At 69.9% G+C, this 50,058-nt stretch carries 76 protein-coding genes and 1 pseudogene (1 of these 77 only partly in view); 54 read left to right on the top strand and 23 right to left on the bottom strand.

The genetic code is table 11. The features are described 5' to 3' along the window. Positions 1 to 50 precede the first annotated feature (50 nt). From QMK24_RS11610 to QMK24_RS11620, 3 genes are all read right to left on the bottom strand, one after another. Positions 51 to 320, bottom strand: a complete 270-nt coding sequence (locus QMK24_RS11610; RefSeq protein ID WP_283465455.1) for a type B 50S ribosomal protein L31 — start codon at positions 318 to 320, stop codon at positions 51 to 53. Positions 321 to 391: 71 nt separating this feature from the next. Further along, a complete protein-coding gene (gene rpmG, locus QMK24_RS11615) occupies positions 392 to 556 on the bottom strand; it encodes a 50S ribosomal protein L33 (protein WP_138354532.1) in 165 nt (54 codons plus the stop codon). 524 nt (positions 557 to 1,080) lie between these two features. Continuing rightward, positions 1,081 to 1,554: an RICIN domain-containing protein gene (locus tag QMK24_RS11620; RefSeq protein ID WP_283465460.1), complete on the bottom strand. Its 474-nt coding sequence runs from the start codon at positions 1,552 to 1,554 to the stop codon at positions 1,081 to 1,083. A gap of 199 nt (positions 1,555 to 1,753) precedes the next feature. On the opposite strand from QMK24_RS11620, the gene QMK24_RS11625 reads away from it, so the two are divergent. Continuing rightward, complete coding sequence (locus QMK24_RS11625; RefSeq protein ID WP_283465463.1) at positions 1,754 to 2,809, top strand: LacI family DNA-binding transcriptional regulator; 1,056 nt, start codon at positions 1,754 to 1,756, stop codon at positions 2,807 to 2,809. Positions 2,810 to 2,910: 101 nt separating this feature from the next. Here the strand turns inward: QMK24_RS11625 and QMK24_RS11630 are convergent, their stop codons facing one another. Beyond that, positions 2,911 to 3,645, bottom strand: coding sequence for a Mut7-C RNAse domain-containing protein (locus QMK24_RS11630; protein WP_283465465.1), 735 nt, complete (start codon positions 3,643 to 3,645; stop codon positions 2,911 to 2,913). 159 nt (positions 3,646 to 3,804) lie between these two features. On the opposite strand from QMK24_RS11630, the gene QMK24_RS41465 reads away from it, so the two are divergent. Further along, the gene (locus tag QMK24_RS41465) at positions 3,805 to 5,469 is read left to right on the top strand and encodes a discoidin domain-containing protein (RefSeq protein WP_349307809.1); all 1,665 of its coding nucleotides are present in this window, start codon (positions 3,805 to 3,807) and stop codon (positions 5,467 to 5,469) included. Between the two features lie 112 nt (positions 5,470 to 5,581). On the opposite strand, the gene QMK24_RS11645 is transcribed toward QMK24_RS41465, so the two are convergent. Both QMK24_RS11645 and QMK24_RS11650 read right to left on the bottom strand, forming a co-directional pair. After that, positions 5,582 to 6,424: a class I SAM-dependent methyltransferase gene (locus QMK24_RS11645; RefSeq protein WP_283465467.1), complete on the bottom strand. Its 843-nt coding sequence runs from the start codon at positions 6,422 to 6,424 to the stop codon at positions 5,582 to 5,584. Positions 6,425 to 6,540: 116 nt separating this feature from the next. Further along, on the bottom strand, positions 6,541 to 6,783 hold the full coding sequence (locus QMK24_RS11650) for a hypothetical protein (protein ID WP_283465468.1): 243 nt from the start codon (positions 6,781 to 6,783) through the stop codon (positions 6,541 to 6,543). On the opposite strand from QMK24_RS11650, the gene QMK24_RS11655 reads away from it, so the two are divergent. After that, positions 6,782 to 7,411, top strand: a complete 630-nt coding sequence (locus QMK24_RS11655) for an anthrone oxygenase family protein (RefSeq protein ID WP_283465470.1) — start codon at positions 6,782 to 6,784, stop codon at positions 7,409 to 7,411. The two genes, QMK24_RS11650 and QMK24_RS11655, sit on opposite strands and share 2 nt — an antisense overlap. Positions 7,412 to 7,467: 56 nt before the next feature. Here the strand turns inward: QMK24_RS11655 and QMK24_RS11660 are convergent, their stop codons facing one another. The 3 genes and pseudogenes from QMK24_RS11660 to QMK24_RS11670 all read right to left on the bottom strand — a co-directional run bounded on the left by QMK24_RS11660 (position 7,468) and on the right by QMK24_RS11670 (position 9,204). Then, on the bottom strand, positions 7,468 to 7,794 hold the full coding sequence (locus tag QMK24_RS11660; RefSeq protein WP_138354567.1) for a cupin domain-containing protein: 327 nt from the start codon (positions 7,792 to 7,794) through the stop codon (positions 7,468 to 7,470). A gap of 48 nt (positions 7,795 to 7,842) precedes the next feature. Continuing rightward, positions 7,843 to 8,319: pseudogene (locus QMK24_RS11665) on the bottom strand (YbaK/EbsC family protein); the annotation flags it as partial. Between the two features lie 6 nt (positions 8,320 to 8,325). Continuing rightward, entirely contained in the window at positions 8,326 to 9,204 is an 879-nt protein-coding gene (locus QMK24_RS11670) for a TIGR02452 family protein (protein WP_283465654.1), read from the bottom strand. A gap of 190 nt (positions 9,205 to 9,394) precedes the next feature. Between QMK24_RS11670 and QMK24_RS11675 the strand changes: the two genes are divergently transcribed. After that, positions 9,395 to 10,006 (top strand): DUF1707 domain-containing protein, encoded by a 612-nt coding sequence (locus tag QMK24_RS11675; RefSeq protein WP_283465473.1) that lies wholly within the window; start codon positions 9,395 to 9,397, stop codon positions 10,004 to 10,006. Between the two features lie 25 nt (positions 10,007 to 10,031). On the opposite strand, the gene QMK24_RS11680 is transcribed toward QMK24_RS11675, so the two are convergent. The 8 genes from QMK24_RS11680 to QMK24_RS11715 all read right to left on the bottom strand — a co-directional run bounded on the left by QMK24_RS11680 (position 10,032) and on the right by QMK24_RS11715 (position 17,568). Further along, positions 10,032 to 11,078, bottom strand: coding sequence for an NAD-dependent epimerase/dehydratase family protein (locus QMK24_RS11680; protein WP_283465474.1), 1,047 nt, complete (start codon positions 11,076 to 11,078; stop codon positions 10,032 to 10,034). Between the two features lie 81 nt (positions 11,079 to 11,159). Then, positions 11,160 to 11,870 carry a lysophospholipid acyltransferase family protein gene (locus QMK24_RS11685; RefSeq protein ID WP_283465476.1) on the bottom strand — a complete coding sequence of 237 codons (711 nt, stop codon included), beginning with the start codon at positions 11,868 to 11,870 and terminating at the stop codon, positions 11,160 to 11,162. A 155-nt stretch (positions 11,871 to 12,025) separates the two neighbouring features. Continuing rightward, on the bottom strand, positions 12,026 to 12,187 hold the full coding sequence (locus QMK24_RS11690) for a hypothetical protein (protein WP_283465477.1): 162 nt from the start codon (positions 12,185 to 12,187) through the stop codon (positions 12,026 to 12,028). Positions 12,188 to 12,271: 84 nt separating this feature from the next. After that, a complete protein-coding gene (locus QMK24_RS11695) occupies positions 12,272 to 13,291 on the bottom strand; it encodes a hypothetical protein (RefSeq protein ID WP_283465478.1) in 1,020 nt (339 codons plus the stop codon). A 26-nt stretch (positions 13,292 to 13,317) separates the two neighbouring features. Continuing rightward, positions 13,318 to 14,277, bottom strand: a complete 960-nt coding sequence (locus QMK24_RS11700; RefSeq protein ID WP_283465482.1) for a cytochrome c oxidase assembly protein — start codon at positions 14,275 to 14,277, stop codon at positions 13,318 to 13,320. A gap of 150 nt (positions 14,278 to 14,427) precedes the next feature. Further along, positions 14,428 to 15,453 (bottom strand): 6-phosphofructokinase, encoded by a 1,026-nt coding sequence (locus tag QMK24_RS11705; protein WP_283465483.1) that lies wholly within the window; start codon positions 15,451 to 15,453, stop codon positions 14,428 to 14,430. Positions 15,454 to 15,579: 126 nt separating this feature from the next. Then, positions 15,580 to 16,308 carry a type 1 glutamine amidotransferase gene (locus tag QMK24_RS11710; protein WP_283465484.1) on the bottom strand — a complete coding sequence of 243 codons (729 nt, stop codon included), beginning with the start codon at positions 16,306 to 16,308 and terminating at the stop codon, positions 15,580 to 15,582. 21 nt (positions 16,309 to 16,329) lie between these two features. Beyond that, positions 16,330 to 17,568, bottom strand: a complete 1,239-nt coding sequence (locus tag QMK24_RS11715; protein ID WP_283465485.1) for a MurT ligase domain-containing protein — start codon at positions 17,566 to 17,568, stop codon at positions 16,330 to 16,332. Between the two features lie 182 nt (positions 17,569 to 17,750). Between QMK24_RS11715 and def the strand changes: the two genes are divergently transcribed. Continuing rightward, positions 17,751 to 18,293: a peptide deformylase gene (gene def / locus QMK24_RS11720; protein WP_283465486.1), complete on the top strand. Its 543-nt coding sequence runs from the start codon at positions 17,751 to 17,753 to the stop codon at positions 18,291 to 18,293. Between the two features lie 8 nt (positions 18,294 to 18,301). On the opposite strand, the gene QMK24_RS11725 is transcribed toward def, so the two are convergent. Continuing rightward, positions 18,302 to 18,946 (bottom strand): TetR/AcrR family transcriptional regulator, encoded by a 645-nt coding sequence (locus tag QMK24_RS11725; protein WP_283465489.1) that lies wholly within the window; start codon positions 18,944 to 18,946, stop codon positions 18,302 to 18,304. 147 nt (positions 18,947 to 19,093) lie between these two features. Between QMK24_RS11725 and QMK24_RS11730 the strand changes: the two genes are divergently transcribed. Continuing rightward, entirely contained in the window at positions 19,094 to 20,320 is a 1,227-nt protein-coding gene (locus QMK24_RS11730) for an acyl-CoA dehydrogenase family protein (RefSeq protein ID WP_283465491.1), read from the top strand. Positions 20,321 to 20,413: 93 nt separating this feature from the next. Here QMK24_RS11730 and QMK24_RS11735 read toward each other — a convergent pair whose 3' ends face one another. The 3 genes from QMK24_RS11735 to QMK24_RS11745 form a co-directional block, all read right to left on the bottom strand. Continuing rightward, on the bottom strand, positions 20,414 to 21,703 hold the full coding sequence (locus QMK24_RS11735; protein WP_283465493.1) for a tyrosine-type recombinase/integrase: 1,290 nt from the start codon (positions 21,701 to 21,703) through the stop codon (positions 20,414 to 20,416). 81 nt (positions 21,704 to 21,784) lie between these two features. Continuing rightward, entirely contained in the window at positions 21,785 to 22,003 is a 219-nt protein-coding gene (locus QMK24_RS11740; RefSeq protein ID WP_283465494.1) for a hypothetical protein, read from the bottom strand. A gap of 109 nt (positions 22,004 to 22,112) precedes the next feature. Continuing rightward, positions 22,113 to 22,628: a helix-turn-helix domain-containing protein gene (locus tag QMK24_RS11745; protein WP_283465495.1), complete on the bottom strand. Its 516-nt coding sequence runs from the start codon at positions 22,626 to 22,628 to the stop codon at positions 22,113 to 22,115. 244 nt (positions 22,629 to 22,872) lie between these two features. On the opposite strand from QMK24_RS11745, the gene QMK24_RS41795 reads away from it, so the two are divergent. The 33 genes from QMK24_RS41795 to QMK24_RS11905 all read left to right on the top strand — a co-directional run bounded on the left by QMK24_RS41795 (position 22,873) and on the right by QMK24_RS11905 (position 39,757). Beyond that, positions 22,873 to 23,085 carry a helix-turn-helix domain-containing protein gene (locus tag QMK24_RS41795; protein WP_502962445.1) on the top strand — a complete coding sequence of 71 codons (213 nt, stop codon included), beginning with the start codon at positions 22,873 to 22,875 and terminating at the stop codon, positions 23,083 to 23,085. Next, complete coding sequence (locus QMK24_RS11750) at positions 23,075 to 23,407, top strand: helix-turn-helix domain-containing protein (protein ID WP_283465496.1); 333 nt, start codon at positions 23,075 to 23,077, stop codon at positions 23,405 to 23,407. Before QMK24_RS41795 ends, QMK24_RS11750 begins: the two co-directional genes overlap by 11 nt. An 88-nt stretch (positions 23,408 to 23,495) precedes the next feature. Further along, positions 23,496 to 24,251 carry a hypothetical protein gene (locus QMK24_RS11755; RefSeq protein WP_283465497.1) on the top strand — a complete coding sequence of 252 codons (756 nt, stop codon included), beginning with the start codon at positions 23,496 to 23,498 and terminating at the stop codon, positions 24,249 to 24,251. Beyond that, the gene (locus QMK24_RS11760; RefSeq protein ID WP_283465498.1) at positions 24,248 to 24,658 is read left to right on the top strand and encodes a hypothetical protein; all 411 of its coding nucleotides are present in this window, start codon (positions 24,248 to 24,250) and stop codon (positions 24,656 to 24,658) included. Before QMK24_RS11755 ends, QMK24_RS11760 begins: the two co-directional genes overlap by 4 nt. Beyond that, positions 24,655 to 24,954 carry a hypothetical protein gene (locus QMK24_RS11765; protein WP_283465499.1) on the top strand — a complete coding sequence of 100 codons (300 nt, stop codon included), beginning with the start codon at positions 24,655 to 24,657 and terminating at the stop codon, positions 24,952 to 24,954. Before QMK24_RS11760 ends, QMK24_RS11765 begins: the two co-directional genes overlap by 4 nt. Continuing rightward, entirely contained in the window at positions 24,951 to 25,376 is a 426-nt protein-coding gene (locus QMK24_RS11770; RefSeq protein WP_283465500.1) for a DUF6197 family protein, read from the top strand. The genes QMK24_RS11765 and QMK24_RS11770 overlap by 4 nt, the downstream gene beginning before the upstream one ends. After that, positions 25,373 to 25,564, top strand: coding sequence for a hypothetical protein (locus QMK24_RS11775; protein ID WP_283465501.1), 192 nt, complete (start codon positions 25,373 to 25,375; stop codon positions 25,562 to 25,564). Before QMK24_RS11770 ends, QMK24_RS11775 begins: the two co-directional genes overlap by 4 nt. After that, entirely contained in the window at positions 25,561 to 25,809 is a 249-nt protein-coding gene (locus tag QMK24_RS11780; protein WP_283465503.1) for a hypothetical protein, read from the top strand. Before QMK24_RS11775 ends, QMK24_RS11780 begins: the two co-directional genes overlap by 4 nt. Then, positions 25,806 to 26,177 carry a hypothetical protein gene (locus QMK24_RS11785; RefSeq protein WP_283465504.1) on the top strand — a complete coding sequence of 124 codons (372 nt, stop codon included), beginning with the start codon at positions 25,806 to 25,808 and terminating at the stop codon, positions 26,175 to 26,177. The genes QMK24_RS11780 and QMK24_RS11785 overlap by 4 nt, the downstream gene beginning before the upstream one ends. Next, on the top strand, positions 26,170 to 26,565 hold the full coding sequence (locus QMK24_RS11790; RefSeq protein ID WP_283465505.1) for a hypothetical protein: 396 nt from the start codon (positions 26,170 to 26,172) through the stop codon (positions 26,563 to 26,565). The genes QMK24_RS11785 and QMK24_RS11790 overlap by 8 nt, the downstream gene beginning before the upstream one ends. After that, positions 26,558 to 27,187, top strand: a complete 630-nt coding sequence (locus QMK24_RS11795) for a hypothetical protein (protein ID WP_283465506.1) — start codon at positions 26,558 to 26,560, stop codon at positions 27,185 to 27,187. The genes QMK24_RS11790 and QMK24_RS11795 overlap by 8 nt, the downstream gene beginning before the upstream one ends. Next, the gene (locus QMK24_RS11800) at positions 27,180 to 27,515 is read left to right on the top strand and encodes a hypothetical protein (RefSeq protein WP_283465507.1); all 336 of its coding nucleotides are present in this window, start codon (positions 27,180 to 27,182) and stop codon (positions 27,513 to 27,515) included. Before QMK24_RS11795 ends, QMK24_RS11800 begins: the two co-directional genes overlap by 8 nt. Further along, on the top strand, positions 27,512 to 27,778 hold the full coding sequence (locus QMK24_RS11805) for a hypothetical protein (RefSeq protein WP_283465508.1): 267 nt from the start codon (positions 27,512 to 27,514) through the stop codon (positions 27,776 to 27,778). Before QMK24_RS11800 ends, QMK24_RS11805 begins: the two co-directional genes overlap by 4 nt. Continuing rightward, the gene (locus tag QMK24_RS11810; protein ID WP_283465510.1) at positions 27,775 to 28,014 is read left to right on the top strand and encodes a hypothetical protein; all 240 of its coding nucleotides are present in this window, start codon (positions 27,775 to 27,777) and stop codon (positions 28,012 to 28,014) included. The genes QMK24_RS11805 and QMK24_RS11810 overlap by 4 nt, the downstream gene beginning before the upstream one ends. Continuing rightward, a complete protein-coding gene (locus QMK24_RS11815) occupies positions 28,014 to 28,451 on the top strand; it encodes a hypothetical protein (protein WP_283465512.1) in 438 nt (145 codons plus the stop codon). Before QMK24_RS11810 ends, QMK24_RS11815 begins: the two co-directional genes overlap by 1 nt. Further along, positions 28,448 to 28,660 (top strand): hypothetical protein, encoded by a 213-nt coding sequence (locus QMK24_RS11820; protein ID WP_283465514.1) that lies wholly within the window; start codon positions 28,448 to 28,450, stop codon positions 28,658 to 28,660. The genes QMK24_RS11815 and QMK24_RS11820 overlap by 4 nt, the downstream gene beginning before the upstream one ends. Then, positions 28,657 to 29,622 carry a DNA-methyltransferase gene (locus tag QMK24_RS11825; RefSeq protein ID WP_283465515.1) on the top strand — a complete coding sequence of 322 codons (966 nt, stop codon included), beginning with the start codon at positions 28,657 to 28,659 and terminating at the stop codon, positions 29,620 to 29,622. The genes QMK24_RS11820 and QMK24_RS11825 overlap by 4 nt, the downstream gene beginning before the upstream one ends. Positions 29,623 to 29,765: 143 nt before the next feature. Next, complete coding sequence (locus tag QMK24_RS11830) at positions 29,766 to 30,212, top strand: hypothetical protein (RefSeq protein ID WP_283465516.1); 447 nt, start codon at positions 29,766 to 29,768, stop codon at positions 30,210 to 30,212. A gap of 2 nt (positions 30,213 to 30,214) precedes the next feature. Further along, positions 30,215 to 30,793: a hypothetical protein gene (locus QMK24_RS11835; RefSeq protein ID WP_283465517.1), complete on the top strand. Its 579-nt coding sequence runs from the start codon at positions 30,215 to 30,217 to the stop codon at positions 30,791 to 30,793. 161 nt (positions 30,794 to 30,954) lie between these two features. Continuing rightward, on the top strand, positions 30,955 to 31,614 hold the full coding sequence (locus QMK24_RS11840; RefSeq protein ID WP_283465518.1) for a 3'-5' exonuclease: 660 nt from the start codon (positions 30,955 to 30,957) through the stop codon (positions 31,612 to 31,614). Continuing rightward, complete coding sequence (locus QMK24_RS11845; protein WP_283465520.1) at positions 31,611 to 32,078, top strand: hypothetical protein; 468 nt, start codon at positions 31,611 to 31,613, stop codon at positions 32,076 to 32,078. Before QMK24_RS11840 ends, QMK24_RS11845 begins: the two co-directional genes overlap by 4 nt. Continuing rightward, positions 32,075 to 32,977, top strand: a complete 903-nt coding sequence (locus QMK24_RS11850; RefSeq protein WP_283465523.1) for a PD-(D/E)XK nuclease-like domain-containing protein — start codon at positions 32,075 to 32,077, stop codon at positions 32,975 to 32,977. The genes QMK24_RS11845 and QMK24_RS11850 overlap by 4 nt, the downstream gene beginning before the upstream one ends. Next, positions 32,974 to 34,032 (top strand): hypothetical protein, encoded by a 1,059-nt coding sequence (locus QMK24_RS11855; RefSeq protein ID WP_283465525.1) that lies wholly within the window; start codon positions 32,974 to 32,976, stop codon positions 34,030 to 34,032. Before QMK24_RS11850 ends, QMK24_RS11855 begins: the two co-directional genes overlap by 4 nt. A 71-nt stretch (positions 34,033 to 34,103) precedes the next feature. Beyond that, positions 34,104 to 34,376: a hypothetical protein gene (locus tag QMK24_RS11860; RefSeq protein ID WP_283465526.1), complete on the top strand. Its 273-nt coding sequence runs from the start codon at positions 34,104 to 34,106 to the stop codon at positions 34,374 to 34,376. Then, complete coding sequence (locus tag QMK24_RS11865) at positions 34,373 to 34,759, top strand: ASCH domain-containing protein (protein ID WP_283465527.1); 387 nt, start codon at positions 34,373 to 34,375, stop codon at positions 34,757 to 34,759. Before QMK24_RS11860 ends, QMK24_RS11865 begins: the two co-directional genes overlap by 4 nt. Then, positions 34,756 to 35,103 carry a hypothetical protein gene (locus QMK24_RS11870; RefSeq protein ID WP_283465528.1) on the top strand — a complete coding sequence of 116 codons (348 nt, stop codon included), beginning with the start codon at positions 34,756 to 34,758 and terminating at the stop codon, positions 35,101 to 35,103. The genes QMK24_RS11865 and QMK24_RS11870 overlap by 4 nt, the downstream gene beginning before the upstream one ends. Beyond that, entirely contained in the window at positions 35,100 to 35,543 is a 444-nt protein-coding gene (locus tag QMK24_RS11875) for a hypothetical protein (protein ID WP_283465529.1), read from the top strand. The genes QMK24_RS11870 and QMK24_RS11875 overlap by 4 nt, the downstream gene beginning before the upstream one ends. Beyond that, entirely contained in the window at positions 35,540 to 35,662 is a 123-nt protein-coding gene (locus QMK24_RS11880; protein ID WP_283465531.1) for a hypothetical protein, read from the top strand. The genes QMK24_RS11875 and QMK24_RS11880 overlap by 4 nt, the downstream gene beginning before the upstream one ends. After that, the gene (locus QMK24_RS11885; RefSeq protein ID WP_283465532.1) at positions 35,659 to 35,937 is read left to right on the top strand and encodes a hypothetical protein; all 279 of its coding nucleotides are present in this window, start codon (positions 35,659 to 35,661) and stop codon (positions 35,935 to 35,937) included. The genes QMK24_RS11880 and QMK24_RS11885 overlap by 4 nt, the downstream gene beginning before the upstream one ends. Further along, on the top strand, positions 35,934 to 36,818 hold the full coding sequence (locus tag QMK24_RS11890; protein ID WP_283465533.1) for a hypothetical protein: 885 nt from the start codon (positions 35,934 to 35,936) through the stop codon (positions 36,816 to 36,818). Before QMK24_RS11885 ends, QMK24_RS11890 begins: the two co-directional genes overlap by 4 nt. Further along, positions 36,815 to 37,009 carry a hypothetical protein gene (locus QMK24_RS11895; protein ID WP_283465534.1) on the top strand — a complete coding sequence of 65 codons (195 nt, stop codon included), beginning with the start codon at positions 36,815 to 36,817 and terminating at the stop codon, positions 37,007 to 37,009. Before QMK24_RS11890 ends, QMK24_RS11895 begins: the two co-directional genes overlap by 4 nt. A 42-nt stretch (positions 37,010 to 37,051) precedes the next feature. Continuing rightward, positions 37,052 to 38,038 carry a hypothetical protein gene (locus QMK24_RS11900; protein ID WP_283465535.1) on the top strand — a complete coding sequence of 329 codons (987 nt, stop codon included), beginning with the start codon at positions 37,052 to 37,054 and terminating at the stop codon, positions 38,036 to 38,038. 261 nt (positions 38,039 to 38,299) lie between these two features. Next, entirely contained in the window at positions 38,300 to 39,757 is a 1,458-nt protein-coding gene (locus QMK24_RS11905; protein ID WP_283465536.1) for a DUF5131 family protein, read from the top strand. A gap of 123 nt (positions 39,758 to 39,880) precedes the next feature. Here the strand turns inward: QMK24_RS11905 and QMK24_RS11910 are convergent, their stop codons facing one another. Then, a complete protein-coding gene (locus tag QMK24_RS11910) occupies positions 39,881 to 40,081 on the bottom strand; it encodes a hypothetical protein (protein ID WP_283465538.1) in 201 nt (66 codons plus the stop codon). Positions 40,082 to 40,282: 201 nt separating this feature from the next. Here QMK24_RS11910 and QMK24_RS11915 point away from each other — a divergent pair, with 201 nt between their 5' ends. The 14 genes from QMK24_RS11915 to QMK24_RS11980 all read left to right on the top strand — a co-directional run bounded on the left by QMK24_RS11915 (position 40,283) and on the right by QMK24_RS11980 (position 49,178). Continuing rightward, entirely contained in the window at positions 40,283 to 41,224 is a 942-nt protein-coding gene (locus QMK24_RS11915) for an LvrA C-terminal domain-related protein (protein WP_283465539.1), read from the top strand. Beyond that, the gene (locus QMK24_RS11920) at positions 41,208 to 41,819 is read left to right on the top strand and encodes a DnaA ATPase domain-containing protein (protein WP_283465541.1); all 612 of its coding nucleotides are present in this window, start codon (positions 41,208 to 41,210) and stop codon (positions 41,817 to 41,819) included. The genes QMK24_RS11915 and QMK24_RS11920 overlap by 17 nt, the downstream gene beginning before the upstream one ends. Next, positions 41,816 to 43,276, top strand: coding sequence for a DnaB-like helicase C-terminal domain-containing protein (locus QMK24_RS11925; protein WP_283465543.1), 1,461 nt, complete (start codon positions 41,816 to 41,818; stop codon positions 43,274 to 43,276). The genes QMK24_RS11920 and QMK24_RS11925 overlap by 4 nt, the downstream gene beginning before the upstream one ends. Next, the gene (locus QMK24_RS11930) at positions 43,273 to 43,941 is read left to right on the top strand and encodes a PDDEXK family nuclease (protein ID WP_283465545.1); all 669 of its coding nucleotides are present in this window, start codon (positions 43,273 to 43,275) and stop codon (positions 43,939 to 43,941) included. The genes QMK24_RS11925 and QMK24_RS11930 overlap by 4 nt, the downstream gene beginning before the upstream one ends. Before the next feature lie 112 nt (positions 43,942 to 44,053). Continuing rightward, positions 44,054 to 44,812 carry a DNA-methyltransferase gene (locus tag QMK24_RS11935; protein ID WP_349307810.1) on the top strand — a complete coding sequence of 253 codons (759 nt, stop codon included), beginning with the start codon at positions 44,054 to 44,056 and terminating at the stop codon, positions 44,810 to 44,812. After that, complete coding sequence (locus QMK24_RS11940; protein WP_283465547.1) at positions 44,809 to 45,024, top strand: hypothetical protein; 216 nt, start codon at positions 44,809 to 44,811, stop codon at positions 45,022 to 45,024. The genes QMK24_RS11935 and QMK24_RS11940 overlap by 4 nt, the downstream gene beginning before the upstream one ends. Then, positions 45,021 to 45,449 (top strand): helix-turn-helix domain-containing protein, encoded by a 429-nt coding sequence (locus QMK24_RS11945; protein ID WP_283465549.1) that lies wholly within the window; start codon positions 45,021 to 45,023, stop codon positions 45,447 to 45,449. The genes QMK24_RS11940 and QMK24_RS11945 overlap by 4 nt, the downstream gene beginning before the upstream one ends. A 148-nt stretch (positions 45,450 to 45,597) precedes the next feature. Beyond that, positions 45,598 to 46,143 carry an NUDIX hydrolase gene (locus QMK24_RS11950; protein ID WP_283465551.1) on the top strand — a complete coding sequence of 182 codons (546 nt, stop codon included), beginning with the start codon at positions 45,598 to 45,600 and terminating at the stop codon, positions 46,141 to 46,143. Then, complete coding sequence (locus QMK24_RS11955) at positions 46,143 to 46,550, top strand: hypothetical protein (RefSeq protein WP_283465553.1); 408 nt, start codon at positions 46,143 to 46,145, stop codon at positions 46,548 to 46,550. Before QMK24_RS11950 ends, QMK24_RS11955 begins: the two co-directional genes overlap by 1 nt. Further along, the gene (locus tag QMK24_RS11960) at positions 46,547 to 46,987 is read left to right on the top strand and encodes a hypothetical protein (RefSeq protein ID WP_283465555.1); all 441 of its coding nucleotides are present in this window, start codon (positions 46,547 to 46,549) and stop codon (positions 46,985 to 46,987) included. The genes QMK24_RS11955 and QMK24_RS11960 overlap by 4 nt, the downstream gene beginning before the upstream one ends. 512 nt (positions 46,988 to 47,499) lie before the next feature. Beyond that, the gene (locus tag QMK24_RS11965) at positions 47,500 to 47,730 is read left to right on the top strand and encodes a hypothetical protein (protein WP_283465558.1); all 231 of its coding nucleotides are present in this window, start codon (positions 47,500 to 47,502) and stop codon (positions 47,728 to 47,730) included. A gap of 56 nt (positions 47,731 to 47,786) precedes the next feature. Next, positions 47,787 to 48,023, top strand: coding sequence for a hypothetical protein (locus tag QMK24_RS11970; protein ID WP_283465559.1), 237 nt, complete (start codon positions 47,787 to 47,789; stop codon positions 48,021 to 48,023). Positions 48,024 to 48,159: 136 nt separating this feature from the next. After that, complete coding sequence (locus QMK24_RS11975) at positions 48,160 to 48,399, top strand: hypothetical protein (RefSeq protein WP_283465560.1); 240 nt, start codon at positions 48,160 to 48,162, stop codon at positions 48,397 to 48,399. Then, on the top strand, positions 48,396 to 49,178 hold the full coding sequence (locus tag QMK24_RS11980) for a hypothetical protein (RefSeq protein ID WP_283465562.1): 783 nt from the start codon (positions 48,396 to 48,398) through the stop codon (positions 49,176 to 49,178). The genes QMK24_RS11975 and QMK24_RS11980 overlap by 4 nt, the downstream gene beginning before the upstream one ends. A 391-nt stretch (positions 49,179 to 49,569) precedes the next feature. Here the strand turns inward: QMK24_RS11980 and QMK24_RS11985 are convergent, their stop codons facing one another. Continuing rightward, positions 49,570 to 49,809 carry a hypothetical protein gene (locus QMK24_RS11985; RefSeq protein WP_283465565.1) on the bottom strand — a complete coding sequence of 80 codons (240 nt, stop codon included), beginning with the start codon at positions 49,807 to 49,809 and terminating at the stop codon, positions 49,570 to 49,572. Positions 49,810 to 49,956: 147 nt separating this feature from the next. On the opposite strand from QMK24_RS11985, the gene QMK24_RS11990 reads away from it, so the two are divergent. Then, on the top strand, positions 49,957 to 50,058 hold the 5' portion of the coding sequence (locus QMK24_RS11990) for a hypothetical protein (protein ID WP_283465567.1). Its footprint extends 534 nt past the window's final position; 102 of the gene's 636 nt are visible here — the first part of the coding sequence; the start codon lies at positions 49,957 to 49,959; the stop codon falls past the right edge of the window.

The following is a 50,058-nucleotide window of genomic DNA, read 5'->3' on the forward strand; positions in this document are numbered from 1 at the left end:
CCGGGGCCCCCCAACCCTCCTCGGCGTTCATGTGTCCTGGTTCCCGGTGCTCAGCTGACGGGACCGGCTCCGGGCGCGGTCGAACCGTACCGGCGCTCGAAGCGCTCGACGCGGCCCGCCGTGTCCAGTACCCGGGATGTGCCCGTGTAGAACGGGTGGCTCTCCGAAGAGGTCTCCACATCGACGACGGGGTAGACGTTGCCGTCCTCCCACCGCACGGTCTTGTCGCTGTCCGCGGTCGACCGCGTGAGGAAGGTGGAGTCCGCTGAACGGTCGCGGAAGACGACCGGACGGGAGACGGGGTGGATGCCGAACTTCATGGGATATTTCCTTCCGTTGTTCACGTCGGGTGGGCGACGGTTCCTCGCTCCCGTCCGCGCGACCGGAGCGGTCAGCGCTCCTCGCGGAAGAGGACGTGCTGGCCGGCGGCCGGGTCGTACTTGCGCAGGACGAGACGGTCGGGGTTGTTGCGGCGGTTCTTGCGGGTGACGTAGCTCTGGCCGGTGCCGGCCGTGGAGCGCAGCGTGATGACCGGTCGGGCGTCGTTGCGTGCCATCGGAAATCCCTCCAGGTGCGGTGGTCTCCAGCACACTGAACATAATGATTGTCATTATCGTCGAGTGTCTGCCCGTCTCAACGCGGGCCACCACCCCGGCATTCCCGTCCGCGAGAAGAGCTCTCGGCTACAGTATGATTACTCTGTGTAGTCGGAGCGTGTCGTGCGGGAGCGGGAGCGGGAGGAAGGTCCCGGAACGGCCCGCGTTGTGTCAGGGACCGGAAACAGGGCGGCGCCCGGCGGGTGTCCGCGGCGAGGCTGAACGAAGGTTCGACGCCACCCCGGCTTACACCCTGCGTTGGGACGGGCGCGCGTGGAACGCCGTTCCCGCCGCCACCGAACCCGCGGGCGCGGGCGCCTCACTGTTCGGCGTCGCTGTGGTGCCCCACCCGAAGCCCGGTGGCCCCACCGCCTGGACAGTGGGCTCCACGCTCCCGCAGTTCCAGCCGACCTGGTACCCCGTCATCGAGGGCTACGGTCCTCCGCCTGCCGCGCACTGACCTCCGGGAGGATTCCGGCGGCGGCTACTGCGGTTCCAGCGTCCACCACTGGGAGGGGAGGTCCTTGTCCTCCCACTGCTGGACGTTGGCGCCGGTCTCCGTGCTGCCGTCGGCGACCTCCAGCACCTTGCCGCTGATGCCGCTCACCAGGGTGACCGTGCCGGGCGCGTCCACGTGCTGCTCGATCACCCATTCCTGGGCGCCGAAGTTGTTGGCCCGCCACTGCTGAACGTTCACCCCGTTCTCGGTGGCGGCGCCGGCGACGTCGAGCCGTTTGCCGCTCCCGGCGTTCTCGAGGTGATACAGACCGCCGCCGCTGTGGACCGGGGCCACCCGCCACACCTGCGCGAGGCTCGCGTCGTCCGCGCCCTGCCGGACGTTGGCGCCACTGTGCTTGCGGCCGTCGGCGACTTCCAGCAACAGGCCGCTGCCCACGTTCCGCACGCGGTACAGACCCTCTTCGACCGCCGCCGGCCATTGCGTCCCGCTACCGCTCACCGTTCATCCCCCGGTCCGTGGTTGATCCGCTGCCGACCCTGCCACCCGAGGAGCGGCGGTGCAAGATCGGCCCGAAACGGGGAGATGGGGGGTCCAGTTGCGCCGCGGACGGGGCGGTGGGCCGCGGTGTTCGATGCGCTGTCGGGCCCGGGAGGAGATGCATGGAGAGCGCTCTCCTCTCCATGCTATAAAGACCGACATGAGCGAAGCCCTCCGACCAGCACCTTCGGGACCTCCCACGCTGGAGGATGTGGCACGCGTGGCGGGCGTCTCCCGCGCGACGGTCTCCCGGGTGATCAACGGGACGCGCAACGTCGACCCGTTGATCCAGCAGACGGTAAGGGAAGCCATCGCCGCGACCGGCTACGTTCCCAACACCGCGGCCCGTTCGCTGGTGACCCGGCGTACCGGGGCGATCGCCCTGGTGGTCTCCGGAGCGGGCAGTCCGGGCCCGGACGGCGGAGTCCGCAGCGAGGTCTTCGTCGATCCGTTCTTCGGCCGCGTGGTGAGCGGTGTGGTCGGCTTCCTCCGCCCGCTGGGCATGCACCCGGTGCTGATGCTCGCCGAGACCGCCGAGGCGCGCGACCAGGTGGTCGCGTATCTGCGGCAGGGCAATGCCGACGGGGCGATGCTGGTCTCCACCCACGCGGGCGATCCGCTCCCCGGGCAGCTCACGGAGGCGGGCGTGCCCGCCGTGCTGTTCGCCCGGCCCGACCGGCCGATCCCGATCAGCTACGTCGATGTCGCGCACCAGGACGGGGCGAAGCTGGCCGCCGACCGGCTGGTCGAGCGCGGCTGCCGGGATGTCGCGACGATCTCCGGACCCCTCGACGTCCCGGCCAGCCAGGACCGGCTGTCCGGCTTCCGCGAGGCGATGGCCCGGCATGGCTTCCCGTATGTGCCGTGCGTGGAGGGCGACTTCACCCAGGGCAGCGGCGAGGCGGCCATGGAACGGCTGCTGGCCGAGCAGCCGCGGATCGATGGCGTCTTCGTGGCCAACGACCTGATGGCGCAGGGCGCCCTGCTGGTCCTGCGGGATCACGGCCGCCGGGTCCCGGAGGACGTGGCGGTGATCGGCTTCGACGACAGCAGCGCCGCGACCGCGTGCCGGCCGGCGCTGACGACGATCCGTCAGCCCGTGGAGGACATGGCGGCTGAGATGGCGCGCATGCTGCTTGACCGCATCCAGACGCCGCAGCAGCGGGTGACCTCGGTCATCTTCGAGCCCAGCCTGGTGGTACGGCAGTCCGCCTGATGCCCTGACGTGTGCTCATCGACAAGGTCATCGCGATCAAGAACCTGGCCCACTGAGGCGTCCGTAAGGGCCGCTCCGTCGGGCAGGGCGGGCGAGAGCGGTCAGGCGGCCGCGCCGCCGAACTCGCGCAGGGCTTCTTCGACGATCGCCTCCAGTCGCGCGTGGTGCGCGCCGCGCCAGTACACCCGATCGCAGGCCACGCACTGGGCGAACACGTCGTAGGAGCGCCGCGTGCCCTGCCGCAGGTGGTCCTGGACCGATTCCTTGTCGGCGTCGGCGAGGGGGCCGTTGCAGGCGACGCACCGCGACCACGGGGTGAGCGCGGGGGCGAAGCGCTCGAGTACGTCGCGGAGTTGGTCCTCGGTGCGGTCGCTGTAGATGTACGCCCCGGCCCAGATCTCCCGGCGCCGGAGCAGTCCGCGGTCGCGGGAGAGCATGACCCGCCGCTCCTTCGCGGAGAGCGCGGCCAGCGCGGGGTCGCCGATGTCCTCGTTCTCGTAGCCCGCGTCGATGCCGAGGAGACGCAACCGCCGCGCCAGGGTGCCGAGGTGGACGTCGAGCAGGAACCGCAGCGGAGCGCCCGGCACGTGCTGGGGCCGCTCGACGGCCTGGACCTGAACGGACTCGCCCGCGCGCGGGATGTGCGAGACGGGCACGGCGCGGCCGTCCACGATCAGCCGGCCCGCCTCGGTGAGGGGGACGCCCAGCGACTCGATGACATGGCCGAGGGTCGAGGAGCCGTCGGTGACGACCGTGGCCGGGCCCTGACGGCGCTGCGCCGAGACGAAGAGGTGCAGCTCGGGGGCGAAAGTGAGATCGATCTCCGGTCCGTTCACGCGGCCAGGATGTCATCGGGAGGCAGGGACGGGCCAGTTGATTCCAGCGCGAGTTCCGACATCTGTTAGAAAACTTTCCTAACAAACTATTGACTTGCGTGGACGTTCGGATCGACTCTGCGGTGGACCCTGCTGGATCCCTCGGGTAACGGAGGCACCATGAGTCGGCGCGCGCTCGTCGCAACCATCGCGACCGCCTGTCTCGTCCTGATATCGGCGTTCGCCGGCCTGATGAACGTGGCGTCGGCCTCCGCGGCCCCCGCCGCCCCCGCGGCGACGACGCAACAGACGTTCCTGACGTTCTACGGCTGGTACGACAACACGCCGCCCGGCGGCGACATCTCCTACCCGCAGATCCACAACACGGCGGGCGGCACGGGCACCTTTACGGACCCGATCACCTTCGCGACCTCCACGTCGGAGCTCCCGGCCGGCACGAAGGTGTGGGTCGAGCGCGTCAAGAAGTACTTCATCATGGAGGACAGCTGTCAGGAGTGCGGTGCGGACTGGAGCGGCCATGGTCCCAACGGCGGGCCGGGGCTGCGCCACATCGACCTGTGGCTGGGCGGCAAGGGCGGCAGCGCGATGAACGCGATCGACTGCGAGGACGCGTTGACCCACTACAACGCCGACAACACACCGACGCTGGAACCGGTCGTCGTCAACCCCGCGTCGAACGAGCCCTACGACTCCACGCCGATCTTCAACACCAGCACCGGGAAGTGCTACGGCGGCGCCCAGCCCAACACCACGGTCGGCCAGTACAAGAACGGCTCGACGGCGCAGTGCATGGATGATCCCGGCAGCAGTTCCAGCACCGGCACCGCGCTCAAGACCGCGGCCTGCAACGGCACAGCCGGCCAGCGGTTCACCTTCCACGGCGCGTTCATGGTGATCAACAACCTCTGCGCGGCCATGTCCGGAAGCAACATCGTCCTCAACACCTGCACAGGCGGTCCCACCCAGCAGTGGTCGATCAACCCGAACGGCACCATCTCCGATATCCAGACCGGGCAGAAGTGCTTCCGGGCCTCGAGCGGCAAGGTGGTCGCCGGGAGCTGTTCCGGAAGCGCGAGCCAGTGGGCGTTCACGCCCGCCTCGGCCGTCAACGACTTCTCGCTGTCGCCGAACCCGGCGGCCGGTTCGGTGAACGCGGGTGCGTCGACGACCTCCACGGTGTCCGTCCCGCTGGTCTCCGGCACCGCCGAGCCGGTGACGCTGTCCGCCACCGGTGCGCCGGCCGGCGTCAGCGTGATCTTCGCCCCCGCGTCGGTGACAGCCGGCGGCAGCTCGGTGATGACGGTGTCGGCCACGGCCGCGGCGACGGCCGGCTCCGCCGCCCTCACGGTGACCGGAACCTCGGCGTCCGCCAGCCATTCGGCCGGCTACGCGCTGACCGTCACGGCGCCCGGCGGCGGCCCGGCGCTGCTGTCGCAGGGCCGGACGGCAACGGCCTCCTCGGTCGAATCGTCCGCCTATCCGGCGGCCGCCGCTTTCGACGGCGACCTCACCACCACCCGGTGGGCCAGCAAGGAGGGCGTCGACCCGCAGTGGCTGCGCGTCGACCTGGGCGCCACGGCGACCGTCAGCCGCGTCAAGCTCGTCTGGGAGGCCGCCTACGGCAAGGCGTACACGATCCAGACCTCCCCGGACGGCACGGCCTGGACCACGGTCTACTCGACCACCACCGGCAACGGCGCTACGGACGACCTGACCGGACTCACCGGCACCGGCCGCTACGTCCGGGTGAACGGCACCGCCCGGGGCACCGCCTACGGCTACTCGCTCTACGAGTTGCAGGTCTACGGCACGACCGGTCCGTAGCGGAGCAGCGGTCCGTAGCGCAGCACCGGATCGCGGCGGATCACCGGTTCGCAACAGAGCACCGACTCGCGATGGATCACCGGCCGAGCGGCAGCCCGCGGCTGGCCGGTGATCAGAGCGCGGGGGCGGTTCCGGCGGTGAGCAGGTGACCGCTGACGCCGAGCAGCGAGGGGACCGACTCCGTCAACCGCATGGCGGACAGCAGGAGTTCCCTACGGCCGGGGTCCAACAGCCACGCCTCCGTATCGTTCATCAGCCAGGCCGCGCCCTCCAGCCCGTACTGGCCGGCGGGCGTCAGGCCGGCGTCGGCGAACTCGGCGGGCACCTCGTCGGGGTCGTGGAAATAGGCCGTGGTGAAGAGCGCTTCTGAACCGGTGGGGCGGTGGTGGCCGTCACGGGTGACGGAGTCGGTGACGGCGCGCCTGCCGGGCTCGAAGTAGCGGCCCTGGTTGAGGGTGTCGTGCAGCCCGGCGAAGCGGTTGATCGTGGCGGCGATGACCAGCCCGCCGGGCCGGACCGCCCGCCGGGCCTCGGCCAGCGCCCGTACCCGGTCCCGCCGTTCGCCGAGGTGGTAGAGAGGGCCGAGCACCAGAGCGACATCGGCCGAGGCGTCCGGGACGGGAAGCGCCCGGGCGTCTCCCCGGCGGGCGGTCACCCCGGGCAGCGCCGACGCCTGCTCCACATGCAGCGGGACCGGGTCGACCAGCTCGACCTCGTGGCCGTCCCGCACGAGCCAGGCGGCGTGCACGCCGCTGCCGCCGCCGATGTCGAGGATCCGGGAGGGGTTGTTCGGCAGCAGCCGCCGGAGCACGTCCTGGGTGCGCCAGTACTCCAACAGCCCGCTGCCGGACCGGAGTCGGCCGTCCTCCCGGCCCTCGGCGTAGTAGGCGAGGATCTCGTCCGGTACGGCGGGGGAGTGGCCGGCCGTGCGCAGTGCGGGGCTGGTGTCGGTCATGGCCCGATCCTCGCCACCGTTTCCCCGGACCCGCAAATGGATTTCACGGATCACCGGGAGCGGCGGGGGAGGGCGGCGCGGACGAGCGACGGCGGAGCCGGGTCAGCCGTGGGACCTCAGCGGGACCTCAGTGTGCGGAAGAAGCCACGCAGCTCGTCGGCGACGAGTTCCAGTTCCTCGTGGGCCATGAAGTGGCCGCCGTGCGGCGGGGTGTTCCAGTGCCGGAGATCGGCGAAGGCCCGTTCCGCGTGCTGGGAGTTCTGGGAGTTCTGGGAGACGGCGTGCTGTGGACGGGCGCTTATGGGGGTGAGCTTCTGAGCGATGGCCCGGCTCCGCGGTGGGCACTTGACTGGTCCCATGACACAGCACGCGCAGCAGATGCAGGCTCATCCCGCCCGCGACATCGACGGAGTCCACACCACCATGACGCCATCCGTGCCCTTCCACCCCCTTCCCACCCCGGCCCGCGCGGGCAAGCGGTGGGCAGGACCCGTCCTCGGGGCCGCCACCGTCGGCACGGCGCTCATGGCGGGCCTCTTCTTCGCCTTCGACGTCGCGGTGATGCCGGGCCTGGGCCGCGGTGACGACCGTACGTTCGTCACCGCGATGCAGAACATCAACGTGGCCATCGAGAACCCGGTGTTCTTCCTCGCCTTCTTCGGCGCCCTGGTGCTGTCGGGCATCGCCGCCTTCCAGCAGCGGCGGCTGGGGCGGCGCGCCGTCTTCGGCTGGGTGCTGGGGGCGGTGGCGCTGTATGCCGTGGCCCTGCTCGTCACCATGGGAACGAACATTCCGCTCAACAACGAGCTGGCTAAGGCCGGCGACCCCGGCCGTGTCCGCGATCTCGCCGCCGTCCGCGACAAGTTCGAGGGCACCTGGGTCGCGCTGAACATGGTGCGCACAGCCGCCTGCGTGCTGGCCGTCGGGTGCCTGAGCCGCGCACTGTTCCTGCACGGCCGGGGCGAGGCGGGGGCGGCGGGCCGGTGATGTTCCGAGGCCGGCCGGGCCGTCCGTGCGGGGACGGCCGGGCCGCGCACGTGTGGTCAGGGCAGGACGACGCCGGTTGTTCCCTCGTTGCCGTCGCCGGTGTTGACGGTGCCCCGCGGTTCGAACATGAGGATGCGGGTCCCGGGCTCGGCCACCGGCTTGTGCAGGGTGCCGCGCGGCACGGTGAACACCTCGTGCGGCCCCAGCTCCACGGTCCCGTCCGGCAGTTCCAGGCGCAGCCGGCCGGCGAGGACGAGGAAGAACTCGTCGGTGTCCGCGTGGCGGTGCTCGGAGAACTCTCCCTCGACGTTGGCGACCTTGACGTCGTAGTCGTTGACCTGGGCCAGGACGTGCGGCAGCCACTTCTCGGGGACGGCGTCCATGACCGTGTCGATATTGCGCTTCCCGCCCGGGGCGGCGGGCACCTCCGTGATCGGCTCGACGCGCGGGCCGGCGATCTCCGCGTAGTCCTTGGCCGACAGCGCCAGGGAACGATCCAGCCGGGCCGCGTTGAAGAAGATCTCGTCATGTTCCAGCAGCGCGGGATCCACGATGAGTTCCAGCTGCTCGTCGAAGGAGAACGGGAGCACCGTGCCGCTGACACTGCCCGCCAGCCGCTCGGCGGTCTCCTGCGACGCGAACGAGATGTACGTCCCGCCGAGCAGCGCCTTCACCGCGCCCAGGTCCAGCCGCCGGTCGCCGGGCACGACGGCGAGGACGTACTTGGTGGTCTTCTTGCCGAGCTTGACCATGACGATGATGCACTTGGCCGCCTGCGCGAGTGCGTTGCCGCGCAACTCGCTGACCAGCTCGGTGGCGCCCTGCGGCGCGTGGTCGATGGTCCGGTAGACCGCGCCGTGCTTGTCGAGCAGCGCGATCAGTTCGGTGTATGTCCCGTGCTCGCTCATGTCTGCCTAATCCTCGTCCTGGAACCTGCGGTTGACCTCGATGATGTGGTCCTCGTCGCGCCCGTTGAACACCGCGGCGAACGCGGCCCGGGTGGGGGAGTCCGCCCGCCGGTCGAGTACCGGGAAGACGACCTCGTCGAATGAGCCGGCGAAGCGCCCGGCGCCCGCCAGATGGGTGTGGAAGGCGTGGGCCACCTGTGCCGGGTCGCACTGGAAGACCCCGCAGCCCCAGGCTCCCAGTACCAGCCGCCGATAGCCCTGGGCGGCGGCCACCTCCAGCACGCGCTCGGCGCGCGACGCCAGCGCCCGGGGGATCCGGTCCGTCTGGTCGGGGAGGGTGCGGGTGATCACCCCGGCGTTCGGCGCGGGGGAGGTCAGGAAGCCCACCCCGTACGGCTCCTCCAGCAGCGCGCCGCGGTCGTCGCGGAAGACCGGTACGGCGGGGGAGTGGATGACCCGGTCGGTGTAGAAGGGGTCACGGACGGCGCGGTGGACGGCGTAGAAGTCCGGCGTGCTCACCACGCACGCGTACAGCGCAGAGCCGCGGCACAGCGATTCCTCCTGCGCCTGGGCGCCGTTGAGGTAGCCGCCGCCCGGATTGCGGGCCGAGGAGAAGTTGAGGACGGCGACGGGCTCGTCCGAGGAGCCCTTCAGCCGGCGGGCGGCCTGGAGGCTGCTCTCGCCGGTGACGCCGAAGGCGGTGGCCGCCGGGCGGCCGGTCGGCGGTGGCACGTCCACAGGTCCCGGCCCGAACAACCGGGTCCCGGTGACCGCACGGGCGACGCTGTCGCCGATCACGACCTCCCGCCCGCTGGGCGTCAGATACCGGCCCGCCGCGACGATCTCCTGAGTGTGCCGGGCGATGCCGCGCAGCCGGGCGCTCATGACCCGCCCCATGATCTGTTCCTGTTCACGGCTCCCGACCTTACGGGCGTCACCGGTGGCGGAGCCAGGGGTTTCCTTCCCGGCGGTCCGCCCGGTGGTCCGCGTCCGGCCCTTCGGGGCAGGCATCTTGCGATCGCGACAGTCGCGATATATCGTAAGTGCGGTCCGTATCCGATCAGGAGGTCACCCGGTGTCCGACACCCCCGCGGAGTCCCGTACCACCGACGTCGACCTGCGCGCGTCGGACCAGGAGCGCGACCAGACCGCCGCCGTCCTCGCCGACGCGCTCGCCACCGGCCGGCTCACCACCGACGAGCACTCCGAGCGGCTCGAGGCCACCTACGCCGCCCGCACCCGCGGTGAACTCACCCCGATCACCGGCGACCTGCCGGAACCGGCCGCGGGCACGGCGCTGGTCCCACCCGCCGGCACGGAGCCGGTCGACGCCCTCTTCAGCAAGATCCGCCGCGGCGGACAGTGGCCGGTCCCGCCGCACACCGTCGCGCACGCGCGCTTCGGCGCCGTCGTGCTCGACCTCAGGGAGGCGGTGTTCACCCGGCGCGAGGTCGTCATCGAGGCCGGCTCCTTCTGCGGCAAGGTCGAGATCGTGGTCCCCGACAACGCCCGCGTCTACGACACCGGGACCGCCCTGTTCGGCAAGCGCTCCCAGCTCGGCGGAGACGAGAAGAGCAAGGACGACTGGGACGAGGACGGTACTGTGGTGCACATCACCGGCCGCTCCGTCTTCGGCCATGTGCGGGTCAGGCGGAGCTACGAGCACCCCTGGCGCGACGGACGCTAGGACGATGGGACGGCGGCGGGACCGGTCAGCCGCTGCGCCCGGCGAGCCAGCGGTCCTCCGCCGCGTAGTCGAACATGTCGCCGTGCGACCCGTAGGTGCGGTACATCTCGGGGAACGCCTCGGTCCAGTCCCGGTCGCCGAGCCGGTCCACCGTCCAGGCCACCGTCTCGGCCAGCGAGTCCTGGTAGCTGGTCACCGCGCGGTAGCCCAGCTCCCGCTCCGCGGCCGTCATGTCGTACACCACCGGGTGCGCGATACCCCAGGGCGAGTCGCCGACGTTCTCGGCCGGCGCGGGGCCCTCCACCAGCACCGTCTCGCAGCTGTGGCCCAGCACCGCGTCGATGGCCGTCCCGATCTCGGCGACCGTGGGAGCCTGCGGATCCCCGGCGTTGAGCACCCGGGATCCCGGGGTGCGGGCCGCGAGCCGGATCAGCTCGGCGAGGTTCGCGGTGTGCACCGGGTGGAAGCGGCTCTCGCCGTTGTGGGCCAGGACCCGCACCGGGCGTTTGTCCACGGCGCGCTTGATGAAGAACAGCTCGCGCGGTCGCAGGTTGTACGTGCCGTGGATCGCCCCGGCCCGCACCAGCGTCGTCGGCAGCGACTCGCCCGCGGCGAGCAGCCCCTGCTCCAGAGCGACCTTGCGGGTGCCGTAGGTGGCCTCGCCCGCGGTGACGGTGCGGTACGACTCCGGGATCGGCAGCGGGTAGTGCGGGAAGCCGTCAGGACCGGACTGGGTGTCGAAACTGCGCCCCTGGTCGTCCTCGTAGACCGCCCCGCTGGAGATCACCACCGCCGAGCCGATCCGCCCGGCCAGCGATGTCAGCTGCCGTGCGTGCTCCGCGTGGTAGGCGACCATGTCCACCAGCACATCGCAGCCGTCGCCGAGCGCCGTCTCCAGCGCGGCGATGTCCTCCCGGTCCAGCACGACAGTGCGTACGCCGTCCGGCCAGTTCGCGTCGGACTCCCCGCGCCGCGACGCGGCCCGTACGTCCCAGCCGTCCTCGGCGAGCGCGCGTACCGCCGCCCGGCCGACCTGTCCTGTTGCCCCGATGACAAACGCTGTTCGTGTCATGCCGGGGACGCTACGGGCCGTCGTGCCGGCCGGGCAGGGGCGTTCGCCGTGCGCTGATCCGCCGTCAGCGCAATTGCGCCGTCATGACGGCCGCCGCAGCCGGGCCGCGACGCCGCGCGCCTGCTCCGCCTTGACCTCGTTCGCGTAGCGGTCGACATACTCCTGCCCGGACATCGACAGGATCGCGTACATGATCTCGTCGGTCGCCGAGCGCACCACGTACCGCTGTTCCTCCATGCCGGCGAACCGGCTGAACTCCAGCGGGGCGCCGAAACGGATCGTGACCCGGCCCAGTCGCGGGATCTTCCGGCCGGGCGGCTGCAGTTCGAAGGTGCCCACCATCGCGCACGGGATGACCGGAACCTGCGCCGTGATCGCCATCGCCGCCACTCCGGTGCGCCCCTTGTACAGCCGGCCGTCGTGCGACCGGGTGCCCTCCGGATAGATGCCCAGCAGATGGCCCTTGTGCAGGGCCGCCAGACCCGACTTCAGCGCCGCCTGTGAGGCGTTGCCGCCGGCGCGGTCCACCGGGATCTGTCCGGCGCCGCGGAAGAACGCGGCGGTGAGCCGGCCCTTGAGACCCGGTCCTGTGAAGTACTCGGCCTTGGCCAGGAACGTGATCCGCCGTGGCAGGATCGCCGGCATCAGGAAATGGTCGGAGAACGACAGATGGTTGCCCGCGACGATCGCCGCGCCATCGTCCGGGATGTGCTGCAGTCCCTCGATCCGCGGCCGGAACAGCAGCCGCAGCAAGGGACCCAGGATCACGTATTTGAGTACCTGGTAGAACACGCCCGCGGTCTCCCCCCCTGCGCGCCGGGAAGCGCCCGCGCCCCGGTGATCCGGCACAGTAGTGCCGATACGGGCGGGGCGCGAGGGTGCCTGCGGCGCCAGGGGGCTGGGCCGCGCCGCGGACGGGTGACGCCGCCGCGCCGCCGCGGCCGCCGTCAGCGGGGCACCCGGATGGCCAGCACCCCGGCGGTGCACAGCCCGAGCACCACCCAGGCGAACCACAGCCAGCCGTTCGCACCCAGTGCCACCGTGTAGGCGGACACCGCCACCAGACTCGCCACGGTGCACACCGCCATCGCCTTCGCGGGTGTCGGCATCGACGTCCTCCTCCCAGCGGGGCCGCAAGACGTCACGCCCGGCGGGGGCCCGGTCTCCATCGTGACCGGCCGCCGCCTTCCGCGCTACCAGTCGCCGTCGGTCACCTGGCCGTCGTCCTTCACCTTCTTCACCTGGCCGGGCTGGGTCGGGGTCCACGGCTGCTGGTCGTCGCCCAGCCAGTCGCCCACCGGTTTCACGTCCGCCAGCGGGGCCGCAGCGGCCAGATCGGCGGCGTCCGCGTCGTAATAGTCGAACCACGGCAGGCCCGCCGCGTTGTAGGCCGCCCGGTCCACCGGAGACGGCGGCGGCGCCTCGCCGGTGATCTGCCGCCACTGCGGCGCGGTCGCCAGATGGACGAAGACCCGGCCCGACGGCTCCAGCCGCCAGTCGCCGGGACCCCGCTCGTCGCGGTAGACCTCCTGGCGCATCCGGCCGCCCGCGCCCAGGCCCATCGACGGGGCGGCCGCGGCGGCGGCCATCCGTGGCATCGCCCCGTAGCCCGGCATCGGCGGCAGGCTCTCCTCCGCCGCGACGCCCCATGGCCCGCGCGTGGCGACCGCGCGCCGCTGCTGCTCCGCCCGCCAGACGGCGAGCGGTTCGTCCCGCAGCTCGAAGACCTCCAGCTGCACCCCGCCCCAGACCTCCGCACCGGAGACCTGGCCCTCCACGGTCGCCCCCAGACCCAGTGGCACCGCGACGAACTGCCGGATCGTGCCGGAGCCGGAGTTGATGCCGTCCAGCCACGGCTGCCGGGGCAGCACCACATAGTTCTGCGGATCCTGCGACAGCCGGTCGCTCCACGGCCGCCCCGACACCGCGCACACCTTGCCCACGCCCACCTGGAGCGCCGCGGGCACCGGCGAGGAGAAGCTCAGCCACATCGCCTCGCGCTGGTAGACCGGCAGCACCACCCCGCCGCGGGTGAGCCATTCGGCGGGCGCCCGGTCCGGGTAGTCCGCCACCCGGCGCAGCGGGAACGTGCCCAGCCCCGGCGGCAGCGGGTGCGTCCCCGTCTCCGGCAGGCGCAGCGTGCGCATGAACCGCACGGTCACTCCACCCGGCAGCTCCAGCGCCCCGTCCGATATTCGCACCTGGTCACTCATCGCGCGCCTCCCCTTGGTCAGCTGTGTCAGCCGCGACCGCGAGCCTCCAAGGATGCCAAATAGGCGTTGTACGCCACCAGTTCCGCGTCCCCGTCACGATCAGCCGCGCGATCCGAGCGTCGCGCCTGCCGCTGATCGGAGGTGTACCACTGGAACAGCAGTGCCACCAGCACGAGGACTGAGGGGATCTCGCTGAACGCCCAGGCGATTCCGCCCGCCGCGCTCTGGTCCTGCAACGGATCTACCCCCAGCGAGGCGGGGGGATGCAGAAACGTGGTGACCATCGGCTCGGTGCCCATCATCAGCGCGATGCCGAAGAACGCGTGGAAGGGCATTCCCGCGAACAGCTCCAGCATCCGCATGATGTGGCTGGGGCGGTGCGGCCCCGGGTCCACGCCCATGATCGGCCAGAAGAAGACCAGGCCCACCGCGAGGAAATGGGTCATCATCCCGATGTGCCCCAGCCTGCTGCCCATCAGGAAGTCGAACAGCGGGGAGAAGTACACCGCGTACAGGCTCGCGATGAACAGCGGGATGGTGAACGCGGGATGCGTGACGAGCCGCATGTAGCGGCTGTGCAGCAGCGCCACCAGCAGCTCCCGCGGCCCCTTGCGCCCGCGCCCGCGCACGGAGGCGGGCAGCGCCCGCAGTGTCAGCGTGACCGGTGCGCCCAACAGCAGCAGAATGGGGGAGAGCATGCTGATGACCATGTGCTGCACCATGTGCACGCTGAACATGACCATGCCGTAGTCGTTCATCGCGGTGCACATCACCAGTGCCACGGTCATCACACCCAGGACGAAGGCGACGATCCGGGCGGCCGGCCAGCGGTCACCACGCCGCCACAGCCGCACCACGCCCCAGCCGTACAGCCCGAGCGCCAGCAGGCAGCCGGTCAGGAACACCGGGTCGCCGCTGAATTCCAGCCCCCGCCCAAGGGTGAACGGCGGCAAGTCCATGGGCATGCCGTGTCCGCCGTGGTCCATGGGTCACTCTCTCCTGTCGCGCCGACTGCCCCGCCCGCACCGTCCGGCATTGTGCCGATTCGACCCGTGCGCAGTCACCAGACTAAAGCCGCCCCCGGCCGCGGTTGCGGCCGGGGGCGGCCCCGTACGTCGGAGGCGGGTGTCAGCCCGTCACAGCACGCACTCGGCCTCGATGTAGCGCTCGGCCGGCACGGTCTTGAGGTGCTCGACGGCCTCGGCCAGCGGCACCAGCTTGATGTCGGTGCCGCGCAGCGCGGTCATCATGCCGAAGTCGCCGTTGTGGACCGCCTCCACCGCGTGCCAGCCGAAGCGGGTGGCGAGGACCCGGTCGTAGGCGGTGGGGGTGCCGCCGCGCTGCACATGGCCGAGGATCACCGGCCGCGCCTCCTTGCCCAGGCGCTGCTCCAGCTCGATCGACAGCTGGGTGGCCACTCCGGTGAACCGCTCATGGCCGTAGATGTCCTTGGCGCCGGACGCGAACTCCATCGAGCCCTCGCGCGGCTTGGCGCCCTCGGAAACGACGACGATCGCGAACTTCTTGCCCGCCGCGAAGCGCTTGCCGACCAGGTCGGCCAGCTCGCCGATGTCGAAGGGCCGCTCCGGCACCACGATGGCGTGCGCGCCGGCCGCCATGCCCGAGTGCAGGGCGATCCAGCCGGTGTGCCGGCCCATGACCTCCACGATCAGCACCCGCTGGTGCGATTCGGCGGTGGTCTTGAGGCGGTCGAGGGCCTCGGTGGCGACCATGACCGCGGTGTCGAAGCCGAAGGTGACATCCGTCGAGGAGATGTCGTTGTCGATCGTCTTGGGCACGCCCACGATCGGCAGGCCCGCGTCCGACAGCAGCCGGGCCGCCTTCAAGGTGCCCTCGCCGCCGATCGGGATGATCGCGTCGAGCCCCAGGTCACGCACATGGCCCTTGGCCTGCTCCACACCACCGCGCAGATGCGCGGGCTGTACCCGGGACGAACCCAGGATCGTGCCGCCACGGGCCAGGATGCCGCTGACGGCGTCCAGGTCCAGCTTGCGGTAGTCGCACTCCAGCAGGCCCTTCCAGCCGTCGTGGAAGCCGATGACATCATCGCCGTGATCGACGACGGCGCGGTGCACCACCGACCTGATGACGGCATTGAGTCCGGGGCAGTCTCCGCCGCTCGTCAGCACACCAATACGCATTGCTCTCGCCACTCCCGCGATTCAAACGGACGGCCGGACCCCGTCGTCCGGATGGATCCCCGCTACCTTAGCCAGCCGCGCGCCGACGGCGCACAGCCGCCCGCACTGCGGACACCGCATCCCGCGTCAGGCCGGCTGGCCCGCGGCCGCGATCCGCTCCGTGCGCAGCGCCTCGTACCACTGGTCGTCGACCGGCGGCAGGGCGTTGACGTCAAGCGCCAGCTTCAGCAGCAGGTCGGCGATCTGCGGGTTGCGGGCCATCACCGGGCCGTGCATGTACGTCCCGAAGACCGTGTCGTTGTAGGCGCCCTCGGTCCCGTCGCCGGTCCCGTTGCCCTTGCCGGTCCGGAGCGTCGCGAGCGGACGCGCGTTCGGGCCGACGTGGGTGATGCCCTGGTGGTTCTCGAATCCCGTCAGCGGCGGCAGGCCGAGCCGGGGGTCGATGTCGGCCAGGACGTCCCCGACGCACCGCTCGCCGTCGCCGCGCACGCTGACGACGTCGAGCAGGCCCAGGCCCTGCTCGGGGCGGCCCAGGTCGTTGACGAACTCATGGCCGAGGATCTGGTAGCCGGCGCACACCGAGAACACGATCGCGCCGTTGGCGACCGCCCGGTTCAGGCCGCCGTCCCGGCGCAGCCGCTCCGCGGCCAGCCGCTGCGGACGGTCCTCACCGCCGCCGATGAGGTAGATGTCGCCAGAGGTGGGGATCGGCTGGTCGGAGCGGACGTCGACCCGGCTGACATTGAGGCGGCGCTGGCGCGCGCGCCGCTCCACCACCAGGGCATTGCCCTGGTCTCCGTAGGTGCTCAGCAGGTCGGGGTAGACCCACACCAGGCGAAGGCTGGAATCGCTCATGCTTGCTTCTCCTTGTCCGGGTCAGTTGCCGACGCGGCGGCGCAGGTCCTGGAAGGCGGTGTAGTTGGCGATGGTCTCGATCCGGCCGGGCGGCGCCGAGCGCACCGCCTCGTCGAGGTCCGCGCAGACCCGGAAGTTCAGGCCCGCGACTTCCAGGCGGACCGCGAGGTCCAGCTTGCGGTCGCCGATGACGTAGATCGGGTGCCCGGCGAGCCGGGTGTAGTCCACGTCCCACAGCCAGGAGGTGTCGGTGCCGTCGGCGCCGCGGGCGTTGACGGAAAGGATCACCGGGGCGGGCGGGCCGTCGATGAGGGAGAACGTCTCCAGCCAGCCGGCCGGGTTCTTCGCCAGCAGCAGCCGCAGCTCGCGTTCGAGGTACGTGACGACGTCGTAGCGCCCGGCCACTGCCTGCACCGCGTACATCCGCTCCAGCGCGACCTTCGGGTCCACCCCGAAGGCGGCCGCCGCGGCGGCGGAGACGGCCGCGTTCGACTTGTTCGCCCGCCCCGGCAGCTGCAGCCGGATGGGCCAGGCAGCGCCGTACGGGTCGATGACATGGTCGCCGGAGAGCGCCCAGGTCGGGGTGGGGCGGCGGAAGCCGCAGTCACCGCAGAACCAGTCGTCGGAGGGGCGTTGCAGGACACCGCCGCACGAGGGGCACGACCAGGCGTCGTCCTTCCACTCCTGGCCGGCGGCGACCCACACCACGGTGGGGCAGGAGGATGCGGCCCAGGTGATCAGCGGGTCGTCGGCGTTGGCGATGACGATGGCGTCCGTGCCGGACAGGCCCTCGCGCCAGTGCTCGGCGAGCATGCGGGTCTCGGCCGCGCGGTCGAGCTGGTCGCGGGAGAGGTTGAGCAGGGCGATGGCCTTGGGGGCGACGTCCCGGGCGACACCGGCCAGGTACTTCTCGTCGACCTCGATCACGCCGTAGCGGGCGTCCGCGCCGCCGGCCAGCGCCGAGGTGATACCGGCCGGCATGTTCGCGCCCAGAGCGTTGGAGACGACCGGGCCGTTGGCCCGCAGCGCCTCCGCGAGCAGCCGGGTGGTCGTCGTCTTGCCGTTGGTCGCCGAGACCAGCACCACGTCGAGGTGGCCGGCCAGCCGGGCCAAGAGGTCGGGGTCGACCCTGAGAGCCACCCGTCCGCCGATCACCGATCCGCTGCCACGGCCCGCCGCACGGGACACCGCCGCCGCCGCCTTGCCCGCCGTCACGGCCAGCTTGGCCCGCGGAGTCAGCGGCTCCGAGTTGCCTGCCATCGTCTTACATCCTCCTCGCGTCCGGCCCCCACAGCTGCACCTGCCTCGCGGTGGCCGACTGTCCGCCCCTCCACGCCGATCCAACACCCGGGAGGCCATCGGTCTCGGATCAGCCTATCTACATTCCCGCACCGTCCCCGCACGGCGCCGCCCCTCCGCGGTCAGGCTCTACGCTGTCCGGCATGCGACGAGGCACCATCCCCGGCAGTACCGGCACAATCCGTCCGATGCGCCTGCTCGGCGACCCGGTGCTGCATGCCGCGTGCGCCGAGGTGACCGCTTTCGACGCGGAACTGGCGCTCCTCGTAGAGGACATGTTCGCCACCATGTACTCCGCCGAGGGCGTCGGGCTCGCCGCCAACCAGATCGGTGTGGCCCGGCGGGTGTTCGTCTACGACTGTCCCGACGACGAGGACGTGCGGCACCTGGGGCACCTCGTCAACCCCCGGCTGGTGGAGGCCGACGGCGTCACCGTCACCGGATCCGAGAGCTGCCTGTCGCTGCCGGGCATCAACGCCGGCACCGCCCGCTACGACCACACGGTGGTGGAGGGCTTCGACGTCCTCGGCGAGCCGGTGCGGATCGTCGGCACCGGCTTCTTCGCCCGCTGTCTGCAGCACGAATGCGACCACCTCGACGGCGGCCTGTTCACCGACCGCCTCGGCGGGCTGCGCCGCCGCCTGGCCCTGCGGGCCGCGCGGCGCGCGCCGTGGGCGACACCGTAAGCCGGTGGCTACAGGCCCGGGCTGCCCGCCCGGTCGCCGGCCGCGGCCAGCCGCCCCCACAGCAGATCGGCGAGATGGCTGACCAACTGGTCGCGCGAGCAAGGGCGTTCGCTGAGCCACCAGTCGCCCGCCGCGTGCATCATGCCGACGATGCCATGGCCCCACACCCGCGCCAGATCCTGGCTCTGCGGCCCCAGATCGACCCGCTCGGCGATGACTTCGGCCAGATCCTCGCCCATCCGCCGCAGCAGCGAGGAGGAGTGGCGGCCGATGTCGAAGCCCTTGTCCGCGTCGCCCGTCGCCTCGGCCGGGTGCATCAGAAAGCGGTAGACCTGGGGGCGCGCCTCGATCGCGGCGAGGTAGGCGTGCAGGGTGGCCTCCACCCGGTCCCGGCGGTCGTTGGGGGAGTCGAGGGCGGCGCGCAGCGCCCCGAGCAGCGCGTCGGTGTGCCGCTGGGCCAGCGCCCGGTACAGGCCGCTCTTGTCGCCGAAGTGACGATAGAGAATCGGCTTGGTGATTCCGGCCTCGGCCGCGATGGCGTTCATGGAAGCCTCGGGACCATCCCGCAGTACGACGCGGTCGGCGGCCTCGAGCAGCTCTTTGCGCCGTCGCTCGGTCGCCGTCCGCTGGTCCTGCCGCTGGCCGGTGTCCACCCGGTACTCCCTGTCTGTTCGATTTCGTGCACTCTGCGCAACGTAACACCCCGGTCGGTGCGGCCGGGTTCACGGTGGGGAGTTGACATCCCCTACTCGCGAGTAACACACTGATGTTACCGCAAGTAACAACCAGGTGGAGGGGTTATGGGCGACTTCACGCTCGAGCTCAACGACGACCAGAAGTCCGTGCGCGACTGGATCCACGGCTTCGCCGCCGATGTCATGCGCCCGGCCGCCGCTGAGTGGGACGAACGCGAAGAGACGCCCTGGCCCGTCATTCAGGAAGCCGCGAAGATCGGCCTCTATTCCCTCGACTTCTACGCTCAGCAGTTCTTCGACCCCACCGGCCTCGGCATCCCCATGGCCATGGAGGAGCTGTTCTGGGGCGACGCCGGCATCGGCCTGTCCATCGTCGGCACCGGTCTGGCCGCCGTCGGCGTCCTCGCCAACGGCACCGAGGAGCAGATCGGCACCTGGGTCCCGCAGATGTACGGCGACGCCAACGACGTCAAGGTCGCCGCCTTCTGTTCGTCGGAGCCGGACGCGGGTTCCGATGTGTCCGCGATGCGCACCCGCGCGGTCTACGACGAAGCCAAGGACGAATGGGTGCTCAACGGCACCAAGACCTGGGCGACCAACGGCGGCATCGCGGCCGTCCATGTCGTGGTCGCCGTCGTCGACCCCGAACTGGGCTCCAAGGGCCACGCCTCGTTCATCGTTCCGCCGAACACCCCGGGCCTGTCCCAGGGGCAGAAGTTCAAGAAGCACGGCATCCGCGCCTCCCACACCGCCGAGGTCGTCCTCGAGGACTGCCGTATCCCCGGCGAGTGCCTGCTGGGCGGCAAGGAGAAGCTCGACGAGCGCCTCGCCCGCGCGCACGAGCGGGCCAAGACCGGCGGGGAGCGCGTCAAGAACGCCGCGATGGCCACCTTCGAGGCATCCCGCCCCGCCGTGGGCGCCCAGGCCGTCGGCATCGCCCGCGCCGCCTACGAGGTTGCCCTCGACTACGCGAAGACCCGCGTCCAGTTCGGCCGCCCGATCATCGACAACCAGGGCATCGCCTTCCAGCTCGCCGACATGCGCACCCAGATCGACGCCGCCCGGCTCCTGGTCTGGCGCGCCTCCTGGATGGCCGCGGCCGGCCGGCCCTTCACCTCGGCCGAGGGCTCCATGTCCAAGCTCTACGCTGGCGAGACGGCCAAGACCGTCACCGCCCAGGCCATGCAGATCCTCGGCGGCAACGGTTACACCCGCGAGTACCCCGTCGAGCGTATGCACCGCGACGCGGCGATCTACACGATCTTCGAGGGCACCAGCGAGATCCAGCGCCTGGTCATCGCCCGCACCCTGTCGGGCATGCCGATCCGCTGACGAGAGTCAGCAGCAAGACGCGCGTAGACACTCCATCCAAAAGGGCCCCTCTCCGATCATGGAGAGGGGCCCTTTTGACGTGCACATGAACGCTCAGAGATCTTTTGGGCGATTCCTTGGAGATCGTTTCCGGCGGGCGGTCTCCAGAGGGGGGAACGGGCCGTACTCGCGTCGGTCAATCACGACGCGGAGCGAGTCTTCCCACAGCGACTGCAGGTGCTCGGCGATGCGCAGCTCCATCACCAGTGTGACATGAGAGTAGGTTCCCTCGACACCAGGAAGCACGTGCCCCATCCGCGCCTCGACCGCGACCCGCGGCAGATCCCCTTCGTCCAACCAGACCTTCTGAGAGTGGCGCATGCCGTGGGGCACCAAGCCCGCCACGCCGAGAACCGGGGGCACCCCAGTGCGGGCCTTCGCGCCGCGCACGACAGGCCGGGGCGCCCGGCCATTGACCATGTGACGCCACGTCTCGGCGTACCACTCGCCACCCCGGATGAGCCGGCCCCCCTTGGGAGCAGAGAACACCCACTCGGAGTCGGGGCGCGAGTCGACCAACTGCTGCAGGAGCTCAGCAAGGAACCTCGGGATGATCAGTCCACGGCCGGAGTCGTACTTCGCGTCGATCTCAACGAACTCGCCCTCCACGTACTGGCTCTGGTGCGTGACGTGCATGCGGAAGCCCGCGCCTGCATCCGTCAGCTCCAACTGATCCCTGTGCAGGGCAGCCAGTTCGCCGATGCGCTGGCCGGTGTAAGCCGCCGTGAGCACGAGGACGTACTCGTTGAAGCCGCGCATGATGCTGGCGTTGCGGGCAATCAGCAACACCTGGCGAGGCGTTGCGGTCACCTTCACCGCCTTCGTCTTAGGGACGTACTTACCTCGCCGGCCCGACTTGCGTGACGCCACCGGGTTATCCCCGCGGAGCTTGTTCTTGACGGCGTCATCCATCATTGTGCGGAACGTGGAGATCACCCCGTCCGCATAGTTCTTGCTGAGCTGCTTGCGGAGTCCCTTCTCCCATGCGGCCACGGACACCGCCGAAAGATCACGGACCTTGACCGTCCCCCATTCCGGGAGCACATGGTTCTTGGTCCGCAGGCGATACTCCTTTTCGCTCAACGGTCCGACGTCGATGGAGTCAAGCCAGAGCTTCGACCAGGCCGCAACGGTGATGTCGCCGTCACGCCGGTTGATGAAGACCTGCCGGTCCACGTCCGTCTCCTGGGCGTGGCCGTACTTCTCCGCCAGCGCTTCGGTCGTGAACCTGTTGCCGAAGTCGTCGACCGATGCCGACCCCCACTTGCCGTTGGGGAGCTTGAACTTCACGCGCCAGTACCACCGCTTGGCCTTCTTTGACCAGCGCCTTTCTGCGTGCGCCATGTCGATCCTCCGTGAGGGAGTGGCCTACCTGCCGTCCGGTGAGGCTCCCGGGTGCATGCCTCACCGCACTGCAGGTAGAGCTCAGGATGCGAGCATCGTTGCTTCGACCAGTTCGGTCAGCATGGGGCGACCGCCGAGAGCCCAGATCTCGCAGAGGAGAAGGGCTACATCCTCGTCGTTCTGATCATCGCGAACCCATACGACCGTGTCCTCGCCTGGCAGTTCATCGACGGCCAGCTTCCCACCGTGGGGCAAACTCGGTACACGCTCAAAGCGCACCGGCACATCCCGGATCCGCATGTACGTTCCCCTTACCATGCCGAGCGGTGAGCCCCCTCGCAGGTATAAGGAATGCAATCACACCTATGGGTGAAGTGTGAACCAATCGGTCGAGGTTCCCCAAGCCAGCCTAGGTGCTGGTCGGTTCACCGTTAGGGACTTGCGCGACGATGCCCCGAATCTCGCGCTGCACGCGGCTCCACTCGGCGAAGTCCTCGATCAACTCGTCCTCGCCGGCCTGAATGGCGGCGTCGCGAGTGAGCACGACGACCATCTTCATGCCGCCGCGGCGCAGCTCGATGATCTCGGTGTCGACGACCTCGCGGTCAAGTTCGTGTTGCACCCGGAGCGGTAGTTGCGGACGGACGGGGGCTTTGGCGTCATCGGACACGGAGGCACTGTCGTCTGGTTTCGGCGTCGGCTTGCCGCCGGCGAGCACCGCCGCGACTGATCCTGGCGTCCAGAACTCGCGCTCGATCAGTCCGTAGGTCGGAGGCCGTCTGCTCCAGACCCGCTTGGCGTCCTCGATGTTCTGGATCGTCGACTCACTGACGCCCAGAAGCTCCGCTAGCTGCATCTGCGTCAGGCCGCGGTCCTCCCGTGCCTGTTTTACGGCAGCAGCCATCTGCGCCCAGTCGTGGCTCATGGGGTCATCATGCCCCAGCGATAGGCAACGCGCACCTACACCTGCACCCAATTGACCAGTAATAACCGGTGCTCGCGGCGCATAACTGTTGCCTCTACTCGCGCGTAGGGCGCCCGCCGCAACCCCCGTCACGCCCCCATTGGCCTGACGGAGCGTAGCGAACACCCAATGAAGCCGTATCGAGACCTTCCGAATCCCGTTGAACACCTTGCGATCAAGTGTCATTGCGTTTACGTTAGGTGTTGTGAAACCGAACGGAGCCGCAATCAGGACCATCCGTGAGGCCCGTGGATTCAGCCTGAGACGGCTCGCGTACCTCATCGGAAAAGACCCGGGCTACTGGTCCCGGGTCGAAACCGGTCAGCAGGGAGCAAGTGACGAAACCCTCCGCAGCGTCGCCGCCGCACTCAACACCCCCATAGGTGCAATCACAAGGGAGAAGCCCCGTGACAACTGACCTGGCAAGGCCCCCCGAGGCCAGCTCGCAGTGCCTCGACCCCGTCGTCATAGAACGCCTCATGGCCGCCCTGGAAGCAATCGTCCGGGCCCGGCCGCAGATCGACCCCGAGCTCAAGTGCTTCCGCCCCGCCGAGGCCGCCGAGATCCTCGGCGTCACCGAGAACTGGGTGACGGAGCGGATCACCGCCCGAACGATCCCCTTCACGTTCGTCGGTCGCTTCCCGCGCTTCAGGGCACGGCACATTCGCGCCATCGCAGAACAGAACGAGATCGACCCCGCAACGCAGGGCGTCGACACCACCGCATCCGCTGCCGCCTAGGCAGCAAGCGGGCCCGACCGGGCCTACCAGACACCGGCCGAGCCCTTCGATCCACCTACACATCCGCGAAGACAGAGAGGTGGACCTCGTGTCCATTCTGCCCAATGAGGCGGTGCTGATCGAGTCGCGTACCGCGCGACAGCAGTACGGCACCCGCATCGACGTACTGGAGAAGGTGCGGACCATCCCGCTTCTCCCCGACAGCCTGCACGTCACAACCGAAGGCGTCGCCGCCTACTTCGACGTGGCGATCGAGGCCATCAAGTCGCTGGTCAAGGACAACCGCGGCGAGTTGGAGGCCAACGGCTACGACGTGCTCACCGGCCAGGAACTGAGGTCCCTGAAGGCCCTCTGTGGCATCACCTCGCAAGCCCGGTCGCTGGCCTTGTTCGACCGTCGCACGCTGCTGAATGTGGCGATGCTCCTCACGCAGTCGGAAGTCGCCCGCCAGGTGCGGCGCTACCTGCTGGACTCGGAGCAGGCGATCCGCGACCTGGAGACGGAGGCGCTCGCCCGCCGGGCCGCCGGTGGTCCGCTGACGTGGACGTGGTTCGAGGCGTGCGCGGTGATCCGCCAGCGCTACGGCGTCGACTGGGGCGAGAACATGCTGCGGCGCCGGCTGCGTACCGCCGGGGTGCTGCGGCAGTCGTTCGAGCCGAAAGCCGCGCACAAGGGCCTGTTCTGGTTCACCGGAAGCGCCTGGGAGGTCCACGCGCACGCGGTGCCGGAACTCCTGCGGCGCGCGGTGGAAACCGACCGTGACCTGCGTGCGTTCCAGGGCATCCAAATGCGCCTTGAACTCGATGACACCTTCCGCCTCTCGATCGAGGGCGGTGCGGCGTGAACACCATCCGCATCGACGTCTCCGAGTCCAAGGGCGCGTTCGCCGCATCCACGCACGTCTACGAAGACGGGCACACGATCGAGTCGATCGCCTGGGGTACGAAGTGCCCTGGCTGCGACAGGGTCCCGGCTGAGGGCGAGCAGATCACCCGGATCTTCTTCACCTGGTGGCATGCGAAGTGCGGCGCGAAGTACCTGCGGGCCACCGGAGCAGATGAGGCGTGGCTGGCTCTGGCTCAGCAGTTGGAGCGCGCGCCGTCGCGGTTCTCGAACCCGGAAACGAAGGCCATCGTCCGCAACCTGCTGCGTATCGCGGGCCGGTTCGTGGACGTGAAGGACCCCGAGGCCGAGACCGTTCACGGCCCCCGCGCCGGCCTGCGAGTGCTCGACGGAGGCGGTGCCCGATGACCATCGCCGACCACTCGACCGCCGCAGCCCCGGTCATCCCCCCGCCGGTCCTGCCCCGCAAGCCCGAGCCGCCGAAGCCCGGGGTGGTCCTCGTCCGCGCCGCTGAGTCCGTCCCCGCGCACCGCCTGCATCACCTTGAGGTGACGAGGCGCCGCATGCAGCTGACGGACCCGGACCGGCACTTCCTGGACGTTGACGCCGACCGTTCCTACGCCGCGATGGCCGCCGCCCACCCCGAGCTCGTCACCATCGACCCGACGTGGCAGCCGGCCAACGCGAAGCGGGTGACGGCATGAGCACCACCTCCGTGTCCCGCCCGCCGCTGCCGGTGCGGCCACTGCGCCCGATGACCGTCCCCGCCGTGTTCCGTGCCGCCGCCCGGCTCCTCGTGGCGAACGGCCACTACCAGGGCGACTACTGCCCGGACGTGTTCGATCGGGAGATGTGCATCCCGCACTTCCTGCGCCCGCTGTCGATCGTGGCCGCGCTCAAGTGCGTGGTGGTCGGCAACCCGCATACGCCGTCGCCGCTGGCTGACGAGGCGATCGGCCTGCTCGCACTGCGGCTGGAAGTCGGCGGCGAGGTCGGCCCGTACTGGGGCGACATCGTCTCGCTGGAGGAGCACATCGCGGCCTGGGGTGACGTTGAGGGCCGCACGGTCGAGACGGTCGTCGCCGTGCTTGAGGCGGCTGCTGATGCATCGGCGGTGTCGGTATGAGCCCGCAACTGCAAGCCGAGTTCACCGACGCCGAGCAGGACGCGATCGCTGAGGCTGACCGCCGCTTCCACATGGTCCACGGGGATGCGGAGGCTGATTGGTCGCCGCAGGAAGAAGTCTCCTACGTCCGGCTGATCGAGCGAGTGCACGCCGTGTTCCACGCCGACGACATGGCGGTGACGTCATGAGCCGCTGGAAGCAGCGCCCGCGCGCCTCGCACGTTGAGGCTGCTGCCCGGATGAAGGCCGAGCCGGGCGTGTGGATGCCGGTGGGCTCGTACCCGACGTCGTACTCGGCGAAGTCCGTGATGAAGCAGATCGAGGCCGCGTACCGGCTTGAGGCGTACCTGCCGGCCGGGTCGTTCGAGGCCCGCACACAGAGCGCCGGAGACGAGACCGCTGTGCTCGCCCGGTACATCGGGGGTGCGTCATGACGGCCCGCCCGTCTCCCGCCCGTATCGCACAGATCCGCGCAGACCTCCCGCCGCATCCGGCCCCGGGTACGTGGGCGCTGGCTCTGCGGGAACTCCTCGCCGAGATCGATGCGCTGAACGCCGCCGACTGGGCCGGGCCCGCACTGCCGTGGGCGCTGCTCCTGGACGACGACGACCTGGACGGGTTCCTCGACGACCTCGCCGAGGCAGCGGTCGGGTTCGCAGGCACTGACGGCCAGCAGACGTTGACCGAGGTCGAGAAGACCTTCTCCACATGGCGGCTGATCGCCGTCGCCCAGGACGCCCACAACACCGCGCTCGGCCCCGCCGCCACCACCACCGCGCCCCAGGAAGGCCGCCATGTCTGATCAGCACCTGTGGGAAGTCGACCACCCGTACTACTGCACGCAGGGCAACTTCTACGTCGGCGGCCACAGGCGGGCCGACGTCCACGCCGAGTACGAGTCCTGGACGGAGTTCCACGCGGAGTGGGGCGACAACGACCCGGACATGAACCTGGTGTTCCGCTGGGACTGGCAGCGCGACAACGCCGAAGACCTGGAAGAGGGCGACGAGCCCGGTCCCGACAAGCTCCTCGTCTTCTGGGTTCTCCAGCGCAAGGCGATCCTCCGCTCCACCGAGTGCATCGTCACCGAGGCCGACGAACCCGCAGTGCGGGCCTGGCTGGTCGACCGCGCCATCACGATCCGCGCGATCTGGGAACCGCTGAACCTGGGCGGTGGCGACCATGTCTGACCCCATGTCCCCGCACGCCGCCCAGATCCGCCTCGCCCAGTACGGCGAGCGCGCCGAGTTCACCGTCGCCACCTACGGCAACGGCACCGCGCAGGCGCTGCACCAGATCGCGCTGACGCTCAGCGCCGAAGTCGACCGGCTGACCGCCGAGCTGGCCCAGCAAGTCACCTGGTCCGAGAACCGCCGACTCCGCATGGTGGCCGCCGAGACTGACCTGTTGAACATCCGGGGTCACCTGTCCCCGAACGGCTACCCGCGCCGGGTGCCGATGCCGCTGGGCAACGAGATCGCCCCCGTCGTGGAGTGGCTGCTCACGGAGAACGAGCGTCTGACGGCCGAGGTGGCCGACTTCCGCGCCAACGCGACGAAGCTCGTCGATGGGTGGCGGACGGCAAGCGGCGAGCACCTGGAGTTCTCCAAGTCCAAGGTCATGGACGAAACCCCGGGCATGGCCGACAAGCAGCGGGGACGCTCCGACCAGCTCGCGGACTGCGCCAACGAACTCGCGGATGTCCTGAACGGCGACGACCCGGACGGCTGGGAGCACGGCGTCGGTCTCGACGTCACCGACGCAGGCGACCGCGACACCGTGCAGGTCGAGGGCGGTGCCGACCATGCCTGAGCTCCCGGCCGAGAAGTACATCGACACGATCCGTCGGCGCCATGCCGCCTCCGATGGCGGGGGCTGGCACCTCGACCCCGAGCCGCACACGGACCCCGACCTGGTCCGCACCATGATCAGCGGTTGGCGTCGGTACATCGGCGTCCTTCGGTTCGACGGGTGGCACGCCGCGGAGAACCGCGAGTTCGTCCTGTCCGCGCACGGCGACATGGGCGTGCTGCTGGCCGAGGTGGATCGCCTGACGGCCGAGCGGGACAAGGCGGTCGCCGCCCTCGACGACCTGGTAGCCGACCTCTCGAAGCTCGACGGCGAGCCGGTGATCGCATGAGGATCCTCGCCGCCGTCCTTGCCGTCGTGGCCGCGTTCGCGGTCTCCGCCGCCTGCCTCGTCGGCGCCGTCGCCTGGTTCGGCCGGCTGCTGGACCGGGCCGAATCCTCCGCCTCGCACTTCGAGCGCGACCGGCCCTTCACCGAGGTCACGAAGCGGGACTCGTCCTGGCTCGCCGGTGACTACCCCGTCGAGCCCTTCGCCGATCCGACGTCCCCGACGAAGCTCTGCCCCGTACCCGCACCCCGCAAGGAGACGCCGTGACCACCGAGACCGGTCTCAACTTCCGCCGCAGCCGACTCCTCGCGGCGATCCGCTCCGAGGGTGGCCGGTGGACCACCCGCCGCACGATGACCTTCTTCAAGGCGGAAGCGCTGGGAACGTACCGATCAACCGCGCGCGACGACCTCAAGCACCTCGCCGGCCAGGGCTACCTGGACATCCGCGACGTGGAGAACGACCGCTACTTCATCCTCGCTGACACCCGGGTCGGTGCGTGATGCGCCTCTTCTCCGGTCGTGGGACCCGCCGCCGCCTCACCGAGCCCGAGATGCGCGCCGAGATCGTGCGCCTCACCCGGGACAACCAGCAGCTGGTGAAGGTCAATGCGGCCTGGGCGGCACGCGACAAGGTTTCCGCCGCCGCCATCGCCGAGCTGGAGAAGGAGCGGGGCTGGTTCCACGACCGCTGGATCGAGGTCGGCGAGAAGTCGATCGAGGACGGGGAGGTCATCGCCGCCCTGGAGTTGCGGGCCGCCGAACTCAAGATCACCGTTACCAAGCTCGAAGAGATCGCGGGCCCTCTCGTCGACCCCGAGGTCACGGCCGAGACCGCGTCGCCGATCTTCGCCGAGGTCGTCGAGGCCCGCAGCGGCGACGTCACGCAGAACATCCGCGTCACATCCCTCGCCAAGGCGGACCTGGTCGGTGCCCTGTGACCGCCGCACTGTTCGTCGACGACACGGTCCTGACCGTCGACGGCTTCGACCTCTACGCCACCGGCTGGGCTGCGGCCCTGGACTTCACCGCGCTGGACATCCCGCCGAACGGGCCCGTGCCTCTCCATCGCGGGGCGTGCCAGCTCGCCCTGTACGGGTTCGACGCCGAGGTCTGCGGCTGTCAGAAGCGAAAGGGGGGCCTGCGATGACTCTCTACTACGAAGATGACCAGGTGACGCTGCTCCTCGGCGACACCCTGGACGTCCTGCGGACCATGCCCGCCGGCTCCGTCGACTGCATCGTCACCAGCCCGCCGTACTTCGGGCTCCGCAATTACGGCACGCCCGGCCAGTACGGGCTGGAGTCCACGCCCGCCGAGTACGTCGAGACGATGCGCAGCGTGTTCGCCGAGGCCCGCCGGGTCCTGGCTGACGACGGGACGCTGTGGCTCAACCTCGGGGACAGCTACGCCTACCCTCCCGGATCAGCGGGCCGTCAGGACAACGGGCAGCGCGAGGACCGTGCATTCACCGCCGAGGGAATCCGCGGCACGACCGCGCTCCCGCCGAAGAACCTCCTCGGCATGCCGTGGCGTACCGCGTTCGCGCTGCAGGACGACGGGTGGATCCTCCGCAACGAGATCATCTGGTCGAAGCCGAACGCGATGCCGGAGTCCGTCACCGACCGGCTCAGCGGCAGGCACGAGCACCTCTTCCTACTCACCAAGCAGCAGCGGTACTGGTTCGACCTCGACGCCATCCGCGAGCCGCATGCGCCCAGCTCGCTCTACCACCAGGACATCGCCCGAGCCCGGCCGCATGACCTCGGCAAGACCGGCCCGGCGAAGAACACCGGCGGAGTCGGCAGCCACAAGCGGGGCGGCAGGGAACTCAACGCGGCCGGAGCCAACCCCGGCGACGTCTGGTCGATCAGCACCCGCCCGTTCCCCGCCGCGCACTTTGCAACGTTCCCGATCGACCTACCGATCCGCTGCATCAAGGCCGGGTGCAAGCCCGGCGGGACGGTCCTCGACCCGTTCTCCGGGTCCGGCACCACGGGCGCAGCCGCCCGCCAGCTCGACCGCCCCTACATCGGCATCGACCTGAACCCGGCGTACCACGACCTCGCCAAGGACCGGTTCGCACAGGGCGTGCTGAGCCTCGACGCCTGACCCCACCCCCAGCCCGGCCACCGGGACGTGAGCGCACGAGCCGTCCCGGTGGCCGCACCAGCAGAAGGACTACCCCCGAACTCCCGGCCCATCCGAATTGGGCCGGGAGCCCACCACCCGATCATCACCAGGAGACCCATCTCATGTCACGCATCAGCCGACGCGACCTCGGCGACGGAGCCCGGGGCTTCGGCCTCGGCGCGCTCATCCTGATCGCCACCGTCCTCGTCGTAGCCCTCGTCGGCGCCCTCATCTGGGCCATCGGAGTGTTCAGCTCCGACACCGCCGGTACGGGCAACGTCCACAAGGACCAGCAGTCGGCACAGAACCGCGAGCACTGGTCGGCGACCTACAACGGCGACTACGCCCAGGTCAAAGCAGACCAGGACAACCTGACGACCCTCAAATCCGCAGCCGAGGGCCAGGACGCCACCCAGCAGGACCGCACCAACTACCTCGGCGCGCAACTCAACTGCCGCACCGACGTCGCCACCTACAACGCCGACGCCGCCAACGTCCTCGGGCACCAGTGGATCCCCGACGGCCTGCCCTCCACCCTCAACGCCGCCACCTACTGCGGGAGCAACTGACCATGAACCGAACCATCACACGCACCATGGCCGCCATCGCCACCCTTGCTGCACTCGGCACCGGCGCCGCCGCATGCTCCAGCGGCTCCAGCAGCGCCACCCAGGCGCAGGCGTCCAGCAACGACGACGCCGGGATCGAGTACCAGAAGTTCACCGCCGCAGTCCCGTACCCGTACAAGAACGGCGAGCCGTCGGACCCGCTGGAGCGCAAGAACCTCGCCCGCCGCCTGACCCAGTACAACTCCAAGGGCGCCACGAACTACGTGTACGTCTTCGCCGGCTACACCGACAAGGTCGTCGGCTACTACGTCATCACCGGCAAGGTCTCCTCAACCGGCAGCCAGATGACGTCCACGCAGGCCAACACGCACTGCGGCTACGGCGGCGACCACATCGTGTGCACCAACGAGGCGATCGGTGACGACGGCTCGTTCGGCCCGAATGAGGGCGGCCAGAACGGCGTGTTCTTCTTCACCACCACCGGCGCCCTGATCGAGACGAACCAGCCGTGGATCGTCTCCTCCCAGCCGATCAAGGTCTACGCCGACGCCCCGCAGCTCGACGCCAAGGCGAAGCCGTAGCCGCTCGGTCCACCCGACCAGCGGGCCCTCGCGCCGCCCCCCTCGGCGCCGCCCGCAGCCCGGATGCCGGAGCTGGCCCTACGGCACCGGGCACCCCGGCCGCCCGCCCCGCGCACCCCGACCGGGGCGGGCGGCCACCTTCAACCCTTCAGGAGAAACACATGAGCACCAGCAGCCCACCGAAGACACCCTGGCCACTGGCCTCGACGGATATCGAGACCACCGGCCTGGACCCGATCCGGCACTCGCCGTGGGAGATCGCCGTCATCCGCCGTGAGACCGATGGCACCGAGAACCGCCACCTGTGGCAACTCCGCCTCACCGACCATGAACTCCGCATCGCCGAACCGAAGGCGCTGGAGATCAGTCGCTACCACGAGCGGATCGCAGTCCCCGAAGGTGCAGACGCCGCCGACATGACGCCCACCCTCCAGGGCGGTGCGCCCCTCCCGCTCGACTGGGCAGATGCCGCCCAGCAGGTATGGCATGCGCTCGATGGCGCGGTAATGATCGGCTCGAACGCGCACTTCGACGCATCCTTCCTCCACCGCTACCTCAGCATGGGCCGCGACCCCTGGCACTACCGGCCGGTATGCGTCGCGACCATGGCCGCCGGCTACAAGCACGCGATGCGCAACACACTGCGCGCCGCTGGCGGCGAGGTCAGGGAGAGCGACGACCCGGGCATGCCGTTCTCCTCCCGGGACCTGTCCCGCTGGATGGGCGTTGAGCCGCCCGGACCGGACACCGCGCACACCGCGATGGCTGACGCCGAATGGGCCCTCGCCCTGCACGACGCCATCACCGGTGGTGGACGGTGACCGAGTCCACCGCCCGCCGCACGTACCTGCTCGCCATCGTCAGGAACCTTGGAGAGGAAGTCGGCACCAAGCAGGCGTTGCAGATCTACGCCGCGTCGCAATGGGCTGCCACTAGCAGAAACACCGCACGCCGAGACCTCCGGGACCTCGCCCGACGCGCCTATCTGGTGCCCGTCGAACACGGCGGGCGCCGCCTCTACCAGGTCGGCAGCGACCCCAGTCCCATGCACCCGGGGCGCGGAACTCGCAAGTCCCTCCTGGAGAGGATCCAGGCCGAGGGCGGCGAGTGGACCACTGGTCGCATCAAGCGCACGTGGCACCAACTCCTCGGCACGCATGTCCTGCGCATGGCCGCTCGCAACTACCTGGCCGCTCTGCACAGAGATGGCCACCTCGAACGCCACGGCGACGGCACACCGCGCCGCTACTACACGCCCCGCCACGAAGGGAGCGCAGTCACATGACCGCCACGATCGAAGCGCCCGAGGCGGCAACCCACCCTGCGTGGAAGGGCGTCGGCCTGTACTCCGCGGAGGAGTTGTCCCTCGAGGACTACCACCGGGACATCGTCCCCGGCCGCAGCCTCTCGTCCAGCGGCGCCCGCAAGCTCCTCGCCCCCGGATGCCCCGCCCAATTCGACTATGACCGCAAGCACGCCCAGAAGGCCAAGAAGGAATTCGACATCGGCACGGCCGCCCACAAGCTGGTGCTCGGCGAAGGCCCCGACCTCGCCTCGTGCGACGTCAACGACTGGCGCACCAAGGACGCCCAAGCCCAAGCCGCCGCAGCCCGCGCAGTAGGGGCCATCCCGCTCAAGCGGGCTGACTACGACATGGTCCACGGCATGGCCGACGCCCTGCGGCGTCACCCCGTGGCCAGCACCATCTTCGACCCGGCCGGCGGCAAGCCCGAGCAGTCCATGTACTGGGCCGACCCGATCACCGGGGTCACCTGCCGGGCCCGGCCGGACTGGATGCCGAACCCCGGCGGAGCAGGCCGGGTGATCATCCCCGACTACAAGACGGCCGCCGCCGTCAACATCAAGGCCATCCAGAACGCCATCCGCGACCGCAGCTACCACTCGCAGGCCGCCTGGTGCATCGAAGGCGCCCAAGCCCTCGGCCTCGCCGGGCCGGACGCCGTGTTCCTCCTGGTCTTTCAGTCGAAGACCGCTCCGTACATCGTCACCGTCGTCCAGGTCGACGCCCTCGACCTGCGGATCGGCCACGCCAAGAACCAGGTTGCCCGCGACATCTACCGCGAGTGCACCGAGACCGGCGAATGGCCGGCGTACAGCGACGGCGTCGAGATCATCGCCCAGCCCGAATGGGACCAGAAGCGCGAATCCATGGAGTACCTGTGAGCTACCCCGTCCAGCAGCAAAACCCGGCCCCGGCGCCCAGCCGTCTCGGCCAGGGCACCGCGGTCGAACAGTCCCGCGCTGTCGCCGAAGTCCAGGCCGCGATCTACGTGGCCCGCCAGTTCCCCCGCAGCATCTCCACCGCCCGCGGATCCATGCAGTCCGCGTGCCAGTCCATGGCCCTCGCCGGCAAGGCGTTCTACCGCTTCCCGCGGGCCGGCGGTGCCGTCAACGGATCGTCTATTCACCTGGCGAAGGCGCTCGCCCAATCGTGGGGCAACTTCCAGTCCGGAGTCTCCGAGCTGCGGCGTGACGACGAGTACAAGCAGTCCGAGATGCAGGCATGGGCTTGGGACATCGAGGCGAACAGCCGCCACGTCCTGACGTTCATCGTCCCTCACGCCCGCTTCGCGAAGGGCAAGGTCGAAGCCCTCGTCGACCTGCGCGACATCTATGAGAACAACGCGAACAACGGTGCCCGCCGCCTGCGCGAGGCGATCTTCGCGACGCTCCCGGACTGGTACATCGAAGAGGCCGAAGACCTGTGCCGGGAAACCCTGAACAAGGGCGACGGCAAGCCGCTCGCCGACCGGATCTCCGGCGCCATCAAGGTCTTCGACTCCCTCGGCGTGACTGCCGAGCGGCTGGAGTTGAAGCTCGGCCGACCGCGTGACGCGTGGACCGGCCCGGACATCGCCCAGCTCCTCATCACGCACAAGTCGATCCAGCGCCGCGAGATTGCCATCGACGACGAGTTCCCGCAGCCGCGCGTGACCGCAGCCGAACTGAGGCGCCCCGCCCCGGCGGCCAAGGCCAGCGCTCCCGGCCAGCAGGCGCCCGCTCCCGCAAGGGTCGCGGACGACCTCCTGCCGCACGAGTGGGACATCTACAAGCTCGCGGATGCCCTCGGCATGAACAAGGCCGCCCTTGAGGAGCGCTGCCAGGGCGTGACGGGCGGCTCGATCGCGGAGGCGACGGAAGCGCAGACCAGTGCGCTCTTCCAGGAGCTGGCCAACGAGATGGTCGCGCAGGACAACCGCGCCCGCAGCACGCAGTAGCCCACCCGCACTACGGCCGCGTCCTGCCCGCCGATAACAGGCAGGGCGCGGCCCTCCTAGGAGAACACGAAATGACCGACCAGCCGTTCGAGCTCCGCGCCACTTCCGTCGAAGAGTGGGCCAACGCCCTCGAGACCAGCAGGCTCCAGCCCGGCCCGACGTTCGGCTACCAGATGGTCGACGGCGCCTGGACTTGCGCCCTGCACCTCGCCGTCAGCAGCGACCTGACCAGCGACGCCCAGCGCCTCCTCGCCGCCGAACTCCAGCAGGCCATCAGCAACACCGTTAACCGCGTCCTCTACCTGACCCCCGTCAGCGTCCGCAGCCGGGAGGCCACCCGATGAAGGCCCTGACCATTCGCCAGCCCTGGGCGGACGCCATCGCCCACCAAACGAAGCGCCTCGAGAACCGCACCTGGAAGACCAACTACCGGGGCCTCGTTCTCATCCACGCAGCAGCCGCACCCGACCGGACGGCCATCGTCTACGGTCCCCGCCCCGACACGCGCAGTGCCGTCATCGCCACCGCACGCATCAGCGACTGCCACTACTCGGACGACGGCCGGTGCTGCGGACCCTGGGGCGACGAAAACGTCTACCACTGGACGCTCACCGACGTCAGCACCCTGCCCGAGCCCGTCCCCTGCAAGGGCCGCCTCGGCCTGTGGACTCCGGCCGCCGACATCGTGACCGCAGTCCTTGAGCAGGAGCGGGAGGCAGTCCGATGACCGCCCCCGTGCAGCCGCGCCTGGACGGTGTGGTTGACGCCCCGAAGGTCCCCGCCGCCCGGCGCCGGGTCGAGGACTACGAGACGTGGCTCGACGAAGTGTGGCCGAAGTTCGTGGCCGCCGCTGAGTCCGGGCGCGTCTTCACCTGCTTCGAGATCGCCGACGCCCACAAACTCCCCGAACCCCCCGACCCCGCCCACCACTGGGGCCGCCTGATGACGCTCCTCAAGGACGAGGGCTACATCAAGACCGCCGGATGGGCCTGCTCCGACCGGCCCACCTCCCATCACTCCGGCGTCCGCACCTGGCGCGGCACCCGGGCAGCAAGCCGGAGGGTCGCATGAACGGCTACCTCGCCCCGGTTCTGGGCCTCGGCTCCCGCGCCTGGACGGACACGACCACCATCCACGACGCCCTACTCGAGACCTGGCACGACGCCCGACAGGACGGCTACGCAGGCATCGACATCATCGAAGGCACCGCACCCGGAGCAGACACCATCATCGGCGACTGGGCCAAAGCCCACCTGGAAGAGGGCATCGGCCACGACCCCGTCCCCGCCGAATGGGATCTCTGCGGACCAGACTGCCGACCCGGCCACCGGCGTACCCGGCGGGACAACTCGGAGTTCTGCCCGACCGCCGGCCACCGCCGCAACCAGGTCATGGTCGACCGGGCCCCGCTCGTCGCCCTCGTGTTCCAGGTCGGAGAGTCCACCGGGACCGCCGACTGCCTGCGCCGCATCGAAGCCGCCGGTATCCCGTACCGACGGTGGTCCGTATGAACGGCCTCGAACTCGGCGGCCTCCTCGCCGCGGCCATCCTGGTCGTCCTGATCGCCGCGACGCTCACCGACGTGTGGGAACGCCGCATCAAGCCGTGGCGGAAGCGGGGGCGGCGATGAACCTGCACGCGCTGCTCGCGGCCGTCATCACCAGCCTCGTCGTCGTCACCATCTGCCTCGCCATCTACGGCGCCTACGAGCTGTGCCACCGTGCCTGCGGCCACCTGCAGGACGTCGCAGACCAGCGGGACTTCCGGCGCTCCGCCGCGGGCGCCAAAGCCCAGCCGATGCCCGAGCACGCGTTCCTCGTCGGCGACGAACCGCTCGAGGACGTCGAGCCCGGGTCCGAGGAGTGGCTGCGCGACCTCTTCCGCCGATCGGGAGGTCAGCCGTGACCACCGCCACCCGGCCGCCCGTCACCAAGGTCGCCCACGACTGCTCCAACACCCAACGCCGCGGCTGCCACTGCGAGAAGTGCCTTGCAGCCCGACGCCTGTACGACACCACCCGCACCCGCCTCGTCGCCTACGGACGCTGGCAGCCCTACGTCAACCCCGAGCCCGCCCGCTCCCACGCCCTGTTCCTCATCTCCCGCGGCTTCGAAACACCGCACATCGCCCAGGCCGCCAACTTGCGGCACGGCACCATCACCAACCTCGTCTCCGGCAACACCAGCCGCGGCCGGGGCCCCTCCAAAGGCATCCGCGCCACCACCGAGCAAGCCATCCTCGCCATCCCCGCCAACCTCGACATCATCACCGGCGCAGTCGAAATCGACGGCACCGGAACTCGGCGGCGGCTCCAAGCCCTCGTCGCCTGCGGCTGGCCCCAAGCGCGCCTTGCCGCAGCCGTCGGCAAGGACAAGCGGAACTTCTTCCGCACCATCCGCAGCGATCGCGTCTACGCCGACACCGCCCGTGCCGTCCGCCGCCTCTACGACCAGCTGTGGAACGTCGACCCCGCCAGCCGCGGCGTCCACCCCCGCTACATCAACCAGGCCCTGGCCATTGCCAAGGCCAACAAGTGGGCTCGCCCCGCCGCGTGGGACGACGACAGCATCGACGACCCCACGGCCACCCCCGACTACGGCAGGAAGACCCCGCGCACCACCGCGCTGGCCGAAGACGGCCTCGAGATCGAAGCCCAAGGCCACAGCCGGCAAGAAGCCGCCGAACGCCTGCACGTCACCAAGGACTGCCTCAGCCAGGCCATCAAGCGGTACCGGGAAGCGCTCGACGCCGAAGCTGGCGCCGATGACGAGGAGGCAGCGGCATGAACAAGGACATCCAGCAGCTGCTGGCCCGGCTCCGAAAACAGGGCTTCACGATACGGCTCGCCCGCTCCGGCCACTACCGGTGCACCTCGCCCGGCGGTCAGACCGTCACCGTGCCGGCCACACCCCGCGGCGGCCGACGCACCCAGCAGAACGCCCGCGCCGGACTCCGCCGCATCGGCGCAGACCTGTAACGCACACGACAACGCCCCACCCAACCAAAAGAAGGGCCCCTCGTGGCCAAGCACATGAACGTCGGACGCAGCTGGCGCACACCCGCGAAGCATGACCTCCTCGGCAGCATGCTCGGGCAGGAGGTCGGGGCTGCCGCCAAGATCGCAGACGCCAGGGCGCTTTCCTGGATCGACCTCACCGCAGGCGATGCAGCCCGCATCGATGGCCTCGACTGGGCGTCCGCATGCTCGCCGGGCATCCTCGCCCGGCACGCGACCAAGTCGACGAAGCCGGTAGAGATCGACCTGTACGAGATCCAGGCAGCCACCTACGACCGACTGCTTACCAACCTTGCCGTTCACCTCCCCGAGCTGGGCTACAGCCAGGTGGCCGAGACCCGCTGGGAGATCGGAACCCGCGTCGCGCTCCGCACCCACAACAGCAGTGGACGCACCGCATCGATCGACCACATCACACGCAACCATGCGGTGTTCGTCGTCAACGACCCGAACGCCATCACCGAATGGGCTATGCGCCCGACGTTCGCGGCCGAGATTGCACAGACCACGTGGCTGTTCCGGACATTCTCGACGATGGGCTGCAATGTGGCGGGGATCAAGCGGCTGCCGATAGGCGAGCGCATCGACTGGTTCGACACCGTGGAATCCCAGCAAGCGGCGCTGCCGGCGCACCGCGACCTACTGTTGGCATCGATTTCCCGGGACGAGGCGCAGTGGGCGTACCTGATCGGTACGGCCCGGAAGTGGCGCACGACCACCGAGAAGGTTGCAGAGACGGCCTTCCGGAAGATCGGCAAGGGCACCGCACTTAGTTGGTTCCTCGACGATGCAGATGCGTTCCAGGAAGAAAAGCTGAGGCTGTTCCTGCAGAAGCCGGAGCGTCAGAAGCTGGTCGGCCGCGAGGCGGAGTGGATTGCAGCGGGACGCGCCGAGCGGCTCGCGATGCTGCCGCCGCCGGAACAGGCCCCGGACGGACCAGACGACGATCCGGATGACTGGGGACTGTTCGGCATTGAGGATGCCGCCTGATGGGTCGCCACTATCAGGCGCCCTCTCCCGGAGAAGCCCCATACCGAACGTACCGCGAGTACCTGCGCCATCCGCGATTTCTCGCGGTGCGTGCCGCAGCGTTCGAGCGGGCGGGCGGCAAGTGCGAGCACTGCGGGGTGCGCCCGCCGACTGAGCCGCATCACTGGCGATATCCGCCATGGGGTGCGTTCGACATCCCAGAGAACCTCTCAGCGGTTTGTCACCGCTGCCACTGCGAGATACACGGCAAGGAGAACTGACATGGCGAAGCTTGGCCCATACGAGGTGCACGCATTCGCTGAGGCTTTCCCGCTGATCGACGGCGACGAATTCACCGAACTGGTCCGCGACATCAAGCGCAACGGGCTGCGTGAGCCCATCATTTTGAACCACAACCGCACCGTCCTCATCGACGGTCGCAACCGGTGGCGGGCCTGTGAGGAAGCCGGGTCGGACCCCGTCTTCGAGACGCTCTCCGAGCGCTACACCGAGACGATGCTCCTCGACCTGATCGTGTCGAAGAACCTGGCCAGGCGGCAGATGAACCCCGGCCAGAAGGCGCTCATGGCGTTGGAATACGAGCGCTTCTACAGCGAAGCCACAAAGGTCGGCCGACCCATCGGTAACGCATCGCGTCCACAGGTGACGGTGAGTGAAACAATTCCGGCAGATCTGCCGGAATTCGGGAAGGGGTCGGAGACGGTCCGCCCGGATAGCTACATGCGGGAATCCAGGGAACGGGCCGCGCGCGTCGTTGGCGCGTCGGGTCGAGCAGTCCAGCAGGCCAAGGCCGTACAACGCGACACCCCAGACCTCGCTGCGAAGGTCCGTGCTGGCTCCCTCGCCCTCGACGCTGCGGACAAGCAGCGTCGCCAGCGGGTTGCCGCGATGCCGAAGCCCGAGCCGGCGCCGAAGCCGACCGCCGTCATGCTGACGCTACGCACCAACGACGGCACCGAAGTCCAGTACCCGCAGCCGCAGTCGAAGGCCACGTTCAACGAGACCAAAGGCGCAGGCATCTCCTGGGCGTCGTGGTCCTGGAACCCCGTCACCGGATGCCTCCACGGCTGCACCTACTGCTACGCCCGCGAGATCGCCACGAGCGAGCGATACAGCAGCGCCTACCCCGTCGGCTTCACGCCGCTGTTCCACGAAGAGCGACTCGACGCGCCAGCGAACACCACCATCCCCGCCGCACACCTCGACGACCCCGCGTACCGCCGCGTGTTCGTCTGCTCCATGGCCGACCTCTACGGCCGCTGGGTGCCGGACGAATGGATCAACCGGGTCCATGCGTCGATGCTCGCCACGCCCGAGTGGGACTACATCACGCTCACGAAGTTCCCCGCCCGGTACGTGGGCCTGGACATGCCGAAGGGCGCCTGGGTCGGCACGTCCGTAGATGAGCAGAAGCGGGTGCGGATCGCCGAGGACGCCTTCCGGCAACTCGACGACGTCAAGGTGAAGTGGCTGTCCCTCGAACCGCTACGGGAGCCCCTCGAGTTCACCGACCTGTCGATGTTCGACTGGGTCGTCATCGGCGCCCAGACCGAGACACGGCAGCCGACCGGGACCGTACCAGCCTTCGCCCCGCCGTTCGAGTGGGTCGCCCGCATCGTCGCCCAGGCCCGCGAAGCCGGCTGCCGAGTGCACCTCAAGCCGAACCTCAGCAACGGCCGCCCTGGCATGCAGATGCCGGATGAGTATCCCGACGCCTGATCTACCGCGGGGCCGCCCCACCCGGCGGCCCCGCCCACCGCACACGACAACGCCCCGCGGCAACCACCGCGGGGACGGGAGGGAGGAGGAGGGATGAACGCGAGCGCGCGGGTGCGCCGGGGGTCAGGACTCGGCGTTGGCGCGCGGCTTGGGCTTTGGCTTCGCATCGGGGTTCTTGCGGCGGAAGGCGGCAACTTCGCGCTTGACGTACATGCGCAGGTCGGTTGCCCTGCCCAGGCCCTTCTCGTCGCAGACCAGCTCGAAGAAATCCCACGTCTCGTCGTCGATGCGGATAACGCGGCCGGGGGTCCCCTTCGTTGTCATGTGACCAATGTAGCTGACCATCCAGTAGGCGCACACCCCACGGATAGCAAGTTGATCTCTTTTGGCTATCCACTGACCGGTCACCCTGGGGTAGAGTCAGAGAGTGCTGAAGGGGCTGTGCGGCATCTGCTCAAGCCGCCCTAGAGGGCCTGGTTCCTCACGCCTTCAACCCGTCCGAAGCACTCTCCGAGAAGAGATCACGTGAGCACTGAGGCCATGAAATGGGCGATGGAGCTGGCTCCACCCATGCCTCCCCAACTGGTAGCCGTCCTTACCGGACTGGCCTACCACGCGGACAAGGCCGGCAAGGGGTCGTACCCGTCCGTTCCGCGCCTCGCTGCTTACGCCTGCAAAGACCCGCGGTCAGTCCAGCGGGACCTCAAGAAGCTGGTGGAGCTCAAGTTGATCCGTCTTGGAGATCAGAGCAAGGCCGCGCACCTGCCTGCCGGGAAGCGCCCGGAGGTCTACGACTTGGCCGTCGAATGGGTCGTTCAGGACGGCCGCGCCGGTCGCGATGAGACGACGCTGGCGTCACGGGTGACGCTGGCGTCATCCCGTAAGCGTGGCGGAAGGAAGAAGCCCAGCTCAGCACTGGCGTCGTCCGATTTGACGGGTGACGTGGACGTCAGGGGTGACGTGGACGTCACCGGTGACGTGGACGTCGCTGATGGGGTGACGCCCACGTCGCAAGTGGGGTGGCGTGGGCGTCACCCAAACCAACTACCTGAACCAACTACTGAACCTAAAGACTCTTCAGCGCCTGCGGCGCCGAGCGATGACGATGCCCCCTCGCTCTTCGACTCGCTGGAGTCTTCGCCGCCCCCGGCCACCGCCAGCCGACAGGCAGACGACCACCTCGCCGAGTTCGAGATCTTCTGGAAGGCCTACCCGAAGCGCATGGCGAAGCCCGACGCCCGCAAGGCGTGGAAGGCCGCGCTGAAGGACGGGGCCGACCCCGCTCAGATCATCACCGCCGCCGAGGCCTACGCCCTCGCAAAGCGCGGCAAAGACCCCCAGTTCATCAAGTACCCGGCCGGATGGCTGCGCAGCGCCCGGTACGAGGACGAACCCGAACCCGCCGCAACTGGCCCCACCCACTCCGGCTACACCGACGAGGAGTTCCACAGTGGATTCGCAAGCTGACCGCCACGACGAGGGCGACCAGGCCTGGCTGCGCGAGCGTGCCGAAGCTGCCCTGGGTCGCATCGACGCCGCCACCCCGGCCCGTTACCGCAGCACCATCGACGTCCCCGCACCGATCAGCCAGTGGGCCAGCCTCGGCTTCAAGGCCGACGGCCTGGCCATCGTCGGCCGCATGGGCCGCGGCAAGACCCACCTCGCCTGGCAGGCCGCCAAGCTGTGGGCCACCGCATGCCTCAACGAATCCCTGATCAACGGGATGCCGACGCTCGTCGCTCACCGGGCCACCGAACTGTTCGACGCGCTGCGCCCCGACTCCCCGCAGAACCCCTACGCCGTCCTGAAAGCCGCGAAGGCCGCTGGACTGCTGATCCTCGACGACGTCGCCGCGGCCCGCCCCAGCGAATGGACGCAGGAACGGCTGTACGAGCTGGTCGACGAACGGTACGTCCAGGAACTCCCGCTGCTGATCACCGCCGACGTCCCGCCGAACGCCCTCGCCGAGTTCGTCGGCCCCCGCGTCGCCTCCCGCCTCACCGAGATGTGCACCGTCCACGTCGTCGACGGCCCCGACTTCCGCCGCGCAGGTGCCCGATGACCGACACCAACGTGTGGGACGCGCCGCTCGACGACGCCCCCACGGAGGGCCGGTTCGTGCGGCCCAGCGACGTCGGATCCGAGCGCGTCGTGGCCGCCGCCGTCATGGCCCGGCCGCACCTGATCGACGACCTCGCCGACAGCTTCGACCCGGTCGACTTCACCGACCAGCGCCTGGCCTGGGTATGGCACGCCGTTGACGAACTGCGGGCGGAGATCACCGAAGGCCCCGTGCCGTGGCCGGCCGTTGACCGGCAGCTCCGCAAGTGGCGGGCCGAGGGCTACCTGCCGATCGTCCCCCTCGACGGCCCGCACCTGTCGCTGCTGTACGACGACGCCCACCTGTCCTGCTCCGCCGCCTGGTACGCCGACCGGGTCACCAAGGCCGCCGCCGCCTGCCGGATGGTCGACCTCGGGATCCGCGCCCAGCAGGCCGGCATGTCCCCGGCATTCGACCCCGACGCGGACGTGGCCACCACCCAGGCAGACCTCGACGCCATCGTCCGCGGCGACGCCGGCGGAATCCCCACCCCCATCGGCGACCTGTGGGCCGCCGCCGTCGAGCGGGCCGTCACCCCGACCACCACCGAGAACCGGATCCCCACCGGACTCCTAGACCTGGACTCCCTCACCGGCGGTGGGTTCGCCCCCGGACGGCTGATCATCATCGGGGCCCGGCCCGGCGCGGGGAAGACCACCGCAGGGCAAGGCCTCGCTCGAGCCGCAGCCATTGCGAACGGGATCCCCACGCTCTTCTCATCCCTCGAGATGGGCCGCGAAGAGATCATGGGCGGGATCCTGTCCGCCGAATGCCGGGTGCCGCTGCACCACATCAGCCACGGCACCGTCGGCATCGACGACGCCTACCGGCTGGCCGTCGCCACTGAACGGATCAAGCCGGCCCCGCTCTACATCGACGACGCCACCAGCGTGTCGCTCCCGTCGCTCCGCGGGCAGATCCGGCAGCTCGTGCGCACCGTCGGCCTGCGCATGGTGATCGTCGACTACCTCCAGCTGATGCAGGCCCCACGGGCGGAGTCCCGGCAGGTCGCCGTGTCCGCCCTCTCCCGCGGGCTGAAGCTTCTCGCCAAGGAGTTCGGGATCACCGTGATCGTCCTGTCGCAGCTCAACCGGGACAGCGAAAAGCGCACCGACAAGCGGCCCACCATCGCAGACCTCCGCGAATCCGGGGCCATCGAGCAGGACGCCGACATGGTGATCCTCATCCACCGCCCCGACCTCCACGAGCCGGACTCCCCGCGCGCCGGCGAAGTCGACCTCATCGTCGACAAGCACCGCGGCGGGCCCCGCGCCACGCTCACAGCTGCGTTCCAAGGGCACTACGCCCGCATCGCCGACATGGCGCAGATGTCCGACTATCAGCCCACCCCGATCAACAACGGCGGCCTGGCCATCGCCACCTACGACGAAGACCCGCAAGAGCGGGAGGCGTCATGACCATCCAAGCCATCGAGACGTACTACGGCGGCCACCGCTTCCGCTCCCGGCTCGAAGCCCGCTGGGCCGTCGTCTTCGACAGCCTCAACCTGCGCTGGGAGTACGAACCCCAGGGCTACCGCATCGGCGAGAGCCGCCGGCCGTACCTGCCGGACTTCTACCTCACCGACCTGAACTGGTGGATCGAGGTCAAGGGCGCCGAAGACCGGCTGGACCTCGACCTGCTGTGCGACGCCGTGCACCCCACCCAGGGACTCGGCCGCGCCGACGGCTTCCACATGACGAACCTGCTGATCCTCGGCGGTATCCCGCGGGCCGAGGGCACCTACGCCCATTGGTCGATCAGCCGGTCCGCGGCCATCGGCACCAACTGCGGCGGATCCTGCGCCTTCACCGGGCCCCGCTACGGGCTCCACCAGTTCATGCCCGTCCCGGACGCCCGGCGCCGCGGATCCGCTGGTCTGGCCGGCGACGACCTCGACCTCTACGACGAGCTGTACCGGCGCGGCTCCATGATCCAACCCGCCTGCCGCAGCACCACCCAACGCCCCGACATCGACATGACCCGCGCCCTCCCCATCGCCGACGGCAACGACCTGCCCCACCTCGACGCCGCCTACCTCCTCGGCCGCACCGCCCGCTTCGAGCACGGGGAAGCCGCATGAACCGCCTGGCCTGCCGGGTCGCGCCCGGTACCCCCTGCCGTGCCGACGGGTGGCCGCTGCCCGGCGGGGCCGTCCACCCGCAGCGGACCACCGAAGCCGAAAGGACCATGGCATGAGCGCCACCCCGTACTACGCCGACGATCAGGTTGAGCTGTACCTCGGCGACTGCCGGGAGATCATCCCCGCACTCGGGCTGCAGGCGGATCTGCTCGTGGCCGACCCGCCGTATGCCGAGACGTCCCTGGCGTGGGACCGGTGGCCCGACGGGTGGCCCGCCCTCGCTGCTACCGCCGCGAGCAGCATGTGGTGCTTCGGGTCGATGCGCATGTTCCTCGACCGGCGCGACGACTTCGGCCAAGCGGACTGGAAGCTTTCGCAGGACATGGTGTGGGAGAAGCCGAACGGCACCGGCTTTACGACTGACCGATTCCGCCGGGTGCACGAATTCGCCCTGCACTGGTACCGCGGACAGTGGCGATCAATCCACCACGACGTTCCCAAGCAGGTCGTGCGGCAGGCCACGAAGACAGCGCTGCGCACCGCGAAGCCACCCCACACCGGCGACATCGGATCAGCGCTCTACATCGACGACGGATCACGCCTAGCCCGCTCAGTTGTGAAGGTCGCAAACATGCACGGGCGCAGCCTCCATCCTACGGAGAAGCCGATCGGGATCCTGGACCCGCTGATCCGGTACGCGTGCCCGCCCGGCGGTCTGGTCCTCGATCCGTTCGCCGGGTCCGGCAGCACCCTCGACGCCGCCCGCCAGGCCGGACGCCGTGCAATCGGCATCGAAGGCCACGAGCCGTATGCGGAGGCCGCGGCCCTCCGTCTGTCGCACGCCACGCTTGAGTTCGGGGACGTGTCGTGACCCCCCTCGACCGCCTCCTCGCCGAGTCCATCCCCGACGGAACGTTCGGCGGCGCCCGCACCCCGGCCGCCCGTCCATCGGCCCCGCGTCGGGCGACGACCGCCCTCGAGGCCGCCGCTCACTACCGGGCCCTGGAAGCCGCCCTCGACGAACGCGCCCGCCCCGCCCGCCGCCACCTGCACGCCGTGCCCAACCGGAAGGCCGCCGCGTGACCGGGACTAACTCCGCGACGGGCACCTGCCCGCACGGCCACGACCGGGCCACGAACCTGCGAGTCCGGGGCGACGGCCGCCGGTACTGCCGTGCCTGCCACCGGGCCGAGTACCGGGCCTGGTTCCGCAAGCAGTTCGACCTGAAGCACCCGGGCCACCCGTTCACGCTGACCGCGCACGGGCACCGCCGGTGCCAGGTGTGCACGGTGCTGCGGTCCTCGGTCGACACGGTTGCCGTCGAGCGCGCTGCAGCGGGCGATCCGCCCGCCCGGCTGTACCCGGCTGAGCGTGAGGCCGCGGTGCTGCGCCTGCGCCGCCACGAGCTGCCCGTCCCGGTGATCGCGGCCCGGGTCGGCTGCTCGGAGCGCACCGTGTGGCGGATCTTCGCCCGCACCGGCTCCGGCCAGTACGGGAGCGCCGCCTGATAGCCCGCCTCATGACCCACCGCTCCTCCGCGTACACGTCGTCCCGCCTCGGCGTCGTGGCTGTGACCTGCGGAATTGTCCTGATCGTAGCGGGCGCGCTGTGGCTCGCACGCTGAATCCCGTACCGCCCAACCCGAAGGAGAAGCCCGTGAAAACCTGCGACAACGCATCCGTCGGCGTGATCATCCAGAACGCCGACGGCGACTACCTGATGTTCAACCGGGCCACGTTCCCGCCCGGCGTGGCACCGGCCGCCGGTCACGTCGACGAGCACGGCACCGTCGAGGATGCCGCCCGAGCCGAGGTGCACGAGGAGCTGGGGCTGACCGTCGAGTCGCTGCGCCCGATCGCCGACGGCTGGCGTGACAACCGGTGCCGCCGCAACCCCGGGCCGCGCGGCGTCGGCCACCAGTGGACGGTCTTTCACGCCACCGTCACCGGCGACCTGAACCCGTCGACCCGGGAGACGGCAAACGTCCGCTGGATCCCCGCCGCCGACCTCCAAGCCTTGGCCGACCGGACGTCGGCGTATGCCCGCGGCGGGCTCACCAACGAGGAGTTCGCGGCAGCCCCCGGCATCGAACCCGTGTGGATCACCTGGCTCTACGAGGTCGGAGTCATCCACCTCGAGATCGGCGAACTCACCCGCATCGACCGACTGGCCGCGGCCGGCGGCAACCCGAAGGAGTCCTGATGTCGTACCCCGAGTACCTGACCGCCGAGGAAACGCTGGCGAAGGCGAAGACCGGCCTGGGCCTGCCGCCGATCGTGGTCCTGTGTGGCTCGACCCGGTTCATGGACGAGTTCGCCGACGCGAACCTGCGGCTGACGGCGCGCGGCCGGATCGTCCTGTCGGTCGGCTGCAACATGAAGGTCGAGCACGAGCTGTGGGCGGACCCGGAGGACGCGGAGATCCTCAAGGTGCAGCTCGACATCCTGCACCGGCGCAAGATCCTGCTGGCCGATGAAGTGCTCGTCGTCGGCGACTACGTGGGCCAGTCCACCCGCGGCGAGATCGACTACGCCAGGTCGCTGGGCAAGCCGATCAGGTTCACGGACGCAGGGCTGGCCGCCGACTTCGACGGCGAGGTCCAGGCGTGACCGGCGTGACGCCGGCCCAGTTGGCGAATCTCGTGGACCGTGCGGCCCGGCACCTGACGGCAGACGAGGGCGCGCTGCTGCGGGCGGGGTTCGCGGCACTGGACTCGGCGCGGCGTTCGGCAGGCGGGTTGACCGAGGAGAACCGGCGGCTGAAGGGCGAGGTGCTGGCGCTGCGTCGCCGGGCCGAGCCTGCGGAGGCGGCAGTTGCTGCCGTGTCGGTGCAAGGGCACGTCTGGGCGGCGTTGGTTCCGCCGGGCGGCTGGGCCAGCGGCCCGCTGGAGGAGGTGGCGGCGAACGTCGGCCGCTTCCTGATCGAGCTCATGGCCCGCAGCGGCTCTCAGGGCCCCGCTGAGGGCTTGGGTGCTCCCGAGCCCCGGGCGACGGGCGTTCGGCCCCCCAGAGCCAACGTGGCGGCCTCTGGGGGCTCGCATGGGTGACATCCGATCCTCCGATCCCGCCGACCGCTACGAGCCGAGCAGGCGCCCTCGAGGCCGGGTTCGGTCGTTGACGCCGGATCAGCAGGCGCTGGCCGACGACCTTCACGTCCGGGCCCTGTCGATCCGAGCCGCATCCGACGGCGAGGTGTCCATCACGGACGCCGTGCACTTGGCCGCCGTACAGCTTGGTCTCGAAGCACCCCAAACCCCCACAACCGGGAGCGACTAGCCGTGAGCGAATCTTCCGTAACCCCCGACCGTGCCCCAGGAAGCCACTGGACGGCCCCTGGAGACGACGAACCCCCCGCTGCCGGAACCGAGCGGCACCCCCACCCCCCGTTCGGCGCTCACGCGGGCGCACAGAGCCTCGCCCACCCCGTGACCCCGATCCGGCACGACTGCACCGGCCGCCACTGGCCGTGCCCGTGCGGGCATCTGACGACGGCGTGGACCGGGTGGGGGGCACGCCTCGGCCGCTGGTGTCATCGGCTCGGGTGCGATGGGTCGGCGTCATGAGCCGCCCACGGCAGACCGTCGTCGACGAGATCCGGGCCGCCGAATTCCAGCTGCGGAACCCGCTCCATCTCCCCGGCCTGACCATCCCCGTCGACTCCGACCTCGGGGCCGCGCTCGCCGACTGGCTGGACGCCGAAGCGACCCGGCTCACCACGACCGCGCACCCCGACTGGCACGAAACCGTCGCGCCGCACGCCATCCGCATCGCCCGCCTGATCAACCAGTAGGACCACCCCGCCCATGCCCGGCTGCACCTCGCGGCCGGGCCACCGGAAGGACCAACGTGCTCGCTCGCTTTACGTGGCAGCCCGACGACACCGACGGCCCTGAAACCATCACCGTCGATCTGCCCACCGAACGCATCGAGGAGATGCGCCAGCTCATCGGCACTCCCGCCTGGGCCAACAGCGAAGCGGCGACCTGGATCCCCTGCCGGACGGGGCCCGGAGCCCCCGTGAAGAAGTGGCTGTTCCGGCTAGCCCGCATCACCGCTATCACCCCGATCGACCCGACCCCGTGACGGCGTGTGGTGAGGCCGGCCTCGAGCCGCCGCCCCGACCCGATCGCCGTCCCGTGTACGGGCGGCCGGTCGACGACGTGCCGCTCCCCGACGTGATCAACCCCGACAGCCTGCCCCGCGACGAGAAGAGCCAACGATGACCGACCAGCCCGAAGCCCGTCCCGCCCGAGACGAGTACGTCATCGAACGCCTCCTGACGAGCGGCCGGTGGCTCGTAGAAACCGAAGATCCCGCAGCCACTGCACAGCAGGCCGAAGCCGACGCGGCGTGGTTCATGGACTCGCGCTCCGAGACGACCTACCGCACCGTCCGCCGGACCATCACCAGCGTCGTCATCGCGGTGCACCCCGGCTGCGCGTCGAAGGAGAGCCGATGACCGACCAGCCCGCCATCCCGTGCAGCTTCGCCCTCCTCCAGCGCCCGCACGTGGCCCACGAATGGCACGCCCAGCCCGGCATGGACCCCGTCGCCTGCCCGGGGGTGGACCCAGCCGTGACGGGCGGACCTCTGCGCGCGGTCGACGTCCTCCGGTCGCCGGAGATGGCCGCAGCGGTGAACGCTCGGCTCGCCCGGACAGCCCCGGATAACCCGGTGGCCAGCGGAGACGCGGCGGACAACCCGGGCGCCACGTCGGCTGTCACGATCACCGTCCACGCCCCGGACGTCGACAACGCCGAACGCTGGGCGGGGTCGATCGCCGACCGGATCCGCGCCGAGTTCGCGGACTCCATGCTCCTCGCCATCGACGTGAGCAGCCCCGCGCCCGGGGCCATCTACTTTTGCCCGACGAGCGGCGACGTGGAGTCGCCCATCCACGGCGGCTTCGACACCTGCTGCGACCGGCCCGACCTTCACCGCAGCCTGCGAGCCGAGCTCGCCGAAGTCCTGCACGCCACGGGCGGCCCGTTCGCGAACTGCGAGGCCGAAGACCTCGCCGACGCCGTCCTGGCCGTGCTGCCGCCCCAGCCGGATCGTGCGCAGGCCGCCATCGAGCAGCTGCAGCAGCAGGTGCGGCGGCGGGACGAGACGCTCGCCGAGATCCGGGAGTACGTGCAGACCAGCAACGACGACGGGGTCGGTACCCGATGGATGATCCTGCGGATCCTCGGCAAACCGACCGGCGCCACCCCGCACCAGACGGAGGCCGGCCAGTGAGCACCATCGTCCCTGCCGTCCTTCAGGCGGTTGCCCTCCTGGCCTTGACCGGCGTCCTGTCCCGCTGGCACCGGCACTGCGCTTACCTGCGCTCGGAGCTCAACGCGGCTGGGGGCCGGGATGGGTGGCAGGTGCGGTGTGATCACTGCGGGCGGCGGCTCCGGGACGCGGCGACCGTCACGCACAGCCAGACCACGGCCAGCAGCACCGGCACGACCACCGTCACCCGCAGTTGGCATGCCGACCGACCCGCATGCTCCGCCGCCGCCGATACAGCCGGGCAACGGCCGGAATGGGCCCGCCCGTGACGGCTGACCGGCATCCCGCTGACCGGGGGCGGGCATGCGGAAACACCGCACCAGGGCGGGGGTGGGAGGCGGGGTCGGGCGGGTCAGGAGGAGGCGTTGCGCTTCTGCGCAGCCTCGGCCTCGCGCTCGGCGTTCGCGGCGGCCAGCCACTCGTCGACCTCGGGCCGCTTGATCGCCTTGGCATTGGGTCGCCTGAGATACCAAGCGATGAAGTCGCGGATGACGACCGAGCGGTCTCGTGTACCCACAGCGTGTTTGAAGTCGCGCCACTCTTCGGGATCGATTCGGAAGCGGCTGATGGGCGTCTTCGGCACGTTTGGCATGCGGGAACCGTACAGGCGTGTCGCCACACCTGGCAATGGGACGGGAGTCTGGGTGTAGCCACATGATTCTTTGTCGAATGCCTTGCGGTGTGGCTACACCTCTCGATACGGTGTGGCTACACCAAACGAACCGCAGGGGAGAACGACATGGCCGCGACGATCACCGCCCCGATCCGCACTGTGTGGACGTACAGGGTCAACGGCGTGGTGATGGGCACCTACGCCGAGGACTACGCCCGTGGCATGTAC

The organism is Streptomyces sp. PH10-H1 (assembly GCF_030063355.1).
In the GTDB taxonomy this organism is placed as follows: domain Bacteria; phylum Actinomycetota; class Actinomycetes; order Streptomycetales; family Streptomycetaceae; genus Actinacidiphila.

What these genes read in the sequence shown, in the direction of transcription:
- QMK24_RS11650 (WP_283465468.1), bottom strand. Translation starts at nt 6,783, where the DNA reads ATGGGACCAGTCAAGTGCCCACCGCGGAGCCGGGCCATCGCTCAGAAG.
- QMK24_RS11785 (WP_283465504.1), top strand. Translation starts at nt 25,806, where the DNA reads ATGACGGCCCGCCCGTCTCCCGCCCGTATCGCACAGATCCGCGCAGAC.
- QMK24_RS11655 (WP_283465470.1), top strand. Translation starts at nt 6,782, where the DNA reads ATGACACAGCACGCGCAGCAGATGCAGGCTCATCCCGCCCGCGACATC.
- QMK24_RS41465 (WP_349307809.1), top strand. Translation starts at nt 3,805, where the DNA reads ATGAGTCGGCGCGCGCTCGTCGCAACCATCGCGACCGCCTGTCTCGTC.
- QMK24_RS11645 (WP_283465467.1), bottom strand. Translation starts at nt 6,424, where the DNA reads ATGACCGACACCAGCCCCGCACTGCGCACGGCCGGCCACTCCCCCGCC.
- QMK24_RS11690 (WP_283465477.1), bottom strand. Translation starts at nt 12,187, where the DNA reads ATGCCGACACCCGCGAAGGCGATGGCGGTGTGCACCGTGGCGAGTCTG.
- QMK24_RS11905 (WP_283465536.1), top strand. Translation starts at nt 38,300, where the DNA reads ATGGCGAAGCTTGGCCCATACGAGGTGCACGCATTCGCTGAGGCTTTC.
- QMK24_RS11705 (WP_283465483.1), bottom strand. Translation starts at nt 15,453, where the DNA reads ATGCGTATTGGTGTGCTGACGAGCGGCGGAGACTGCCCCGGACTCAAT.
- QMK24_RS11925 (WP_283465543.1), top strand. Translation starts at nt 41,816, where the DNA reads ATGACCGACACCAACGTGTGGGACGCGCCGCTCGACGACGCCCCCACG.
- QMK24_RS11715 (WP_283465485.1), bottom strand. Translation starts at nt 17,568, where the DNA reads ATGGCAGGCAACTCGGAGCCGCTGACTCCGCGGGCCAAGCTGGCCGTG.
- QMK24_RS11710 (WP_283465484.1), bottom strand. Translation starts at nt 16,308, where the DNA reads ATGAGCGATTCCAGCCTTCGCCTGGTGTGGGTCTACCCCGACCTGCTG.
- QMK24_RS11875 (WP_283465529.1), top strand. Translation starts at nt 35,100, where the DNA reads ATGAACGGCTACCTCGCCCCGGTTCTGGGCCTCGGCTCCCGCGCCTGG.
- QMK24_RS11880 (WP_283465531.1), top strand. Translation starts at nt 35,540, where the DNA reads ATGAACGGCCTCGAACTCGGCGGCCTCCTCGCCGCGGCCATCCTGGTC.
- QMK24_RS11800 (WP_283465507.1), top strand. Translation starts at nt 27,180, where the DNA reads ATGCCTGAGCTCCCGGCCGAGAAGTACATCGACACGATCCGTCGGCGC.
- QMK24_RS11825 (WP_283465515.1), top strand. Translation starts at nt 28,657, where the DNA reads ATGACTCTCTACTACGAAGATGACCAGGTGACGCTGCTCCTCGGCGAC.
- QMK24_RS11835 (WP_283465517.1), top strand. Translation starts at nt 30,215, where the DNA reads ATGAACCGAACCATCACACGCACCATGGCCGCCATCGCCACCCTTGCT.
- QMK24_RS11625 (WP_283465463.1), top strand. Translation starts at nt 1,754, where the DNA reads ATGAGCGAAGCCCTCCGACCAGCACCTTCGGGACCTCCCACGCTGGAG.
- QMK24_RS11790 (WP_283465505.1), top strand. Translation starts at nt 26,170, where the DNA reads ATGTCTGATCAGCACCTGTGGGAAGTCGACCACCCGTACTACTGCACG.
- QMK24_RS11660 (WP_138354567.1), bottom strand. Translation starts at nt 7,794, where the DNA reads ATGGACGCCGTCCCCGAGAAGTGGCTGCCGCACGTCCTGGCCCAGGTC.
- QMK24_RS11795 (WP_283465506.1), top strand. Translation starts at nt 26,558, where the DNA reads ATGTCTGACCCCATGTCCCCGCACGCCGCCCAGATCCGCCTCGCCCAG.
- rpmG (WP_138354532.1), bottom strand. Translation starts at nt 556, where the DNA reads ATGGCACGCAACGACGCCCGACCGGTCATCACGCTGCGCTCCACGGCC.
- QMK24_RS11965 (WP_283465558.1), top strand. Translation starts at nt 47,500, where the DNA reads ATGAGCCGCCCACGGCAGACCGTCGTCGACGAGATCCGGGCCGCCGAA.
- QMK24_RS11730 (WP_283465491.1), top strand. Translation starts at nt 19,094, where the DNA reads ATGGGCGACTTCACGCTCGAGCTCAACGACGACCAGAAGTCCGTGCGC.
- QMK24_RS11980 (WP_283465562.1), top strand. Translation starts at nt 48,396, where the DNA reads ATGACCGACCAGCCCGCCATCCCGTGCAGCTTCGCCCTCCTCCAGCGC.
- def (WP_283465486.1), top strand. Translation starts at nt 17,751, where the DNA reads ATGCGACGAGGCACCATCCCCGGCAGTACCGGCACAATCCGTCCGATG.
- QMK24_RS11985 (WP_283465565.1), bottom strand. Translation starts at nt 49,809, where the DNA reads ATGCCAAACGTGCCGAAGACGCCCATCAGCCGCTTCCGAATCGATCCC.
- QMK24_RS11975 (WP_283465560.1), top strand. Translation starts at nt 48,160, where the DNA reads ATGACCGACCAGCCCGAAGCCCGTCCCGCCCGAGACGAGTACGTCATC.
- QMK24_RS11910 (WP_283465538.1), bottom strand. Translation starts at nt 40,081, where the DNA reads ATGACAACGAAGGGGACCCCCGGCCGCGTTATCCGCATCGACGACGAG.
- QMK24_RS11860 (WP_283465526.1), top strand. Translation starts at nt 34,104, where the DNA reads ATGACCGACCAGCCGTTCGAGCTCCGCGCCACTTCCGTCGAAGAGTGG.
- QMK24_RS11700 (WP_283465482.1), bottom strand. Translation starts at nt 14,277, where the DNA reads ATGGACCACGGCGGACACGGCATGCCCATGGACTTGCCGCCGTTCACC.
- QMK24_RS11610 (WP_283465455.1), bottom strand. Translation starts at nt 320, where the DNA reads ATGAAGTTCGGCATCCACCCCGTCTCCCGTCCGGTCGTCTTCCGCGAC.
- QMK24_RS11870 (WP_283465528.1), top strand. Translation starts at nt 34,756, where the DNA reads ATGACCGCCCCCGTGCAGCCGCGCCTGGACGGTGTGGTTGACGCCCCG.
- QMK24_RS11830 (WP_283465516.1), top strand. Translation starts at nt 29,766, where the DNA reads ATGTCACGCATCAGCCGACGCGACCTCGGCGACGGAGCCCGGGGCTTC.
- QMK24_RS11850 (WP_283465523.1), top strand. Translation starts at nt 32,075, where the DNA reads ATGACCGCCACGATCGAAGCGCCCGAGGCGGCAACCCACCCTGCGTGG.
- QMK24_RS11865 (WP_283465527.1), top strand. Translation starts at nt 34,373, where the DNA reads ATGAAGGCCCTGACCATTCGCCAGCCCTGGGCGGACGCCATCGCCCAC.
- QMK24_RS11765 (WP_283465499.1), top strand. Translation starts at nt 24,655, where the DNA reads ATGACCATCGCCGACCACTCGACCGCCGCAGCCCCGGTCATCCCCCCG.
- QMK24_RS11775 (WP_283465501.1), top strand. Translation starts at nt 25,373, where the DNA reads ATGAGCCCGCAACTGCAAGCCGAGTTCACCGACGCCGAGCAGGACGCG.
- QMK24_RS11780 (WP_283465503.1), top strand. Translation starts at nt 25,561, where the DNA reads ATGAGCCGCTGGAAGCAGCGCCCGCGCGCCTCGCACGTTGAGGCTGCT.
- QMK24_RS11695 (WP_283465478.1), bottom strand. Translation starts at nt 13,291, where the DNA reads ATGAGTGACCAGGTGCGAATATCGGACGGGGCGCTGGAGCTGCCGGGT.
- QMK24_RS11680 (WP_283465474.1), bottom strand. Translation starts at nt 11,078, where the DNA reads ATGACACGAACAGCGTTTGTCATCGGGGCAACAGGACAGGTCGGCCGG.
- QMK24_RS11805 (WP_283465508.1), top strand. Translation starts at nt 27,512, where the DNA reads ATGAGGATCCTCGCCGCCGTCCTTGCCGTCGTGGCCGCGTTCGCGGTC.
- QMK24_RS11745 (WP_283465495.1), bottom strand. Translation starts at nt 22,628, where the DNA reads ATGAGCCACGACTGGGCGCAGATGGCTGCTGCCGTAAAACAGGCACGG.
- QMK24_RS11930 (WP_283465545.1), top strand. Translation starts at nt 43,273, where the DNA reads ATGACCATCCAAGCCATCGAGACGTACTACGGCGGCCACCGCTTCCGC.
- QMK24_RS11740 (WP_283465494.1), bottom strand. Translation starts at nt 22,003, where the DNA reads ATGCGGATCCGGGATGTGCCGGTGCGCTTTGAGCGTGTACCGAGTTTG.
- QMK24_RS11815 (WP_283465512.1), top strand. Translation starts at nt 28,014, where the DNA reads ATGCGCCTCTTCTCCGGTCGTGGGACCCGCCGCCGCCTCACCGAGCCC.
- QMK24_RS11840 (WP_283465518.1), top strand. Translation starts at nt 30,955, where the DNA reads ATGAGCACCAGCAGCCCACCGAAGACACCCTGGCCACTGGCCTCGACG.
- QMK24_RS11955 (WP_283465553.1), top strand. Translation starts at nt 46,143, where the DNA reads ATGTCGTACCCCGAGTACCTGACCGCCGAGGAAACGCTGGCGAAGGCG.
- QMK24_RS11935 (WP_349307810.1), top strand. Translation starts at nt 44,054, where the DNA reads ATGAGCGCCACCCCGTACTACGCCGACGATCAGGTTGAGCTGTACCTC.
- QMK24_RS11735 (WP_283465493.1), bottom strand. Translation starts at nt 21,703, where the DNA reads ATGGCGCACGCAGAAAGGCGCTGGTCAAAGAAGGCCAAGCGGTGGTAC.
- QMK24_RS11670 (WP_283465654.1), bottom strand. Translation starts at nt 9,204, where the DNA reads ATGAGCGCCCGGCTGCGCGGCATCGCCCGGCACACTCAGGAGATCGTC.
- QMK24_RS11885 (WP_283465532.1), top strand. Translation starts at nt 35,659, where the DNA reads ATGAACCTGCACGCGCTGCTCGCGGCCGTCATCACCAGCCTCGTCGTC.
- QMK24_RS11770 (WP_283465500.1), top strand. Translation starts at nt 24,951, where the DNA reads ATGAGCACCACCTCCGTGTCCCGCCCGCCGCTGCCGGTGCGGCCACTG.
- QMK24_RS11895 (WP_283465534.1), top strand. Translation starts at nt 36,815, where the DNA reads ATGAACAAGGACATCCAGCAGCTGCTGGCCCGGCTCCGAAAACAGGGC.